This window comes from Desulfitobacterium chlororespirans DSM 11544, from assembly GCF_900143285.1.
Taxonomy (GTDB): domain Bacteria; phylum Bacillota; class Desulfitobacteriia; order Desulfitobacteriales; family Desulfitobacteriaceae; genus Desulfitobacterium; species Desulfitobacterium chlororespirans.
On sequence record NZ_FRDN01000008.1, the window covers coordinates 1 to 57,671 of the forward strand.

The following is a 57,671-nucleotide window of genomic DNA, read 5'->3' on the forward strand; positions in this document are numbered from 1 at the left end:
TTTGCCGTTTTTCAAGGATTTTGGGTTCAAATTCGCCGTTTCGGTCGCGAGGGACGGCAATTTCACTTTCGCCGTAATCGCTGATGATGGTCTTGCGATTATAGCCATTTCGGCTGTTACCGGAGTTGTTTCCTTCAATGCTGTTTTTTTCATACCCCAGATGGTCTTGCATCTCTGCTTCCAGCATCTGCTCAATGGTTCCGGCAAACAGTCTTTTCAGTTTCGACTGAATATCCCCTGTGCTTTGGCAGTCTTGCATCAGTAAGTTGACCAGTTCCATTTCCTTGTCTGTGAGAATGTTTTTTGACTGTTTCATTCCATAACCTCCACTGTTGTTTTATGTGGAGATTATTGCCATTTACACGGGTGTTTAGTCAGTCTCGGGCCGTCCGCTTCTGCAGGCATCTTTTTAATATGAATAAGATTTAAAAGAGACCACTCAATAACATTGAGATGGTCTCTAACTTATACATTGATTGCTTCATTGAGTAAATGAACAGCTTGCTCTTTGCAAACACCTCTGACTTGGATGAATTCACTGGTCAGAATTTGGAGAGCATTCTCCAACATTGCTTTATCTTCCGCGCCTAACTTCTTAACTTTGCTTTTCCGCATCAAATCACGGATTATTTCGGTGCCTTTGTAAATATCCCCTGTTTTTATCTTGGATTTATTCATATCCCGGCGATATCTCTGGTTATCATCACTTAAGGGATCGGTCGTTCCATTATATAGGTCGTTGAGTACATGTTGTAAGACATCAGGCTTTACGACTTCTCGTATTCCTACATCATTGGTTTTTTCAATGGGAATCATTATCTTCAGTCTAATGTGAGGGATATTCAGGAAATAGTAAAGCTGTTTTTTTCCTAAGACTTCCTTCTCTTTGATGGCCTCTATTATGCCTGCTCCATACAAAGGATAAAGAACCTTATCGCCAACTTGAAACAATGACCCCACCTCCTATGTGATGTTGAACTTTTAATGAGCATAACACATATAGTCCAAAAACACAAACTTTTTATTTTATCATATGAAAAATAACTATGTCAATACAATAAGATTAGAATTTTGTGGCCGAAGAATGTAACATTAATTTGCAAGGAGATAAGTTAGAGTATGAAAGAGCCAGAAATCATTTTAGAGAGTTGGTCACCATATTGTGACGTACAGGCTTTTGTTGAGAAGACTGCTTTGATGGAAGATGCAAGGTTGATGAAAGAGCTTTCTTCGCCGGTCTATCCCGAATTTAAAGGAGATAAGATAAATCTGCTTTGGGCAGTTCCTGTAAAACAAGATGTATATGAGGCAATCATGGAGCAGGGGACAGATGAGATGCTGAAACGGATGGATATCCAAAATACACATATTTTTGATTGAGCATTTAAGGGGACATCCCTATGAAACAGCTTGTTTTCATTGATAAACCATATAATCCCAATGTTATCATTTCTGTTTTTTCTTCTCTTCCTTAAGTTGGTAATTAGGATGAAGCAACAGCAGATTTCTTTTTGAATGGCTTCAGCACTGATATGCTTATCATAAAGATCATGATTAAAACTTGTGCCGCCATAAACAGCAAAACCATGCTGCCATCGGTAAATCCCCCCGTAAAACCGTCGGATTTTACCTTTTGCAGAGTTAAAAATATCTGACCGATTGAACCGATTCCGGTACAGGCTACCAATAAGGGAACGGCTATCCATTTCAAAGCCACCCATTTATGCTTGAAAAATCCCCAATTCGTAAAAATACCATATACAAGACCTTGAACAATGGTCAATAAAGAAGCCGGCATAATGACTTTTAAATAGAGCTCCGGTATGAGCGGCGCGACGGTCAAAAATGCCCTTTCATCCAAATGAAAAAAACAAAGCCAGGCAAGCCCGCTTAAACAGACAACCCCGCCCAACCAAATTGCGGCGGTGATGATATGGAAAATTCTGAGATATTTCATAATCATGTTATTTTTAATCTTCATGGTGATCGCCCTCTTGTAAATTATCCTTTAATTCGACAAGCAAAGATTTCAACCATTCAATTTCTAATTGATAATACCCTTTGATCAGTCTATGGTTGGCTTTTTTCCCTATTCTTTTGTCATCCTCGTCGGTAAGCGAGGGAAGAGTGTTCATCAATTCTATCCTTGCTTTTAACCTTTTTGTTAATTGTTCAATCGCTTCCTGGGGTGGCAAAACATAAATAAAGCTGATATAAATGCTTATCTTAAACTCAATGTACTCACTTGATGCTAATCCCTCATAAAGCATTGCTTTCAACGCTTCTTCCCCGGCATCAGTGAGCATATACATTTTTCTCTCCGGGAAGTTGCCATCTTTTTCGACAGTAGTTTTCGCCCAACCCTTTTCTTCGATTCGGGTTAACGCTTGATACATTGAAGCGCGGGTCAACTTCGACCAGATACGCATGTGGCGTTCCGTAACCACCTTGTCTATTTCGTGGCCATATTTGCACCCTTGATACAACAACCCAAGCACCATACATTCAACCGGCGACATAATGAGTCCTCCCACACTACATACTAGTATGTTTCATACTAATACGTAGTGTACTATACTGAATTGAAAAGTCAATAGCCTGGTAAGAAGTTCTGCTGTCTCCAAAATTATCTCTGGCACAACAGTTGAAAAGATATCGTTGCCGGTGCTGAAAAAGATTGGGAGTTTAAAGAGGAATTATCTACCGGCTTGTTTAATAGCTATAGTAAGGAAAGCCTAAATACAGGGAGGGCAGATTTATATGTTGACAAAGCGTCAGAATTTATGGGAAACCTTAAAAGGCGGAAACCCGGACCGGTTTGTCAAGCAGTATGAGTTCATGAATCTCATCATGGAAGCCAGCGTAACGATGGCTGCTTTTCCGGCCCCGGGGCAGACCTCCAAAGCAGCCTGGGGAATAACCTGGATGTGGCCGGAGGGACAAATCGGACCTTTTCCAGTACATGATGAAGAGCACAAGGTTTTAAAAGATATCACGGAGTGGAGAAAATACGTCCAAGCGCCTGTGATTCCCACCGATGATGAAACCTGGGCCCCGGCGATCGCCCATGCCCAGGCTGTCGACCGCAATGAGGAATTTGTGACGATGATGGCTGCGCCGGGAGTGTTTGAAATGACTCATCACCTGATGAGTATGGAAGACGCATTAATGGCCTTATATGAAGAACCGGAAGCCATGCACGAACTGATCGACTACCTGACCGAATTCGAATTGGCTTATGCCAAAATCGTCATCGAAAAAATTCATCCGGATGCTCTTTTCCATCATGACGATTGGGGCAGCCAGATCAATTCTTTCCTTTCTCCGGAAATGTTCAAAAAGTTTTTTCTCCCCGCCTATAAAAAAATCTATGGCTATTATAAAGCCAATGGCGTGGAGTTGATCGTCCATCACAGCGATTCCTATGCCGCTAATCTGGTTCCCTTTATGATCGAAATGGGAGTTGATATCTGGCAAGGCGTCATGACCACCAACAACACCCCTGAACTGATCGAGAAATATGGGGGGAAGATTACCTTCATGGGAGATATAGACAGCGGGTATCTTGATCTTCCGGACTGGAAGCCTGAACGATGTGCAGAGGCAGTGGAGAGAGCTTGCCGGAGATGCGGCAAGAACTATTTTATTCCCTGTCTGACCATGGGTGGGCCGGAAAGCATTTATCCCGGCGTCTATGCCCAGGTCAATCAGGAAATTGACAGAATGAGCCGGGAAATGTTCTCGTCCCGCTGAACAAGAAATGCTATAAAAAATCGCCTCATGCCGTGAGCAGGAGGCGATTTTTACTATTTCAGGGTAAGGTTTGTACTGTCTTGAAAATAGCTGAATAGAGCGTTGAAAATCAGAAACAACAGGTGAAACAACCTGTTGACGCATAGAGCATCAAGTGTTATTATTAAATAAGTACAGTAAATACGATATAATCGGTCGCGGTAAGGTAGTGATTTACAATTGAGAGTTATAATTAAGAACGCATCAGGCGTTCCGATTTACGAGCAAATTAAGGAGCAGATTAAAGAGGCGATTCTAAGCGGAGAGCTTCACGCTGATGATACGCTGCCTTCGATACGCCAGCTTGCCGCCGATTTAAAAGTGAGCGTCGTCACCACGACAAGGGCATACTCCGAGCTCGAGCAGGAGGGTTATATATACAACCTCCAAGGTAAAGGCTGCTTTGTATCGTCGGTAGAGAGCGAACTGGTAAGAGAGCAAATGCTCCGTAAAATTGAGAGTGGGTTCAGTATGGCGATTGGAGCGGCGAAAATCGCCAAAATCTCCCGTGAAGAACTGCATAAACTGCTTGAATTTACGATGGAGGGGAATCACTATGCATAACGCTTTGGAGGTCAGAAACCTTTGTAAAATTTATAATGACTTCTCGCTGGATTCCATTTCGTTTACCTTGCCCCCTGGATACATTATGGGGTTTGTCGGACAGAACGGCGCGGGGAAAACAACGACAATACGGCTTATCCTGAATATGGCGAACCGAACAGGCGGCGAGGTCAAAATCTTCGGTTCTGACAACATAGAGGACGAGCTGGCAGTTAAACAGAAACTGGCGGCTGTTTTTGACGAAATCTTTTTTGTGGACGTGTGGCGTGTCTGCGAGGTTGAAAAAGTTGTAAAGGGGTTTTTTGGCGAATGGGACAGCGGGCAGTTTGCCGCTTATCTGAAAAAGTTCAAACTGCCTTCCTCTAAAAAAGTCAAGGATTTGTCACGCGGTATGAAATTGAAACTGATGCTCGCTGTGGCTATGTCGCATAATGCCAAACTGCTCATATTAGACGAACCGACAAGCGGACTTGACCCGGTGGCCCGCAACGAGCTGCTCGATATCTTGCGCGAATACATCTCCGATGGGGAAAAAAGCGTGTTTTTCTCGACGCACATCACGGCGGATTTAGAGAAAATTGCGGATTACATCACGCTGATTGACAATGGCAAGATGTTTTTTACGGGTGCCAAGGACGATCTGGAGGCGTATTTCCTTATTGTAAGAGGCGGTGCCGACGATCTGACGGACTCCCTGAAATCACAGCTCATCGGACTGTTGTCAAACACTACCGGTTTCAGCGGACTGCTTTTGTCTTCAAAGTCGGAGCTGTTGTCAGAGCGGCTCGTGACGGAAGTGCCGACGATTGATGAAATCCTTGTGCGTATCGGCAAAGGGGGAATGCGCAATGAATAGAGTATACAATGCCGTGAAGCTTGACTTGTACACCGTGAAAGCTTCCCTGCCTGTCTTTGCCATTGAGATCATCGCCGTTATTTTCATTGGTGCGGCGACAAAGCAGCCGTCAGTTATTACAGCAATCGCAATGATGTTTGCTACAGCGTTAGGAAGCACGATATTTCAGATCAATGAGAAAAACAACCTTGATAAGCTCTATGGCATATTGCCCCTCAAAAAGTTGGAGCGAGTGCTGGCGCGTTATCTATATGCTTTGATTTTGGGAATATGCTGTGCAGCCATTATGGCGGTTGTGGCCCTGATTCTATATCGCGCTTTGAATATTACCCTGGAAACATTGCCGTTCCTTGCTGTTTTGGGATTTTCTTTTGCGTACTATTGCTTTGCGGTGGGCATATCCTACCCAATCTTCACCCGATTCTCTTTTTCCAAAACCTATATATTTACGATCGCTCCGATTTTCCTGCTGTTCTTTCTGCTGATGTTTCTCTTCAAACAGCCGGGTTTTCTGACTGGTATGAGCAAAGCACTCCAATTCTTCTCTGCTCATCAATATCTGATAATATTATGCTGCGTTAGCGTGGGGCTTGTTTTCTTGGCTGTTTCGCTCCCGATAGCCTACTTGCTGAGCAGGAAAAAGGAATTATAGTAACTTGTAGCAAGTACACCACCTCAGCAGAACACTCATATTCGTTGGATTTAATTATTTGCCGGTTTACGCCAGACAAATAATTAAACAGAGCAAAAAGACAGGGAATGATGAATAATTTGGAGGTAATTTTATGAGGAGTGCTCTAGAAAATAGAATTTCCCGGAGAAAATTTGCCAAAGAGCTGATTACAGATCAGGAAAAAGCAAAAATCATTGCGCTTGTTAACGAATTAAATGAAGCATCCGGCTTAGCAATGACATTCTTGGCGGATGGAAGCCATGCCTTTCAGAAATTAAGCAAGAGCTATGGTTTATTTACGAATGTACGTTCACTTATAGTGATGAAAGGGAAAAAAGAACTCCAAGATTTTAGGCTATTATGGAGAAGAGTTAGTTCTTGCTATCACTGATTTAGGTTTGGGAACCTGCTGGGTCGGAGGCACCTTCGATAAGGGCGGACTTATGGTTAATGACAGTGAGGAATTGGTTTGTGTTGTTTTAGTAGGGAGAGTGGCCGCTCCCTCTCTAACGGAAAAAATGATGCGGTCAGCTACACATCGAAAAGTAAAGGCCATGGCAGAAAGAATCATCAGCGATCAACCTCTGCCTCAATGGGTAGAAAACGGAATGCAAGCCGTATTGCTTGCCCCAAGTGCTAAAAACAGCCAAAAGGCAATGTTTAAGTATGAGAACAACAGCTTAAGCGCTGGAATTGCCGATGACTATGCAATGGATCTCGTTGATTTAGGGATTGCCAAGAAGCATTTCGAGATAGGAGCAGGCGGAAAATTTGAATTTGGCAACGGTGGTGTTTTCCATTTAAGTTAGTATAATGAAGATAGATTCAAAGAAGAAAGATTCAATTAATTTACAGGATAAAATCAAAAATAATGGGGTGGAGGAACGCTATGAAGCTGTTAATCCATGATCTTGATCAGGAAGAGCTGGGGAAAATCAGGCCCGGGCTGGGCGGAGATACCAAAATCGTCACCAATAACGGCAAAATCCGGCACTGTATCGGCTGCTTTGGCTGCTGGGTCAAAACGCCGGGGGCCTGCGTGATCCGGGACGAGTATGGTGACATGGGAGCGGATTTGGGGCACAGCAGTGAACTGATCATTGTCAGCCAATGCTTCTACGGCGGATACAGCCCTTTTGTCAAAAATGTGCTGGATCGGAGCATCTCCTATATTCATCCCTATTTTGTGATTAGAAACGGGGAAATGCACCACAGGCCCCGCTATGAACAGTCCCTGGATTTCAGCGTTTGGTTTTATGGTGAGATCACGGAAAAAGAGCGACAGACTGCGGAGAAATTAGTCCGGGCCAATGCAATCAATCTGAACTGTCAAAGAGTCAAGGTTTCTTTTATCCGGGAATTGGCCGAACTGGAGGGACAGCTGAAATGAAAATAGCCTTGATCAACGGGAGTCCCAAGGCCAAAAACAGTGCTTCAGAAGCTGCACTACAGGCACTGCGGACTTTTGTGAGGGACAGTGAGATTACAGAATATGATTTCCGCAAGCCGCAGCTGAGCCTTGAACACATGGAGCAGCTGGAAGAGCAGGATGTTTGGGTTTTGGCTTTTCCTCTATACGTGGACGGAATCCCTTCTCATCTGCTCAGTTGTTTGGCTCAGCTGGAGAATCACTTTAAAGCCCGACCGACGCCAAAGGTCACGGTCTATTGTCTGGTAAACTGCGGTTTTTATGAGGGAGAGCAATGCGGTCTGGCTCTGGAAATGGTGGAAAACTGGTGTGAAAAATCAGGCCGGCAATGGGGGCAGGGCCTGGGGATCGGAGCAGGAGGAATGCTTCCGGCGATAAAGAATGTCCTGGCAGGGAGCGGACCGAAGAAGAATCTGGGCAAGGCTTTGCAAACCCTGGCCGCGAACATTGCCCACCGTACCGGTGGGGATAATATCTTTATTACAGCCAACTTTCCCAGGTTTGCCTATAAATTCGCGGCGGAAGCGGGCTGGCGGAAGATGGTTAAGGCCAATGGGCTGAAGACGGAGGATTTGTTTCGGCAGAAGTAGGGTATGTTCAGGTTTTAGAAGTGAAGATGGATAAGTGCTTTGGCAGAGTTGAAATTCGACACTGGTGACGAATTTGAATTTGAGCTAAAGAGCTTGGGCACGATGCAAAACTTGATTTAAGGGTATAAAGCTGATAAACTATCTTTTAACAATAAATAGCGATGAAAAGCAATGACAGAGAAGAGTAACTATTTAGGAAGCGTCAGAGAGCTGATGGTTGGTGAGAATCAGTGTGGAATAAATAGTGAATGGCCTCTTGAGCAGCAACCCGAACTATCAGTAGGAGTTGACGTGATAATCCACACGTTACAAAGGTGCCGTATGATTCAGTACGGAAAGAGTGTTTAATATGTGGTAATATATTAAACAAATATGGGTGGTACCACGGTCCAATCGTCCCTTGAGGATGATTGGATTTTTTATTTTAGTTAATTAATTATTTAAGGAGTGACAGTTATGGCAGTAATTTTCTCAGGTGTGCAGCCTAGTGGAACAATCACTTTAGGGAATTTTCTTGGCGCAATGAAAAACTTTACCAACTATCAAAATGAGCATGAGTGCTACTTCTGTATTGTCAATCAACATGCAATCACTGTCCCCCAAGACCCTAAGCAGCTCTGGGCCAACATCAGGAATTTAGCCGCATTGTATCTGGCAATCGGCTTGGACCCTGATAAGGTAACTCTATTTATTCAATCCGAAGTAGCTGAACATGCCAAACTAGGATGGATCATGACTACCTTGGCCACTATTGGCGAACTTGAACGGATGACTCAATATAAAGATAAAGCGCAGCGGCACGGCAGTGGTGACTCCATCCCCGCCGGCCTGCTTACCTATCCGCCCTTAATGGCTGCGGATATCCTGCTCTACCAAACGGATTATGTGCCGGTTGGGGACGATCAGAGGCAACACATTGAAATAACCAGAGATTTAGCCCAGCGTTTTAACAGCCGTTATGGGGAAACCTTTAAGCTCCCCGCTATTCATACCCGGGAAGTGGGCGCAAGAATTATGTCTCTCCAGGAACCAAAGAAAAAGATGAGTAAATCTGACACCAATTCTCTGGCGACGCCTTATTTGCTTGACGAACCGGAAACAATCCTCAAAAAGATTAAACGAGCTCAAACTGATTCGGAAAACAAAATCTATTACGATAGAGAGAATAAGGCCGGCATATCCAATCTGATGGCCATCTATTCTTTAATTAAAGATAAGTCCACAGATGAAATCGAACAATTATATGAGGGCAAGGGCTACGGTCAATTCAAAAATGATCTTGCCGAAGCCATCATCGAAACCACGCGTCCCATTCAGGAAAGGTATCATGAATTTGTTCATAGTGACTACCTTGATCAAATATTAACTGCCGGTGCAGCTAAAGCTGCCCAAAAAGCAGCAGCAACGCTGAAGAAAGTCGAATATCTGATGGGTTTATCGAGAAATTGCTGAGTTGGTATAAAGGGCTATGTTTTCCAAGGTTGAAAACATAGCCCTTACTAGTCTCACTATCCATTGGCCGTCGGCATATTCTGCATTAGACGAATTAAGGAAAGGCGGGCAGATGGAGTGAATGATTTAGTGACCGAACGGACGCCGCCGGTGATCGCGGCTGAAATCAATATGATTACCCACCAGACCAAAAAAATCCTGCTGGCCAGTGCCGTGGAAATCGGCTGCCGGCTGAAAGAAGCGAAGAGCCTGGTCAAGCACGGAGAATGGGGTAAGTGGCTGGAAGAGTCGGTGAGCTATTCCCGTCGAACTGCTGACAGGCTGATCCAGCTTTACGAAGAATACGGACCAAGCGCCTCTGAAGGAGAGAGCAGTTCAAATTGGTCACTGGTGACCAATTTGACATACACCCAGGCCGTCCTCCTGCTGGGTTTGCCCGCAGAGGAGCGGGAGGAATTTCTGGCCCAAAACGATGTAGCCGATATGACGAAACAGGAGCTGCAGCAGGCTCTGAAAGACAGGGACCAGGCCAAGCAGGAGAAGGAGCAGGCCCTTCAGGAAAATGAAGTCCTCAAACAAGGACTGGAGCTGATCGACAGCACCCTCTCTGAATTTAAAAAGGAACAGGCCAAAGCCTTGGTCCAGCCTGATCCTTCGGAAAATGTCACGGGGGAAGCTGCCGCTGCCGGTGCCGGCTCCTCAGGCAGCAATGCTTCTCCGGCAAACAATACTTCCTTACCGACTCACAACCTGCAAACGGAAGTTGACCCCAACGCTGCCGCTAAATATGTGGAGCGCTGTAACACCTGCTGTAAGACCATCAGCACCACCTTCTTCGAGCTGACGACAGCTCTGACCAATCTGACCCATCTTGATGTGAAGCTGAAGGAAGAAAAAAGAAAAGAGGCCCAGAAGCTGCTTGAGACCATAGCTGAGACGATTAAGGAGTGGCCGCCCGCTAAAAAGCCTCTTAAAATTATTCATTGATGGCGGAACCTTTCGCTCCTCACGGCGCACGGCACTCAGCCAAAACCTGCTCCGCAATATCCAGAAAGCCCGGTGCTACTTTTTGAGCAAATACAAAAAAGAGGATATGCCTGAGGAAGACTGGAAGCAAATGGTGTCGCTGGCCGGTGACGCAGAAGGCACAGCCGAACTGATCAAGGCCGAAGGCGGCGAGGCAAGTCCGTTTTACGGCGATCTCTCAAACTGGGCAACCGCTGAAAAGGCAGTTAAATTCGCAGTTGACACCTACGGCAGTGGGGGTAAGAACAGATAGAGTGCACAGCCAAAGAACGGTGCGGAGGAAATCCGTACCGTTCTTTGGCTGTGCTCGCTGAGTCAGCGAGCTTCTATATTTGTTTTGGCAGGTGTGTGGTAAGCATAGAAACCCAGCAGAAATATGAGGCAATCCTACAAATGCAACAACTTAATCAACTCGTCGCGTTTGGACACTCCGCATTTCATATAAATGCGTTTAATATGAGTTTTTACAGTGCCAATAGATATAAAAAATTTATCAGCAATAAACGGCGCGCTGTAACCTTGAGCGAGCAATAATAAAACTTCGGCTTCGCGAGGCGATAGTTTATATTTTATAGTAATGTTTTCTATTGATATAGGTTTTTCTTTAGCTGATTCTATGTCTGCGTCGGAAGGTTCAATTCTTTGCATGCGCAAAAACATATTGAAAGAAACACTAAACAAAAAAAATACCAATAATGCCTGACCTATTTGGTTTGCCAGAGTGTCACCAACAAAAGGCCAAGAAATAAATATAATAATGAAATAACATATATAGATTGATATTATTATAGCAATTGTGACAATCTGTGGTATGCCGGCATAGGTTTCGTTTTTGATACCTAAAAACGCCAGAACAAGTATTATTAAGGTGGAAAATCCAAGTATTACATTTGCTGCAAATAATGAAATATCATCTTGCCAGCTAAAGAAAAACCTTGATACAACCAGTAGTGTTGCACAAAATGACGGCAAGATTAATTCACATTTAATCAACAGTTCTTTTTTGTGTGCTAGCGATAAATATCCAAAAATAATCGCCGCGGCAACAATGCCAACCCAAACGCCTATATAACCCCATTTGCCCGGGGCAACCATTATGTATTGGTTGGTAAAAAATGCAGAAAAAATGCAAGCCCATATATACACCACGCAAAAAAGGCCTACCAATGTAGACCAATTGCGTGTGTAAATTGCATAAATGTTAGATGTTCGTTTGCTTTTTATCATAGTCTGATTTTAAGACGTTTATACCAAAAAGGCAAGTCTCATCACACTTATTTTACTCAAACACTATGTAATCCCCCTATTGGTGGACACTTTCTATGGCAAATCTTACGATTAGTGGATAGTGTTTTGCCAAAGCATGTCGGATAATTTGCTTGGTTAAAAAAATCACAAAGCAAAGGGAGGAGATTAAGTTATGAAAGAAAAAACCAAGCAAAGTACAGAAGTATCAAGGCGCCGATTTTTACAGGGAATGGGAGCTATTGGTGCAACCGTTGTAGCGACCGGTTTAGCAGCTTGTGCCCCAAGCTCCGGCGACAGTGGCGGCAATGCCGGTGTTCCGGCAACAGATTCCGGTTCTGACACAACAGGCTACGATTGGAAAGCGCAATCCAAAAATGAACTCGCGTGGCTGCCGCCCGAGCCGGCGGATCCCACGGACATCTCCGAAGAAAAAAGAGCCGATGTTGTCGTTATTGGCTCCGGTGTTGCCGGAACTTGTGCAGCGCGCAAAGCCGCCGAAGCAGGCGCCAGCGTAATCTTAATTGAAAAGGCTAAGACCGCCGGTGTTTGCCGCTCGGGCGAATATGCCGTGCCCGGCAAGTCAAAGGTGTTTGCAACCTGGAAGCGCGGCGAGGGTTTTGATGATTATGTTGACCCGGACATCATCGTTGACCGCGAGATGGAAGAAATGTGCTACTATCCCAAACGGGCAATATATTCAAAATGGGCTCACAACGTTGGTCCGGTGTTTGACTGGTTTTGCGATGCGATGGGAGATCGCTTATACATTGCACCAAACTCTACCGATCCAATTCCTACTGACAAAGAGCAAGTGCTCTGGCCATTTTATGTGCCGCTGCCGGAACACTTTGATTGGAAAAAAGAAGCGGCTCCAACTTATCCCGTTTCGGTCAAATTTTCCAACCCCGATCAACACGCTATTGTTAAGGCCAATGTTGACAAAGCGATTGAACATGGTGCTGAAGTTTTAACCGGACATTTTACCGAGAAATTGATTAAAGAGGGCGACAGAATTACAGGTGTATTTGTGCGTGATGCTGCAAGCGGCGCTTACAAAAAAATAACTGCCAACAAGGGTGTGATTTTGGCAACCGGCGATTATTCAAGCAACAAAGATATCCTTGCTTATTACAACCCTGATTTTGTTGTAAATAATGGACCTTTGATGTGGCCTGATGTGGACGTCGAAGGTAATCGTACCAACCAGGGCGATGGTCTGATTTTGGGCTCGTACGTGAATGCTGCCATTCAGCAAAAGCACGCTCCAATGACTCACTATATGGGCCATTTTGGTACATCCAAGGGCGGCATCGGCACAGCTCCGTTTTTGCGTCTTAATGTGAATGGCGAGCGTTTTATGAACGAAGATCAAGGCGGTCAAGCAGTACAAAATCAACTTGAGGCTCAGCCGGAACGTAAATGCTGGACAATTTTTGATTCTACCTGGGCAGAATCTGTGCCGTATTTTCAAGCCATGCACGGATGCTCGTCTTATGTGGTTGATAAGCCAACACCTGAGAATCTGACGATTGACGGTATTAGTCCCTACATTATGCGTGACGCCGTGGAAGACGCGGTAGCACAAAAAAATGCCACCATGTTTAAGGCGGAAACGATTGATGAGCTTTTGGCTTTAACGGATATTCGCGATAAAGAAAAAGCTAAGGCCTCAATTGAACGTTATAATGAGTTAGCCAGAAATGGCAAGGATGTGGACTTTGGCAAAGTTGCAACCCGTCTGCACACCATTGAAAAAGGACCGTTTTATACATTTGAGAGCGGTATGTCAATGACATTGATTGTAGCCGGCGGTCTGGTTTCAGATGAAGATTGTCATGTTTATGACAAAGAGGGCAAAATTATCCCCGGGCTTTACGTTGCCGGCAATATTCAGGGCAATCGCTACCATGTGGCTTATCCAATTGCTTGCAAGGGTATTTCGCACTCACTGTGTATGTTTTATGGATACATTGCCGGCGAAAATGCTGTCAAACAAATCTAATAATCTAAGGAGATACAGATGAAAAAGACTAAATTATTTACTGTAATATGCGTGTTGCTGGCAGTTGTGCTTTTAGCGGCTGGCTGCGGCGGAAGCACCTCTCCAGCCAGCACAAGCGTGTATAAGGACGGAACTTACGAAGGAACCAGCGACAAAGGAATTCAGCCCGGGCTGAAAGTATCTGTCACCATCAAGGGTGATAAAATTACCGACGTCACGGTTGTGGAAAATCATGAAACCGAGGGTATCGGCTCCCGCGCTGTGGCAGAACTTCCCGGTAAAATCGTCGAAGCACAATCCACGGAAGTGGAAACCATCAGTGGTGCCACACTGTCGTCAGCAGCGATTAAAGAAGCCGTCAATCTTGCTTTGGAGCAGGCGAAAAAATAACAGCTCCCCAGGAAAATTTATATATATTCATGAATCATCTGAGTTAAAAGCCCGCGTAAGCGGGCTTTTAACTCTATGCAACTTTCAATACAATATTGAAGTCTAAAGCTTGTGCACTTATCTGGCCTTCTTTTTAGCCGAACTTGCAATAATAAGACAGGCGATACCCAACACAACGCACACGATGATAAAATCGGCATATACTCCAATTTGTAGATATCTATACAGTTTTTCAATAAGCAGGAGATTCTAAGTATGGCGAGAGAAAAGAGTGTACAACCAGTCATTGATGTCATTACAACAGTGCTTTCCTGATAGACATATTTGATTTTAGATATTAACCATTCTAATTCGCTTCGTGTATTTATGATTTCATCAAAGAATTAAAAGGGAGGATATAGTTATGGATATCCTACAATTACGTTATTTCATTACAGTGGCTGCATGCGGTTCAATTCAAGATGCTGCCGACAGCTTATATGTCAGTAGACAAGCAGTAAGCCGGGCAATCCTCTCATTGGAGCGTGAACTTAATATAAATCTTTTTGTGAGAACCCATAACGGTATTAAACTTACAAGCACTGGAGATAAATATGTTGGTCATGCAAGGAAATTAATAGAGCAGTATGATGAATTGCATAAAATGATGTGTATGAATGAGAAAATTGTTGATATTGCTATTTGTATTCCAATAAATTTATATACATTCTTTCTTGAAGGAATTAATGAGTTTAAGGAAAAGTATCCTGTTGTTAATCCCAAAATTATACATTGTACTGGTGCGGAAGCACATGTATATCTATTAAATCAAAAAGTAGACGTGATAATTGCCTGGACACCGGATAAAAGCGCTTTAAATCAGAGCGATATCCTAATTGAAAGTCCAGCCTTTTTTATGGTTAACGAAAATAACAAAGTGGCGAATAAAGAGATGTTAGTAGAAGCCGATATTCTCAATTCTCCAATTATATTTTATACGGATGGATTTGATACAGACTATTATAAAGAGCTTTTTCCCTATTGGAAAAAAGGAGATTATTTCGTGTCCGATATTATGACAATTTATGACTTGGTGGACCAAGACAAAGGGCTATACCGAGTCCCCGTGGTTGCTGTTTAATTAGCAAAAAAAGGCTACAAGTTCATAAGATATGCGGATCCCCATTTAAGGATTTATTTTTAGAATAAAAATGCTGATAATTTAAAAGTGAATCTATTAAAATCAAAGTATTGTAATTTAATTAAAAGAATTTTTAAAGAAAAATACAAGTATTACATCCCGTGTAAATCAAAAATTGGCACGAACGAGTCCGGTTCAATATTGCATCCATACCGGCAAGAAAGCAGTATAAAATAAGCTCCTACTATAGGGCCGCCTCTGAGCAACACTAGATTGCGCCAAGGGACCACTCTAATTGCTTTTGTTATAATTTGTCAAAGCATATAATGAGACTGAATTATGATAAAACTTCAAAAGGAGTGGCTTAACATTGAATGAGGAGATAAAGGGAGTTAGTCGACGCACATTTTTGAAAGGAGCAGTAGGTGTTGCAGGTGTTACGGCATTAGGATTGAGTGGATGTACATCAAATGTTCAAACAGAATCCACCGGAACCACTAAAAAGGCTTTTAAAGCAGATGAGGTAATAAGTTGCGATATCGTTATTATCGGGGTTGGAGCTTCTGGTTTGGCTGCTGCTGTTGAAGCGGGTGAGGCAGGAGCTAAGGTTGTATGCATTGAAGGACAAAGCACCGCAGGTGGTGGTGCAAGGGGCGTTGAAGGATGTTTTGCTGTAGGGTCAAGAATGCAGAAAGAACAAGGTATTAAGATACCATCTTTGGGAAAGCTGGTTCGCGAAGAGCTTGAGACCGGTCAGTTCCGAAGTTCTGGCGAAGGTTATATTGACCTTATTAAAAACTCAGGGGAAAATCTGGACTGGCTGCTTGATCATGGTGTTAAATTCGGCGAGATTGGCTCCGGCGACAAATCAAACCCGCACCCAAACCAAGTGTTCCACTATTATGAGAGTGGTGCAGGTGCACAAGACTATGTTGTTCCAATGCTGGCTGCCGCCGAAAAGGCAGGAGTGCGGTTCATGTATAAAACAAAAGGTGAATCGTTGATTATGGATGAGGCTGGCGCTGCAAAAGGTGTCTATGCTTCAACCGGTGATGGCAAGACCCTTCAGATTAACGCTTCTTCAGTAATTGTGGCTACTGGTGGTTTTGCTGAGAATTTGGAGTATGTTGCAGAGAACGGTATCAATACAGAATATTATCATTATGAAGGGTTCCCAGGAAGTGATGGCAGCGGAAATCGCATGGTTGTGGAGGCCGGCGGAGCGAACAATCGACAGAATGCCGCCTATTTAAATATCCTGAGTATTAAGGGACTTCCAGGCTATTTCCAAAACGGAAAATTCTCTTTCTGGATTGGTGTTGCGGCCCCTTATGCCATCTGGGTCAACGAGAAAGGCCGGCGATTCGTAAATGAAGACTTTGCAGGAGAAAACCCAATGAGCATGGCCATCCCGGTAAGGTCTACCAAGAAAACATTCATTGTAATGGATCAGGCGCTGATGGATAAGTTCACTGACGGGGACGCTGAGGCAATAAAACAACTGCAGGATGGTTTGAATTCAGGTGAAATCGTTTCTGGTAATTCTGTTGATGAACTGGCTAAAGCTATGAACGTTGATCCGGCTAATTTAAATGAAACCTTTGAACGTTATAACGCATCTTGCAAGCAGCAAGATGACGCTGGTTTTGGTAAGGATCCTTCTGCACTTATCTCTTTCAACCCGGGTTCGCTCTATGGGCTACATGTAGGGTATAGTATTACCGCAGCGATCGGCTCAATCAAGACGGACAATAATTTCAATGCAATAGACACAAAGGGAAACCCTATAAAAGGTTTGTATGTAGTCGGGATAGAGGGTACTATGCTTTGGGCAAATATGTACACCTTCAAAGTTGGTGGTACTTGCAATGGTAATAATATAAACTCTGGACGTACCGCTGCTAAGAACGCATTAGCTCTGATGACTCACTAATGGCTGACTAAAGAAAAACCGTTTTCAAACAAGACTTGGAAACGGTTTTTCTTTAGTTAGCGTCAAAGCGGTTTATTGAGGAATTGCTGAAGGGGTTGTTTTTGCCTCTGAGAAGGATATTTATTCATTGCGGAGAAGTCACATAAGAAGGTAGTAAGGCTCAGTGAACAGGTTCGTATTTCGATGCGGGGGTTACGAATGAAATGTGTATCTATAGCTATCATTGCAATGGTGTTGCTGCTCGGCGGCTGCGGCCAGCATGTGATTATTGACTGGGTAGACTTTGTTCAACTCAATGACATCCATGATCTGCATGATGACGGCAATGAGCTTTTCGAGCTGAAAGTGTACTCAGATAAACCCATTTATAAAAGCACAGATAAGATTCGTATTTGGGCAACCCTGAAATACGTTGGAAGTGCTCGAGAGATCACCCTTTGGCATGGTGATTCAGGCATTTTGTTCTATATCTCTGATGGCAATGAACTTGAGATCGGAGGAATTAAGCTTCCCATACAGACCGCCACAACTTTAAAGAGAGATAAACTCTATACTTACGATTGTCAACTCTATGTTGACGGTGATGAGCCAATTGTAGACTATTGGCGAGAACTTAGTCCGGCGAAAGGCTTATTTTTGCCTAAAGGAGAATATGAGGTCAAAGCCGTTGGAGATTTCTCATTAAATGAAGGAGATATAAACCCCATAAGTATCTCCGATAAAATAACGATTAAGGTTGTCGAATAGGAATTAATACTTATATTAGTCAGGAGGGGAGACCATGAGAAATTTTAATAAGCTCACAGTAGCAGTAATCCTAGCTATGGTCCTTGTTTTTGGGTATTATTTTGCAGGGGATTATAGGGCTACCCCACTTGCAGCGGCCAAAGCTCATTCAGATGTAGGCAAGAATGCGAAGCCTCTTGGCGATGTGGATTTCGGCTGGAGTAAGGTTTACATCCTTGATACAGATAAGGGACCCAGGACAGTTATTTCAATCAAATCTTCGCTCTTGTGGAAGGCTCCAGTTGCTGTCCACATCGAAAAATCAACTGATCCGATAGAAACTGTGGGCTGGATGAGTTATACAGACAAGAGAGGGCAGGCGGCAGTTTTGGCAGTTGAGACAACTGATCCTCAAATTGCCTTTATCGAAGCCGGGCCAAAGGACGATAGAGTAAGAAAAGAAATTACGGAAGGAAGCCCAGCAATCTTTTCCTGGCATAAGGCTATTCAAGCGAATAATGAATTAAATGCGATAGCTTTATCAGCAGAGGGGAATACGCTTTACGAATATAGGTATCCCAAGAATACGAATGTTTTTCGGAGTGAGGAGTTTAAGTGGTACTCAGTAGATGGGGATCAGTGAACAATGGAGAGCTATTTTAGATGCTGCAACCAATGAAGTCATTGGATTGACATTGAGCTAAAAAGCAGTGTTTCTTTGTGGGTGGAACATAAGGGCTATGTTTTTCAAGGTTGAAAACATAGCCCTTGACTGAGGCTGATACAGCTTTACGAAGAGTACGGACAAACTTTTCTGACGGAGAGAGCATGTCAAATTGGTCACTGGTGACCAATTTGACATGCTCCCAGACCGCCCTCGGGTTGAAATCCATCGGTAAAATCATTGGCTTTTACCGTTAGAAAAGCGCCTGTAATTCCGTCTAACTATCTAGGTCAGAATTAACCTTAGGTTCCGAAATCCAATCAAAGGAGAATCTTTTATGTTTAAATTAACGAAAAAAGCATTGCTTGTCTTTACAGTAATAACATTCACCTTAATCGTTACTGTCGGGTGTTCTGCTCAGAGCAACCCTCCGCAGCCGAATAGCGGGTTACAAGAACAATCACCCTCATCTGAACCCCAGTCACAGAATAATCCTGAGCAAACAGCACCAGATTCTCAGATAACAAACCCGCCGTCTTCCCCGAATCAAACAGATCCCAGTCAGGCTTTATTAGTGAGTATAAGGCAGCTGGCTGAAAAAGGGAAAGTTATCAATAGTGATTTCGCGGCGAAACTAACGGTCATTGAAGATGTAGAGAAAAAATGGGGTAAGCCTGATAGCGTCGATTGGGTTGCCGCTGCCAAAGGAAACTATGCGACTTACGCTGACCATGCCATGGTTTTCGGCTTTAACAAAGGGTCCCAGATTTTCGAGGTTCGATCTTTTGATAAACAATTACCAGAAATTACTCTTTCCAAAGTAAAGAATAGTTTTGGGACACCTGCCTACACAGCTACAGTAGGAGGAGAGGACATCATTGGCTATACTGCAGGAGAAGAGTTTAAGATCTTGCTTGTTTTCCCAAAGGCAACCAGTGCAAATCCAGACCCGGCCTTAGATCATTATTCGGTACTCTATCCTCAAGGAACCGTCAACTCCATGGCAGATGATCCAGGGAGGCAATGGTAGAAAGCGGAGGATATTATGAATGAATTGTTTTCCATAGGAGAAATTTCTAAGCTTTTTAATATAGATGTTCGTCTCCTTCGTCATTACGATAAGATTGCTTTATTAAAGCCCGAATTCGTCAACGAAGAAAACGGATACCGTTATTATTCCACACGTCAATTTGAGTGTTTGAATACCATTCATTATCTTCGCTCTTTAAATATGCCTCTGCCAAAAATCCGTGAGTTTTTGGAAAATCGTGATGATAAGAAAATACTTAAAATTCTCAGGGAGCAAAAACGGCAAGTGGAAGAAGAACGCAAAGAACTGGATCGAATCGAAAAGAAAATTGAAAACAGGTTACTGCAGATTGAAGATGCCTTTCAGAGCGAATTCGATAAAATAGAAGAGCGTACCCTAAAGGAGAGGAAAATAGCTGTACTAAAAAAAGAGCTTGCTATTTCGGACGATCTGGAACAACCGATCCGTGAATTGGCAAAACGCAACTCTCTCCACGCTGTGATGTTTCTTGGCAAAGTAGGCGTTTCCATTTCAAGCGTCAATCTGCAAAGAGGCAATTTCGATAAATTTTCGGCCGTTTTTGTCGTCATTGAACCGGAGGATAACTGCCAGAAAAACTTATCGTGCCTGCCGGGGGGCAATTACCTGACACTGCGCTTCCAAGGCACCCATCCAGACGCGGAGGCTTCCTATATCAAAATGCTTCAATATATGAAAGAAAAGGGGTATGAGCTGGCAGGAGATTCCCTTGAATTTGCCTTAATCGATTATGGCCTGACCAATGATCCCTCGAAATTCATCACCGAGCTTCAGATTCCATATAAAAAACCTTGACCCTCCAACTATTGGAGGGTTTATTATTTTACCATGAAGGAGGTTTTGTTGTGATAGGTACTATTGTCAATACCCTTGCTATTCTGGTTGGGAGTATGATGGGCGGCAGCATCAAAAAAGGCATCGGGGAAAAATATCAAAACGCATTGTATAACGCTATGGGGCTTGCTGCATGTGGCTTAGGAATCAACGCGATTGTCCAAAGCATGCCTAAAAGCACTTTTCCCGTCTTGTTCATCATCAGTTTAGCAATTGGCAGTCTTGTCGGCTCGCTTATAAATTTGAATGACCGGTTTGAAAGGTTCACAAAACGTTTCTCCAAAGGGAATTTGAGCCAAGGACTCTCCACCGCCATATTGTTGTTCTGCGTCGGAACGTTATCTATCTTAGGGCCTATGGAAAGTGCACTTCATGACAACCATACTTATTTATATACCAATGCGACCTTGGATTTCGTTACATCACTGGTTTTAGCTTCTGCTTATGGCATTGGAATTGCTTTATCCGCGGCAGTATTGTTTTTATGGCAAGGCAGTATCTATTTTCTTTCAGGATATTTATCCTCTTTTCTGACTGCTGAGTTACTCAATGAAGTCTCTCTAATCGGCGGATTCCTGATTTTGAGCTCCGGGCTATCCATTTTGAAAATCAAGGATTGCAATGCGCTGAATATGCTGCCCGCATTATTTGTACCGATTGTGTGGTTTATTATAAAAGCAATACTATAAATTTCAAAGGAGCTTATTATTAATTTTTGTCATGTACCAGCGGTTTTTCAAACATTGACCTCTTCCATTAAATTGATCCAACAGCTAAATCAGTCTGGATGGTATAATTAAATCATCGGGAGGAAAAAAGAAAAATAAGATTTCTCTGAGAACAGTTGGAAGAAGCATACATTATGGGTAAGGCAAAAGAAAGCGACTGGCAAACCCTTGAAAATGAAAAAATTATCTTGTATAATACCCCCTCTGCAAAACCATTTTTTTAAACAACATGACACAAGATGAATGAAACAGGTTTTGCAGAGAATAAGGTAAAAGCCAGCATTTTAGTGGAGCAAATTTCCGCTGAATGCTGGTTTTATACCAACTCTGATCCATTAATTTCGCCCAGGAGGTGAGCACAATCAATAAGATTCTGATCGTGGAAGATGATCTAGCCTTGAGCGAAGGAATCGTTCTGGCCTTCAAAGACAATAATTTTGCCTTTGTGCAGACCCGGAACTTGACTGAAGCCAGGCAAGCGGTCCGGAGCACTTCCTTTCAGCTGTTGATCCTGGATCTGAACCTGCCTGATGGCAACGGGCTGGATTTTCTTAAAGAACTGCGCAGAACTTCGGCTGTTCCCGTCATCATCCTCACCGCCAATGACCTGGAAACCGATGTGGTCAGGGGTCTGGAACTGGGAGCGGACGACTACATCACCAAACCCTTCAGCCTGATGATCCTGCGGGCCAGGGTCAACGCCAGACTGAGAAACGCTCATCCCTCAACCGGCGACACGGTGGAGATTGAAGGGTTTTGCTTTTCCTTTGCCAAAATGGAGTTTGCCAAGGACGGTGTTCCCATTGAGCTGAGCAAAACAGAGCAAAAGCTGCTGATCCTGTTGCTGGAAAACCGCGGGCAGACCTTGACCCGGGCCCAGCTGGTGGATGCCATCTGGACGGAGGGTGCCGAATATGTGGATGAAAACGCCCTCTCGGTAACAGTAAACCGTCTGCGCAATAAACTGGAGGACCTGCCGTCCTCACCTCGTTTCATCAAGACCGTTTATGGTATCGGTTACACCTGGGCGGTGCCCTGATATGGATATGTGGATTTGGGCAGCGGGGGCAGCCGCTGTTGCTGTAACTGTGACTGCCCTGGCAGCTAGTGTAATCTTCTGGCAGCGGAGAAAAACGCGGCGGATTATGGACTCCCTGAATACCATGCTGGATAGGGCCATCGAGGGCAGCTTTACCGAGACCGCTTTCGATGAATCCCTCTTGTCGGCCACGGAAGCCAAAATGGCTCGTTTCTTAGGGGTGTGCCAGGTGTCTTCCCAAAGCCTGGCTGCGGAAAAGGATAAAATAAAGGGCCTGATCGCGGACATTTCCCATCAGACCAAGACACCCATCGCCAACCTTCTCTTGTATTCCCAGCTGCTTGAGGAGCATGAGCTGCCGGAGGAAGGTGCCCTCTGCGTCAAGGCGCTGTCTGCTCAGGCCCAAAAGCTGGATTTTCTGATCGGTGCTCTGGTGAAAGCATCCCGTCTGGAAACCGGAATCATTGCGGTAACCCCCCGGCAGGGTGAGGTGCAAGACTTGATTGCGGCGGCCATAGCCCAAATCAGATTAAAAGCGGAGGAGAAAGGGATAGGAATTGAAGCAGAGAAGGCAGCGGGTACGGCCTATTACGATCCCAAATGGACCGCCGAGGCGCTATACAACATTCTGGATAATGGGGTGAAATACTCTCCCCCCCAAAGCCTGATCCGCATCCGGGCTATCCCCTATGAGCTCTTTTACCGGATTGATATCTCTGATCAAGGGATGGGCATAGCTGAGGCAGAACAAAGCCAAATCTTTGCCCGCTTTTACCGTTCACCGGCAGTAAGCGGACAAGAGGGCGTGGGGCTGGGTTTGTTTCTGGCCAGGGAAATTCTTGCCGCCGGCGGCGGGTATATCAAGGTATCCTCAAAGCCGGGGCAGGGAGCGGTTTTTTCGGTGTTTCTGCCTACTGAAGAACGCTGAAATCTTACAAAACTGTTAGATTTGAGAAAGAATAAGGAAAGATTGTTGTGTTATCCTGTCTGTATCAAGGAAAAAACTGATACAGACTTTTCTTTTGGAGGAAATGAGCATGGTTATTTTAAAAACAACGGACCTGCGCAAATATTACGGCGAGGGTGATACGGCTGTCCGCGCTCTGGACGGGGTGAACCTGGCGGTGGCCAAGGGAGAATTCGTCGCTGTGGTGGGCACTTCCGGCAGCGGCAAATCCACTCTGCTCCATTTGCTGGGAGGGCTTGACCGGCCCAGCGGCGGGACGGTTTCCGTGGATGGCAAGGAAATTTTCTCCCTGAAGGATGAAGAACTGACGATTTTCAGGCGGCGCAAGATCGGCTTTGTCTTCCAGAGCTATAACCTGGTGCCGGTGCTCAATATCTATGAGAACATTATTTTACCCATCCAATTGGACGGCAACGAGCCGGACGAGGAGTATGTGACCCGAATTGTTCAAACCTTGGGCTTGGAAAGCAAGCTGCAGAATCTTCCCAGCCAGCTTTCCGGAGGCCAGCAGCAGCGGGTGGCCATCGCCAGAGCAATAGCAACCAAACCGGCTATTATCCTGGCCGATGAACCCACCGGGAATCTGGACAGCAGAACCAGTCAGGACGTGATGGGGCTTCTCAAAGTGACCGGGGAAAAATTCAGGCAGACCATCGTCATGATTACCCATAATGAAGAATTGGCTCAGCTGGCTGATCGGATCATCCGCATTGAGGATGGCAAAATAGCAGGTGGTAGGCGAACATGATCAAGGTGAAAAACAACAAAGCCATCCGTACTCTGGCCGACCGCAACTTCCGCACAGCGGGAACCCGCAACGTGATTGCCGTGATAGCCATCGCTCTGACGGCCATTCTCTTCACCAGTGTTTTTACCATGGGCTTTGGCCTGGTGGAAAGCATCCAGCGGGCTTCCATGATCATGTCCGGGGGAGACGGGCATGCCGCTGTCAAATATGTCAAGGATGAAACCTATGAGCGGATCAAAGAGCATCCCCTGGTCAAGGAAATGGCTTACTGCCGAATACTGAGCGACAGCGTGGATAACCAGGCTCTGATCAGGCGGCATACGGAATTCTGGTACTATGACGATGTGGGACTGAAGTACGGCTTCGCGGAGCCCGCCGGTGGGCATAAACCTCAGGCCGGGAATGAAGTGATCGCCGATACCAAAACCCTGGAGCTGTTAGGGGTTCCGCTGGAAGTGGGAGCTCCGCTTACCTTGGAGATCACGGTTCATGGCCGGCAGGTCCTGCGGGATTTCATCCTGGCCGGCTGGTGGGAAAGCGATCCGGGGTTCAATATTGGTCAGATCTTTGCTTCCCGCGCCTACCTGGATGCCTATTCGGAGGAGCTGCACTATACCTATCCCGAGGATAAATCTCTGACAGGTACCATCACAGGATATATCAAGTTTGCCAACAGCCTGGGCATTGCGGAAAATCTGGAGAAGGTTGTGACGGAAAGCGGCTTCTCAATGGAAGAGGGCGACCCTAACTACCTGGCCACCGGCGTCAACTGGGCGTATCTGTCCACTGGGGTGGGGATGGACGCCGGAACCCTGACTGCCCTGGCCAGTGCCCTGCTCTTGTTTGTCCTGACAGGTTATCTGATTATTTACAACATCTTTCAGATCTCGGTCCTGCGGGATATCCGCTTTTACGGCCTGCTCAAAACCATCGGCACCACCGGCCATCAGCTGCGGGCTATCATCCGCCGTCAGGCCCTGAGGCTCTCCTTGATCGGTATCCCTCTGGGGCTGCTGGCAGGATTTTTGGTGGGGAAGGCCTTGGTCCCCTACTTGATGGAGCGCTCCAGCTACGCCGGCAGCGGGGTTTCCGTATCCCCTGATCCTCTCATCTTCGCCGGGGCTGCCTTGTTTGCCTTATTTACAGTCTGGATCAGCGCTCATAAGCCTGGAAAAATGGCGGCCAGAATATCCCCCGTGGAAGCGGTGCGCTATACGGATCAGGAGCGCGGCAGCGGTAAAAAGCTCAAAAAGTCCCGACATGGCGCTAAATCCTGGCGGATGGCCCTGGCCAATCTGGGGCGCAACAAGCGCCGCACCGTGCTGGTTGTCCTCAGTCTCAGTCTGAGCATTGTGCTGACCAATACGGTATTTACGATTTCCCAAAGCGTTGACCTGAACAAAGGGCTGGAGAAGTTCAGCGATTCAGACTTCCTGCTGGGTCACGCCAATCTGTTCAATAATCAATATGACGGTGAAAGCAGTGCCCTCAGCGAGAGTTTTATCTCTGCTGCCGGAGCTCAGGAAGGGTTTGAAACCGGGGGCCGCCTCTTTGGCTCCTGGGCCAGCTATCAGAGCGGGACTTCGGCTCAAACCATGAACCGGCAGCCGGACGGTTCCTTGGCCACGGCTCTTTATGGGCTGGAGGAATTCCCCTTTTCCCGCTTGAAGCTTGTGGATGGTGAGCTGGATCAAGAAAAGCTGGCCAGTGGGAATTATATTCTGGAAGGTGTACAAGCGGATGACCAGGGAAAGGTGGAGACCGGCCGCTTCAATCATCAGGTAGGGGATAAGATCACCTTGAATTGCAGCGGCACAGAACGGAAAATGACGGTTCTGGGGCATGTGGTGGCTAATCCCCAGACCAATACCAATGGTTCCTGGATAGGCTCGGCCTTCTTTTTACCGGCGGATATCTACCGGGAGCTGAACGGCAATTCCTTTCCCATGAGCTATGCCTTTAACGTGGCGGAAGCTCAGGAGCGGGACCTGGAGAACTTCCTGAAAAGATATACTGCGGAAATTGAGCCTACCATGAATTACAGCTCGAAATTTACCGCCCTGTCCTCCCTAGAGGGCCTGCGGAACACCGCCGTTCTGATCGGCGGCAGTTTGGCGGCGATTATCGGCATGATTGGTGTACTCAACTTTGTCAATGCCGTCTTAACCGGTATCCTGACCCGTCACCGGGAATTGGCCATGCTGCAAAGCATCGGGATGACCCGCCGGCAGCTGGTGGGTATGCTCTGCAGCGAGGGGGGCTGTTATGCGGCTTTGACCGGGGGAAGCTCCATCCTGCTGAGCGTAGGTTTCTCGCTGCTTATCCTGCGTCCTTTGAGCGAACAAATCTGGTTTTTAAGCTATCGTTTCGTTTTCTGGCCTTTGCTGATTATTCTCCCACTGCTCTTTGTTCTGGGAGCTCTCGTTCCCTATATCGTTTATTATGCAACCGCTAAGCAAAGCATTGTAGAACGGCTGAGAATCGCCGAGTGAACAGGGGAATGGGATGATGTTAAAACCGGCCTTTTGCGGGAATGATTCCCCCAAAGGGACGGTTTTTTCTACAAGGGAAAAATGAAATGACAAGGCTGCCTTGTGTGGTAAAATAGGCATAACATTAAGCAGGAATTTGTGGAGCAATGCATGATGAAGAAAAAGGTAAGGACTGAATTAACCAAATTATATACGGGAGAGTTGGCAAGTATAGTAGTTTTTTTGGTTCTATACTATTGGCAATTCGAGGGTTTTGTTTTGCCGGTACTCTACCCATTGTCAATCTTATGTTTTATTCTTTGGCAGGGAGCTTTGTATTGGTTTCTTTGTTTACAAAGGCTGAAAGGTAAAACTATAAAAAACGTTGGCAGGGTATTTTACATTTTTAAATATATTAACTTAGTTCTTATCGCTCTAACTATCCCGGTTATATTAATGAGTAGTCATGATAATCTACTATATACTATTTTAGGCTTTTTCCTTTCATTGTTTGCCGTTGTGGAATGGATAAATTATTTTCTTGTTCGGCTTTCATATAAGAATCCGAAAATACTAATTAGTTTACTCAGACATAATCAGTTGAAAAGAAGTAAATTGGCTCAAGAAATTGCAGAGCGCTGAATTCCAACTCAAATGGCCTATTTTTTAAAAACAATCTTTTGTCCTTTAAAGGAAATCAAAAGGAAACAAGGTAGTATGCGAAGAACTTATTTAAGCTATTATGATGGAGGAAATCAGCAGATGAAAATAGGGGACAAAATATGAGAATGATTAAAGCTGCATATGAGCATTTTGAGATTGTCCAAAAGATCGTCAACAAGACCATTGGAACTGTATATCCAAACTATTACCCTCAGGGAGCTGTGGAGTTTTTTCTGCACCACCATTCCCATGAAGCTATCCAAAAGGCTATTGCCGGCAATGAAGTATTCTTGTTGGAAGCAGAAGGGGAGTTTGTCGGCACAGGAAGCATCAAGGGGAATGAAATAAACCGGCTTTTTGTGTTGCCGGCCTATCAGGGCAAAGGTTTTGGAACCTTCATGATGGACGAATTGGAGGGGGTTATTTTCGCTGCATATCCGGAAGCTGTATTGGATGCTTCACTTCCGGCCTATGAGATGTACAGCCACAGAGGGTATGTACCGGTTGAATATCATCGCATAAAAACAGATAATGGCCATTATCTGTGCTATCACGTTATGAAGAAAGGCTGTTGCGGAAAAAAATTATAAAACTGATGTCGCAAATACCGAACAACTTTTGCGTATTATACAGTCCATTCCTTCACCGAAAGCCGAACCGTTCAAAATGTGGCTCGCTCGGTTGGCTGCGAGAGGATAGAGGAAACCATCGACCCGGAGCTCACCATTGATCGTGCCCTTGCTATACCTGAAAAAGGGATATACCCGAGAGTGGATTAATCAACGATTGCAGGCAATTCAAGTGCGTAAGGAACTTACGGATGAGTGGGATGATCGCGGAATAAAGCGAGGGCAAGAATACGCTATATTAACCGACGAAATTACCAGGGCATGGTCCGGCATGACCACTCGCCAGTACAAAAATTTAAAGAGCTGAAAAAGGAAAATCTCCGTGACAACATGTCTACATTGGAACTTGTTTTGAATATGCTTGCTGAAGCTACCACATCCGAGATCTCCAAGGCGACGGCCAAAAACATTTGAAGAAAGCAGAGTCAAACGGATGAGAAAATGGGCCTGCGAAAGTGGCTGTTTCAGATCCTGCCGCCAAGAGTGATATCAGGTAGATAGGCATCTTTATTGTATCCTCAACGGGATGGGCCGGCCCTTCATCCGTTTGCAGGGCGGAAAACGGGCAGGCAGCCGCCATCGGTGCGCTGAAGGGTAATGCTGGATTAAAGAAATAAGGCCACCAATAAAGGTTGGATAATCATAAGTAATTAATGGCTAGCTTATCTGTTTTCAGATCCCGCGCCTTAAGCTCCTGCTCCGGATGGCCGATGGCAATACCTAACAGGGGCTCAAAGTCATCGGGGAGGTTCAGAACCGCTGTATTATCGAGTTCAGGGATTTCGCGCATTGCTTCAAGAGAACCCCATATAAAGACGCTGCCTAAGCCGAGGCATGTAGCGGCCAGGTGCATAGAGTAGGCAATGCATGTGACATTTGCGAACTCAATGCCGGGTTGTAAATCCTGTTTCCTGTGGGACACAAAAATCACTGTCGGAGCGCCATAAAAGGGGTCGAAAACTCGCTGACGCAGTTCGATATCAGGAGTATTGCCGATGATCTTTTTCATCTTGGCTTTATCCTCCCAGCGTTTAACAGCGGCGGCGGAGAGTTTATCCAGGGCATCCCTGCACTGCACGACAGTCAAATGGATATCCTTGTACAGATTGCTGCCTACCGGAGCGCTGTTCGCAGCGGCCAGTACAGCGGTTAAATTGTCCTGTGCTATTTGGTCCTGCCTGAATTTCCTGGTGGATTTCCGATAACGCAGCAATTCAAAGTAATCCATAAACACACCCCTTTATGAGCCGAACTTTGTTTGTAACCCTTTACACTTCAAGGGTAACATGAGGGAATTGTAGTGTAAATGACTACAGTAGAGCAGTGTGAAAATATTTTAGAGAACGAGAGGAGTCACATAGGATAAGCTCATGTAAATTCTCATCGGCTCTTTTATATCCTCGAGGCATATAAAGTGCGTGGTAAGCTGGAGGAAATCGGATCTATCTGTTGAAGTATATTATCTAAGATTTAAACGATTGATTCCATGTGCAGACTATTTGACAATTACGACGATATGACGCAGGAGGAAAGAACCATGAGAAAGCTGAAGCTTACTGTCATCCTTTGCTTAATTTTATTCATGAGCATAGCGCCTCTGAATACCTATGCCCTGAGTTCTCCATCAGCCCTCACCAATAGCCCCGGACTGAATGATGGCTCCACGGAAGCGGGAGAGCGAATCTCAGGAGAGGATCGCTACGAGACTGCTGCGGCAATAGCCAGAGCGGGTTGGGATACTGCGTACTATGCCGTCATAGCCAGTGGCGAGAGTTTTCCGGATGCCTTATGTGCGGCATCCCTTGCCAAGCAGCATAATGCCCCAATCCTGCTCACCTCGAAAAACGCCTTGGCAAAAGCGACAGAAGAAATCCTCTTGGCCAAGGGCGTTAAGAAGGTCATGGTTATCGGCGGCCCAGGGGTAATCAGTGAAAATGTCATCAAGAGCATTGAGGATCTGGGTATTGATGCAGCAAGAATAGCTGGAATAAGTCGCTATGAAACCTCACTGCAGGTAGCTCAGGCTATGGGTGACTTTAAAGAAGCGGTTATCGCTTCAGGCGAACATTTTCAAGATGTTTTATCCATTGCCTCTATAGCAGCTAAAAAAGGCATGCCGATTCTCTTTACACCCCAAGACAGCATTTCCTCAGACTTGAAAAACTTGCTGGAGCAAAAAGTTGAGAATACTTATGTCCTGGGGAGCAATGATGCCATAAGTGACGCGGTCTACAAGCAGCTCCCTTCTCCCCGGCGTTTGACAGGTTCCGATTGGTATGAGCTGAATGTAGCGGTTATTGAAGCCTTTGCCCCCGAGCTGGACATGAGCCTATGCTTTGTCGCCGCCGGCTCGTCTTATCCGGATACTTTAGCAGGCTCAGCCCTGGCAGCCACATATGGTTCACCTGTGCTTTTGGTCGGCAGCCCTCTGAGAGATGTCACCAGCAGTTTCCTCCAGAAGAACAGCACGCACATCCAGAAGATTGTCGCCTTTGGCGGAACAGGTGCCTTGGCGGATAATCTGCTGTATACAATTGCCGCGAAAGCAGGAGTGGCAGATAATGAAAAAGGTAATGAAATAGGCAATGAAACAGGCAGCGAAAACAGAGAACCTGCCGTGTCCAATCTTAAAGCCACAGCGGTAAGCGCCAAGCAAATCTATCTTGCCTGGGATAATAACAGCGAAGCCTCTTCATACACTGTCTACAGAGCTGCATCCTCTGATGGGAGGTATATGGAGCTTGCCACAGCTTTTTCTCCCTATTATATAGATACCTCTCTTGAGCCAGGAACAACCTATTATTATAAAGTAAAAGCACACACCAAATCCGAGTCCGGTCCCTACTCAAAGATCGTCAGCGGAACAACTCCGCCGGTCAGCGAAAACTTATCCCAGCCTCAAAATGTGGCAGTCTCGGCAGCGAATACCCATCAAGCCAACATCAGCTGGGATGCAGTAAGCCATGCGGATTATTATGATGTCTACAGGGCAGTCTCTGCCAATGGGGCATTTGTGCGCATCGCAACGGTTGAGCATCCCTACTATCTGGATGCTGATTTGACTTCCGGAATGTCTTATTACTATAGGATTCAGGCTGTGGCGGCTTCATCTGTAAGCCCTTATTCGGCAGTTGTTCAGGCCGGCAATGGCACGGAACCGGGGAACCCTGTCAGCACTGGCACTGCTACGGACACAGCCTCAGATACTAATGTGCTAAGTATTCCTGTGAATTTTGAGTTAATTCCTTTACAGAACGGTCAGGTATATCTGAGTTGGAATAAGGTCGACAAGGCCTCCTACTATACGATATACAAATCCACATCGAAAACGGGACCCTATAGTGTTTTAGGCACAGTTGTCAATACACACTATTACGACGACAATCTGCTTTCCAAGACAGCCTATTATTACAAGATTCAAGCCTGTAATGAAACTTCAAAAGGATCACAATCCGAAGCTAAGTACGTAATTACAAAGTAATTGTAAAACAAAATGCCCTTCATCGACTAAAGGTCGTGAAGGGCATTTTCCTTTCCTTAACCATAAGGAAAATTATTTATACTTCCTGTCATACAGAAGCGCTGCGTTCAGCACGACCAGCACCGAGCCGGCATTGTGGACCAAAGCGCCGGTTACCGGGGTGAGTACACCCGCTACGGAAAGCAGTATGGCGACAAAGTTAATGGCCATGGAGAGAAAAATATTGAATTTTATAGTGCGGACTGTGGAATTGGACAGCTTCTTTAAGTAGGGAATCTTGGCAATATCATCGCCCATTAAAGCAATGTCCGCCGCCTCCACAGCGATATCACTGCCCATAGTGCCCATGGCCACACCCACGTCGGCTGTTTTAAGGGCAGGGGCATCATTGACTCCGTCGCCGATCATGCAGACCTTACGGCCTTGGTTTTGAAGGGCTTTAATGCTGTTCACTTTATCGGCTGGCAGCAGCTCCGCTTTCACCGTTTTAATGCCAACCTGTTCGGCAAAGTATTGAGCAGTCTGGGCATGGTCCCCCGTCAACAAAACAATCGTGGCGTTGGCCTCATGGAGCTCTTTAACCATGCTTGGGGCGGTATCCCGCAGAGTGTCGGAAAGGGCGATCGCTCCAATCAAGGAATTGTTTTGGGCAACCAGGATCATGGCCTTGCCTTGGGACTGAAAACGGGTGAGAGCAGTGACGACCTGCTCGCCAATAGGTATCCCATGCTCTTTTAAGTACAGCGGATTGCCGCACAGCAGTGTTTCCCCGTTCAAACTCACCTGGATTCCTTTGCCCGGTATCATCTGAAAATCCTGGGCAGGCAGGAGGGGGATAGCCCGCTCTTTGGCGTAGTCGACAACCGCCTTGGCCAGGGGATGCTCCGAATAGACTTCCGCAGAGGCGGCCAGACTGAGCAGAGTGTCCCTGTCCATATCTTCAGCCAGGGGCTGGATATCGCTGACGACGAGAGTTCCGGTGGTCAGGGTGCCCGTTTTATCAAAGGCGATGCAATCCACCTTGCCCATCTTTTCCAGCGCTTCACCGGACTTGATGATCACGCCGTGCTTGGTGGCCTGGCCGATGGCCGCCATAATGGAGGTGGGGGTAGCCAAAGCCAGGGCGCAGGGGCAGAAGACAACCAGGATGGTAACAGCCCGGATCACTTCTCCTGTGAAAATAAGGGTTAGCACGGCTATGATCAGGGCGATGGGAACAAGCCAGGTGGCCCATTTGTCCGCGATCCGCTGCATGGGAGCTTTGCTGTTCTCCGCTTCCTGAACCAGGCGGATCAGCTTTTGCAGAGAGGAGTCCTCCCCCACCTTGGTGGCCATGATGTCAATCGAGCCGAAACGGTTAAGGGTTCCGCTGAACACACTGTCTCCCGCTCCTTTATCGATGGGCAGGGATTCGCCGGTCATAATGGATTGATCGACGGAGGTATTGCCGGCGATGATTTCACCATCCACCGGGATTGTTTCCCCGGGCAGTACCCGTAGCAGATCATCCTTCCGGATCTGCTCTACGGATACCATTTCCTCCTGGGTTCCGGTTGCGTCTGTTCTGAGCCTTCTGCCTTGCAGGGGAACAAGGTTGAGCAGTTGTTTTAACCCTTTTTTAGCCCGTTCCACCGTTTTATCTTCCAATATGGCACCGATTGCCATAATAAAGGCGACCTCACCGGCGGCGAACAGTTCTCCGATGGCAATAGAGGCGATCATGGCCATGGAGATCAGCAAAGCGGAGGAAATCCACCGTTGCAAAATAAGCCGTGTTATCGCCAGGTACAAAAGGGGAAAGCCGCAGATGATCACGGTGACCCAGGCGGGGTCGACGGGAACCTCCGTGCCGCTTAAAAGCAAGATAAGGCTTGCCGCCAGGAAAACCGCGGCCACAATGGTCATGGGAATACCGCTGAATAAATGATTGATTTTCTTGATCATACCAATCCTCCTGGGAACGCTTATTTTAGGAACTTCTCGATGGCGTTGTTCAAATCTTCCAGAACCTTTTTATCGCCGCTTTCCACGGCGTCCACGACGCAGTGATCGATATGATCCTGCAAAATGATCCGCCCGATGTTGTTGATGGCGGAACGTATGGCGGAGAGCTGGATGAGGATGTCGCTGCAATCCCGGCCTTCCTCCACCATTGTTTTAACAGACTGCATATGTCCTGTTACCCGTGAAATGCGGTTGATTACCGCTTTGGTCTGACTATGGTGATGATGTTCATGCTCATGTTCATGTGTTTTGGATTCCAAAATACATCTTCTCCTTATCCGAAAAAGTATAAAAATAGCATAGTTATATCCCCCTGGGGGGGATATAACTATGCTATGGCATAAATTAAAGTTTGTCAAGAGATCAATAGGGAGCAAATGCCACCCGTGTACACTGGAGTAGTTAAAGCATCGTCCAAACGGAACATAAACGACCAAACAGAGTAGAAATATCCGGAAGCTATGATATAATACCATTTAGTTAGCTTAAGCTAACTTGAACTGACTATTTCTATTGGGGGGGTCTGGATATGTCGATGCCGCAGACAGTGATGAACAGCAAAACAAGGGATAAGCTCAAAGGCAAGGATCTGGTTACAATCGGTATCTTTTCAGCTCTTTATTTTGTCATCAATTTCATTTTCATGCTTATGGGGGGAATCCACCCGGTTATGTGGATCTTGATGCCGGGGCTGATCGCGCTGTTCACAGGCGTTCCCTATATGATGCTGGCGGCTAAGGTTCCGAAGCTGGGGGCCGTACTGATTATGGGATTCATTACGGGGCTTATCTATTTTGTGACAGGTATGTTTACCGTGGTGATCCTTATTACCTTCGCAGCAGCCTGCGTAGTGGCGGAGGCAGTGCGCTTGATCACCAAATATAGAAGTTTTGCGGGGAATGCCGTATCCTTTGTGATTTTCTCGGTAGGTATGATCGGCTCCCCTTTGCCGGTTTGGCTGTTCAGGGACAGTTTCTTTGCCCAGATAGCGGAGCAGGGAATGTCTGCGGACTATCTGGCCGTGTTGTCAAGCCTGGCGTCTAACGAAATGCTGCTGGTCATGGTTCTGGCACCGGTGGTACTGGGAGTGGCCGGGGCCTTGATTGCCAAGGCGCTTTTTAAAAAGCATTTCGCCAAGGCAGGTATAGTGTAGGCATGGGAGGAAAAGTCAAGGCCGGAGAGGCTGTGTGCCTGGATCCCCGGACCGTGTTGCTGCTTCTGGTGTTCGTCACTGCCGTGGTATTTTCCCATAGCTCTCTCCAGGTGGAGCTTATACTGATCGGGGTACTTCTCGGTCTTTTTCTCTGCTGTGGCCTGTTTAGGAGCGGAGTCAAATTTATGCTGGGGTTCGGATTTTTATTGGCCCTTCAGTACTATATATTGCCGGCTGCTCCCAAAATCTTTTCCGATTTCTTTTTTATTCTCACGGTGTACGCCAGGAAGGTTTTCCCCTGCGCTATGATCGGGAGATTTATTGTCGAAACAACGCCTATGCGGTATGTTATTCTTGCCATGCGCAGCTGGTATTTTCCCCAAAGGCTCATCATTCCCCTCTCGGTAACTATCCGGTATTTTCCGGCCATCAGGGAAGAGATCGGGCATATCCGGAACGCCATGAAGCTGCGCCGGGTCACAGGAACGGCCAGGATCGAGGCGTATATCGTTCCCCTGATATTTTCAGCGCTCAATACGGCGGAGGAATTGGGGGCGGCGGCCGTCACCAGAGGCATCGAGAACCCTGCCCCTAAAACCAGTGTCATCGAGCTGCGCTTCCGTCTGCGGGACTACGTCTGTATTTCCGTTGGATTGATCTTTGCTTTAGCAGCTTTTTTCCTGGGGTGAGGTAAATATGATAACAATAAACAATGTGACGTTTGGATACAACCAGAAAAAGGATACGCTGAAAAATATAGATTTAACTATAGGCCCGGGGGAATGCCTATTGCTTTGCGGGAAAAGCGGATGCGGGAAAACAACGGTGACCAAGCTGGTGAACGGACTGATTCCTCATTTTATCGAAAATGGCCGGCTGGAAGGAACGGTCACGGCGGCAGGTCTGAACGTGACCGCCACCGAGCTTTATGAACTGGCCAAAAGCATCGCCTCGGTATTTCAGAACCCCAAATCTCAGTTTTTCAACCTTGATTCCGATGCGGAGCTGGCCTTTGGGCTGGAGAACATCGGTGCGTCTCCCGAATATATGCGCCAACGCCTGGATGCTGTTGTCAGGGAACTGGACATTGAGAGGCTGATGCAGCGGAGTATCTTCGCCATGTCCGGCGGTGAGCGGCAGGCGCTGGCTTTCGGTTCGGCCTTTGCGATAAATCCGGACATTTATGTTCTGGATGAGCCCACAGCCAATCTGGACGGAGATGGGGTGGCGGTTCTGAAGCGGCAGCTGGGGGAAATAAAGCGCCAGGGCAAGACCATTCTGATTGCCGAGCACCGGCTGTATTTCCTGACCGACCTTATCGACCGGGCGGTCTATATGGAAGACGGGGAGATTGTCCGTATTTATCCCCGGGAGGAGTTCTTTGCGCTCTCCGATGAACAGCGGATCAACATGGGGCTGCGCACATTCAGCACGCCTGCGCTCAATGCCGCGGCCGGCAGGAAAGGGGAAGAAACCCTCGCTGTCTCTGCTGCCCCGGCCGGCCAAAACGGGCAGGAACTTAGCGTCAGGGAGCTTTGCTGCGAGATCAAGGGAAAGCGTGTCTTTGACCGGATCAGTTTTTCAGCGGGCAGTGGCGAGATTGTCGGCATCACAGGTAATAACGGTGTTGGCAAAAGCACGCTGATGGGCTGCATATGCGGGCTGACCAAAGAAAAAAGCGGGTCGGTATCCTTGGGAGGCAAGGAGCTGACACTGCGGCAGAGAAACAGGGAGTGCTTCTGCGTTATGCAGGACGTTAACCACCAGCTCTTCAGCGACAGTGTAGGGAATGAATGCGCTCTTTCTGGGGCCGGCAGGCCGGAAATTGAAGATGTGCTGAAAACCTTCGATCTCTACACATACAAGGACAGTCATCCTATGGCCTTGTCAGGCGGTCAGAAACAGCGGCTGGCTATCGCCTGCGGAGTATTGAGCCATAAAAAGATCCTTGTTTTCGACGAGCCCACCAGTGGCCTTGACTACGAGCGTATGACAGCAGTGGCCGGGCTGATCAGGAAATTGGCGGAGAAGGGGCATATTATCCTGATTGTGACCCATGACAGGGAATTTATGAACTTTGTCTGCGACCGCTCAGTGTCGCTGACAGGGAAGGGCAGGGAGGTGGAGGAGCCATGCTGAAAGACAATCTGTCAGCCTATGGCAGCAATGTATATACAGTGATCGAGGATGAGGAGCGGGCAATCTACCAAATCAAGGACAGAACGGGCGATGGCATGATGATCTGTTATGCCGTGTTTCCGGGAGCTTATCTGAGCTACAACAATTTCCACATGCATAGCTGCGATTCCAAATTCAAAACGGCTGTGGATATGTTCTGCATCGATCACTGCCGGGAAGGACGCATTGAACAGGATATGGGGAACGGCCCTATTTCTATAAACTGCAGGTGGAGAAAATCAAAGCCATCCAGGCCTTTATGACTGGGAATATCCAAAAACATTATACACTGGAGGAGCTGTCGGCCAGGTTTGAGATCCCGCTTACTTCGATGAAAACCTGTTTCAAGGGCGTCTACGGAACCTCTGTTTTTGCTTATATGCGAACTTACCGCATGCATCAGGCTGCGGTACTGCTTCGTACCAACCGGCGGGAGAGCGTTGCCGAGATTGCCGGGAGAGTCGGATACGACAACCCCGGCAAATTTGCCATGGCATTTAAGAAGATTATGGGAAAGTCACCCCTTGAGTATCGCAAATCCTTTGTCTGATCTTGAATAGCAAAAATCCTTTGTCCGATTCGGAAGGGCATAACCTGGTGAGGCAGTTCGCCTTAAGCAGGGCCAACTGACCGCAAATTCAGCATGCTTGACAAAGACGTATGGTAACTATACAATAGTTTTATGAAAAGTGATGATGAAAGAATTAACCAAGTAGCAAATTCCCTTTTGAGACTTATGATGAAGTTCATCGAAGTCGATAAGAGGAAGCGGTATTATGGAACCGATGTTCCCATCTATATCGCAGAGATTCATATGTTGGGCGCAATTGCTGAACATGAAGGAATCCATATGGCGAGTTTGGCGGAACATATGGGGGTGACCAAAGGATTTGTTTCGGAAATCATGGCCAAACTCAAGAAAAAAGGTCTGGTGATCAAAGAGAGAGATAGCCATAATCAAACGAAGATCATCCTCAAGCTGACTGAAAAAGGCAAATTGGCCAACGAGAATCATCTTAAATTCCACCGGATGATTGATGAGGCGATTATAGAACTGCTGTCAGACCAAGAGGAGGGTAAAATTAGTTTTTTAGAAGAATTCTCAGATGGTTTTACCAGGAAGATGGCTTCTATCGATGCGGAGATATAATTTTTTTACACTAAACGTATAGTAACCAAACGTATGGTGCCAATTATAGAATTGTAACTGGAAAGCGGTCTTATGAGTGAATAAGTTGTTAAACTGAAGTTTTAGGAATATTCCTAGAACTTTCTTTCTTCCAATAAGTTAGCTGATGCTAACTTAAATCTGTTAACCTACTGAAAATGATCATGGTTAAGGAGGGGGGGTACAGAGAAATTTTACAGAGACCCGGATGATGCCTATGGATTCATTATCGTATAAAATGAATTTTTTGATGAACCAAGTTCATGGGAAGGTGGAATTATCGTGAGCAAGAAAAACAAAGCCGGCCATTCCTACAGCAAACGCGGGAAAGCTCCGGAAATCTTAACAGCAGTCAGTGTCCTGGCGGGTATTGCCTCTACCCTGATTGCGGTGTACCTGATCACCCTGCTCTGGGAGGGGAAACCCTTGGGGGCCCTGCTGATCCCGACGTTGGGTATTGCCCTGTGCCAAATCATCAAAGGGGGTTTTTACGCCCTGGCCCTGTGGCAGGCTCACGAGTTTGCGTATTCGTCCCTGCTGACGATCCGCAACGGGCTCATTGACAAGCTCAAAAGGCTGCCCCTCTCTTTCTTTCAAAAACATAAAACCGGAGAGCTGGCCGGGATTGTTGACCATGATGTGGAGCGGGTCGAGCTCTATCTGGCCCATACTCTGCCTGAAGTAGCGGTGACCGGTCTGGTCTGCGGCCTGAGCGGCGTTGCTGTGTTTATTCTGGACTGGCGGATGGGGCTTGCACTCATTGCCACAGTTCCGCTGGTCGTGATTATCCTGGCGGTATCAAGTCCCTTCTGGAAAGGGGCGATCAATGATTATCAGGACAGTACGCGTACAGTATCGGAAAACATTATGGAGTACATTGCCACCATCCCGGTGATCAAGGTGTTTGCTGCGGGAGAACGCAAGACGGAAAAGGTGCTCGCCAGCATGGATGACTATATCGGGAAAGCGCGAAAGGCAATCTATGTCCAGGCGGCACCGATGGGGCTGATTACGGTGCTGGTGGAAGGCGGGGTGGTGCTGGTTGCCATTGTCGGTGCGTATATCCTGAAGGCCGGACCTCTCACCTCCTCTGATATTACCCGCTTTATTCTGGCTTTTATTTTGGCACAGCAATTCACAGGGAGCCTGATCAAAGCGACGACGCTGATGTACAATAAAGCAGTCTATGACAATACCATGAAATCAGTGGAGCGGATCATGGGGGAACCGGTCCGGGAGCAGCCCCGATCCGGTGCTCCTGCCGTAGCCGGGGACATCGTCTTTGATCAGGCGGGATTCTCTTATGATGGGACAGCCGAGGCGCTGACTGATATAAGTCTGATCTTCCGGCAAAATACCACATCAGCCATCGTCGGTCCCTCCGGTGCAGGCAAGAGCACTATCGCGGGTTTGCTGCTTGGCTTATGGCGGCACGAGACCGGAAGCATCACCATCGCAGGCCGGAGGATCGAGGATATTCCCGAAGCAGAATTAACAGCACTCATATCTGTCGTCCAGCAGGACAACTTCCTGCTCAATATCAGCATTGAGGAAAATCTCCGGATCGGCAAGCCTGACGCGACGGAAGCGGAGATCCGGGATGCCGCGCAAAAGGCGCAGATCCATGAGACGATTATGCGCTTGCCGGGGGGCTATCAAACCATACCGGGGGAAGGGGGAGTGCGGCTTTCCGGAGGTGAGAAGCAGCGGATTTCCTTGGCAAGGATGATGCTCAAGAATGCACCCATTGTGATCCTGGACGAAGCCACGGCTGCTGTGGACCCGTATAATGAATCCTTGATTCACAAGGCGATTTCCGAACTGTGTGAAAATAAGACGCTGATCGTGATTGCCCATCATCTGAATACCATTGCCGGAGCGGATCAGATTGTGGTGATGAACCGGGGGCGGGTCGAAGCAGTGGGGAAACACGGGGAATTAGTGGAGAGCTGCTCCCTTTACCGTTCCATGGTGGAGGCTCAACAGCAGGCGCAAAACTGGAATATAAAGGAGGCTGCGGTATGATCGGGGAATTATTCGGCTATATTGGGAAAAAGGGCAAAATGACCATGATTGCCGCCATTATTTTTGAGACCGGCAATGCCTTGCTTACAGCCGCTATCATGCTGACGATTTTAAATATGCTCTATGGGGTGCTCGCTGAACCAAGCCAGGGATTGACTGCTTATTTTGTTCGTTTCGGCATCTTGTTAGGGGCTAAGTTTTTCTGCACCATCGTGACCATGATGACTATGCACGATGCAGGCTTTGCTATGGAAACCCAGCTTAAGGAGCGTGTCGTACGCCGCCTGAAAGAATTTTCACTGGGATTTTACACCCATGAGCAACTTGGGAATATCAGTACGGTGGTTCATGACGATGTGGAGAATCTGCAAAAATCAATATCCCATGTAGGGGTCAAAATGCTGGCCGATATATTTACCGCTGCGGTTATCGGGATCGCCCTCCTGATGTTGGATTGGCGGATGGGGCTTGTGATGATGTCCCTGCTGCCCCTGTCTTTCCTGTTCCAGGCCCTGGGATATAAAAAGGCCCTCAGGCTCAAAAATGAGAATGCCGCTAACCTGGGCACAATGGTGTCCCGCTTTGTAGAATTTACCAGGAACATTCCGCTGCTCAAAACCTTCCGTGGCGGTCTGCTGTTTCAGGATTATGTAAAGGAAAGCGCCGCCAATTTTGAAAAGAGCAGTAAAGCAGAGGCGAGACAGGGGGCCAAAGATTCGGCCAAGTATTTTCTCCCCTTTGAGTTGTGCTTTGCTTTGCTCGCCTTAGCGGGCAGTTTGTTAACGGTCAACGGCAATCTGGCTGTTCAAGATTTTATTGCCTTCATTGTGTTCAGCCGGGTTTTTTATACCCCCTTTGCCAATATGGAGAGCTATCGGGTGACCTGGGCCCAGATCCAAAGCTCATTTGGCCGTATCTCAAAATTATTGCAGGCCCCGGTAGTTGAAAAGCCCCAGGCACCCCAAAGGCCGAATACATTTGATATTGCCTTTAAGCAGGTCGGTTTTCACTATGAGGAAAACGGGTTTGCATTGCATGATGTGGATTTCCATTTGCCACAGGGCAGTTTGACGGCCTTGGTGGGCCCGTCCGGCTCAGGCAAAACCACGGTCACCAATCTGCTTTTGCGCTTCTGGGAAGTGGATTCGGGCGCAATTGAGGTAGGGGGCGTGGATATCCGCCGGATGGATTATGACGAATGGCTTGCCAATGTCAGCATTGTAATGCAAAATGTCATTTTGTTTGCCGATACTATCTATGAAAATATCCGCACCGGCCACCTCGACGCTACCCGGGAGCAAGTGGAGGAGGCCGCCAGGAAGGCCATGATTCATGACTTCATCATGGGATTGCCCGATGGGTATGACACTATGCTGGGTGAGAACGGCGCACGCCTCTCGGGGGGTGAGAAACAACGGATTTCTATTGCCAGGGCATTTTTGAAGGACGCCCCCGTTTTGCTGTTGGATGAAGTGACCAGCAATGTGGATTCCTTGAACGAAGTGCTGATCCAAAAGGCAATCAGCAAGCTTTCCCAAGGGCGTACCGTACTGATGATTGCCCATCATCTCCAAACCATTAAGACAGCTGAGCAGATTCTGGTGTTCAAGGAGGGGGTTGTTGTTGAACGCGGTAACCATGACCGGCTGCTGCAACAGGATGGGGTGTATGCCAAGCTTTGGCAGGCCCAGGCAGCGGCACAGGAATGGAGTATCGCCTGATGAAGCAAATGCGGTTTGGATAGATAAATAAATCTGTCACGAGGCGGCAAAACGGTAGAGCGCCGTTAATATTGAGATAGGGGAGATTAGTTTTAGCTAATTTTGAGACCTTTGTTGACAAATTAGCTAAAACTATCTATAATGATCTACAAATAGCTAATAGGGAGGGATGACGATGAGAGTTCCTTCAACGGAGGTCCAGAACAATTTTGGCAAGTATTTAAAGTTTGTGGAGGTCAATGAAGAGATCATTGTGACTAAGAATGGCAGGGATATTGCCAGAATCCTGCCCTGTGATGATCCTCATAAAAACCTGGTGGCGGAGGAGGCCGCCGAGTATCAAACCCGTGGGGGAAGGGTGACTTATGAAGAGTTTCTGGAACTGGTGGAGTCTTCCGACCAGCGGTTTGAGCTGATCGACGGCGTTATCTATAATCTGGCGTCTCCTTCTTACGGACATCAATATGCCGTTCGCGAAATAATAGGTACCTTCTATATCTGGTTTAAGAACAAAAAGTGCATTCCTCTCACTTCTCCTTTTGACGTGACCTTTTTTAAGGCGGAAGATAACATCTGTGTGGTTCAGCCGGATATCGTCATTATCTGTGACCCGGATAACATGGACAAAAAAGGGAAGTACAAAGGAGTTCCCGCCCTGGTGGTTGAAGTTCTTTCCATGTCCACCAGAAGCAAGGATATTATTAAAAAGCTGGAGCTTTACCGGCAATGCGGTGTCAAGGAGTACTGGATGGTTGATCCGAAAAATAAGCTGATCAACGTCTATGTTCTGGAGCAGCAGGAAATCACCGACATCAGGGCCTTCCAGAAGGGGGCTCATGAATATGCTGAATCGGCCTGTTTCAGTGGGTTAAAGATAGAGCTGGCCGGGGTGTTTTTATGAGGAAGAGAGGCATTTCTGCCGGTTAGCAGGTGGTTTAGTCATGGAATCAAAAAACCTAAATCCCTACATCAGGTATATTGAATTGGAGCGGAGCCGGGTTCCGTCGTTTTCACAGTATCCTTTTCATTTGCCGGCGGTAAGGAATCTGGACACCTTAGCGCTGCATCCTAAAGTGACTTTTATTGTCGGTGAGAATGGTTCCGGAAAGTCAACCATTTTGGAAGCCATCGCTGTGGCCTATGGTTTCAATGCTGAGGGAGGAACCAAGAACTTTAATTTTTCCTCCCGAAGAACTCATTCGGATTTGAGCGATTATGTGAAGGTCGTTAAAGGGACGAGAACCCCTCGGAACGGTTTTTTCCTGCGGGCGGAGAGTTTCTACAATTTCGCCTCGAATATTGATGATCTGGATTCGGAAATGGCTTTCGGGCCGCCTTTAATCAATTCTTACGGGGGACGTTCTTTGCATGAGCAATCCCATGGCGAATCATTTTTCGCTGTCTTTCTTAACCGGTTCAGCGGCGACGGCGTTTATATTCTGGATGAACCTGAGGCGGCCCTATCCCCATCCCGGCAGATGTCCATGCTCAGCAGGATGCATGAATTAGTGGGGGAGGGGGCCCAGTTTATTATTGCCACCCACTCCCCGATCATCATGGCCTATCCGGATGCGCTGATTTATCAAATAGGCGACGACATTGAGCAGGTCGCTTATCAGGAAACCGAGCATTACCAGATAACCCGCGCTTTTTTAAATCATCCGCAAAAAATGCTTAAGCTCTTATTAGAATGATGATATTTTGGAATGATGAACATTGCCTGCTTTCCCAGCTTTCGGCTGGGCCTTTTTATTTTGCTAAGGTAAAGAAGAACTTAACCCCATAAGCTGTGTTGTGGGCCCCATAGGCGCTGCCATGGCGGTCAAGGATCTCCTTGACAATGGAAAGCCCCAAGCCTGTACCGCCAAGCTCCTTATTCCGGGATTTCTCAATCCGGTAAAATTTACTCCAGATATGGGGCAGTTCGGCTTCCGGGATGGGCTCCCCGGGATTCTCCACTTCGATAGTTATGCTATCTCCTTCATCGTGGGCGGAAATGCTGATGGTCCCGCCGGGGGGCGTGTATTTGAGAGCGTTATTCACAAGATTGGTCAGGACTTGCTCAATGCGGAACATATCGGCTCTGACTTCCAGATCGTGGGGAGGGAGCTGTAGAGCCAGTGTTTTCTCATTAGTCCGGGTATTGACGCTATATCTCTCTGCAATACTGTTTAATAAGCCGGTCAGGGAAAAGTCCTCAACCTTAAGTTTAAAGCTGCCGGACTCCAGCTGAGAGAGATCCAGCATGTCCTCCACCAGGGAGGCCATTTTTTTGCTTTCATCCATGATGATATGGGCATAATATTCCCGTTTGGTCCCATTGGTGATATTGTCTTTAATCCCTTCGGCATAGCTGTTGATCAGGGAAATCGGGGTTTTCAATTCGTGAGATACTCCGGCGATAAATTCATTTTTCATCAGGTCCAGCTTTTTCTCGTTCTCAATGTCTTCTCTTAATTTCTCATTGGCTGCCTTTAATTCCGATATGGAAGAATCCAGTTTTGCTGAGAGAAAATTCAAAGTGGCGGACAGGCTGCCGATTTCATCCTGGGAGTTGACCGGGCACTTGGCGGAAAAATCCAGTTCGGATAATTTTAAAGCTGTTTTATTCAGGGTGACCAGGGGTTTGGCGATAATTTTAGAGTAGATGAGGGAGAGGGCGAAAATCAAGACTAAGGCAATCATATAGAAGTAAACATAAAATTGCCGGATAACTGCCGCCGCCTCCCCGATGGGCTGCAATGAAGCGGCAGCGGTCAGAATACCGGTCACTTCGCCGCCGACGACAATGGGGGCAATCCCCACCAGGCTGTTTTGACCGTCAATCTTTACACCGGAATGATAGACGATATGTCTGCCTTCATCCAGAACCATAGCCACTGCCAAGGGGTCTGAGGACCACCGCTGCATCCCGTTGATCAGCATTTTCATTTTGCTGTCCATATTGTAGGTAATGATATTATCGACGATTTCCGACGTGGGGTTGGCAGCGGAGGAAGGCTTTTTGGCAATCTTGAGCAGCATTTGCCGTTTATCCTCAAAAATACGCAGGGTGGAACTCGCGAGGCTGATGACCGCGGTGCTGGCGTTGTTTTTATCCTGGAATTCGCTTAATAATTCCGAGGAATCGGTGCTGTTTTCGGCCAGCCGGCTGTAGGTGCTGCTGAATTGCTGGAAATTGGCTTCAAAATCTTTGGTTTTTTTGCTCAGGTAAAAGTTCTCGATAAAAACGGTCTGCAGCAGCATGGTCAGGCTGGTGAAGAAAATAAAAAACAGGGAGGTGATGATAAACAGTTTAAAGGTAATGCTTTTCTTTTTCTGTTTCATTGACCGGCCTCCAGTTTATAGCCGCTGCCCCTGACGGTGGTGATGAGCCGCCCCTCGCTTTTTAATTTTTGCCGGAGCCTTTTGATATGGGAGTCCACGTTGCGCAAATCGCCGTAATATTCATATCCCCAAACCAGGTTCATCATCATTTCCCGGGTAAGCACCCTTTGCTTATTCCTGACCAGACAAACCAGCAGTTCAAATTCTTTGGGAGTCAGTTCGATGGGTTCTCCGGCCAGGGTAACGGTATGGGACAGTTGGTTGATGGCCAGGCGGCCAATTTCATAGATCTCCGGTGCTTCCTGAGCGCCGGCATCCGCCCTTTTTAAAAGGGCGTTTATTTTTGCCACCAGGACTTTAAGGCTGAAAGGCTTGGTAATGTAGTCGTCGGCTCCGTATTCATAACCCAAAAGCTTGTCGTTTTCCGCCGATTTGGCCGTAAGCATGATAATGAGCACCCGGGAATCCTGCTTGCGGATCGTCCGGCAGACGGACAGCCCGTCCAGCTTGGGCATCATGATATCGAGAAGAATCAGATCGACCTGCCTGCTCTTAAAAAGCTCCAGGGCCTCAACTCCATTGGCGGCAGCCAGGGTCTTATAGCCTTCGTCCTCGAGGTAATCGGCAATAATAGTCTGCATCCGGGGCTCGTCTTCCACAATCAATATTGTCTTTTTCATCGCTAGCCACCTTAAGAGTTTATTTTCCCCTCCGTAGATAGTTTACCATATGCCTGGCTGCCGGAAATACAAAAGAAGGCTTTGTCATCAAACTACCCTCAAAATGCCATCAAACCGCCATATTTGCTCCACGGTGCCGCCTAAATCGTTCCTTAAGATAAAGTGGACGGTGCAGAGGCAGGTGAAACAAAAATGAAATGGTCAAAGATCTCCGGCAAGAAAATAAACCTTTTGCCCTGGCTCTTTCTGGGGCCCAGCCTGATCGGGTTTGCTCTTTTTTATCTGCTGCCCTTCATGGACGGTTTTTTCTATTCTCTGGTCGACAGCCCCCTGCACGGAAACTTCGTTGGGCTGCGCAATTACTCAGACTTGTTAAAGAACCCGAGTTTTCTGACGGCCTTGGCCAATACGGGCAAATTTACGCTGGTCTGCGTTCCGCTGAATATGCTTTTCTCTCTGGGAGTGGCCTTGCTCTTAAACAAGAAGATTCAGGGCAGCAATTTTTTTCGCACACTCTTCATCACCCCGCTGGTCATTCCCGTAGCCTCGGTGGTTTTGGTCTGGCAGGCTTTCTTTGATATCAATGGTGTCCTGAACGCCTTCCTTCATGCCCTGAATCTCCAGCCTGTGGATTGGCTGAAGAGTGAATGGGCCAGAGCCGCCATCCTGGTAGTCTATCTTTGGAAAAATACCGGTTACAGCATGGTTTTGTTCCTGGCCGGTTTGCAGAGCATACCGGTTGAATATTACGAGGCGGCCAGGATCGACGGAGCCGGACGCCTGCAGGAATTTTTCCGGATAACCCTGATTTATCTGACTCCCACGGCTTTTTTTGTGTTTGTCATCTCCACCATCAATTCCTTCAAAGTTTTCCGGGAGACTTATCTCATGGCCGGGGAATATCCCCATAGCAGCATTTATATGCTGCAGCATTACATGAACAATATGTTTACGGCCCTGGACTACCAGAAGCTGACCAGTGCGGCTTTTATCATGGCGGCCTTTATTGTAGCCGCGGTGCTGCTCTTGTTCATTGTGGAGCGGAAGATCAGCCGGCTGATCAATTAGAAGCTGAAACCGCCGCCCGCAGGGTCCGGGTTCCGAAAAACATAAGAAAGGAGGGAGAGGGATGTTATCACAGGCAAAACTGGCCAATTCAGGAAAGCATTCTCTCCATAAATTAGTTTACTTCATGATTCTGCTGATCCTGGCCGCTTTTTTCCTGTTTCCCTTAGGGGTGACCCTTACCAATTCTTTTATGAGTGAACAGGAAATCACTACGAATTATGGCCCGGTCACGGATAAGAGTCTGAACAGTTACCAGGACAGTGGGGCAAGTCCTTTTGCCCGGTTTGAGCTTATCCCGGAGCTGGTGACCCTCAAGCAGTATTACAGCGTGCTGCTGGAAAAGACCCAGTTCCTCTTTATGTTCTGGAATTCGGTGCTGCTTACCTTCCCCATCGTCATCGGGCAGACCCTTGTGGCCACTCTGGCCGCTTATGCCTTCGCCAAAATGAAGTTCAGGGGGAGGAATGTGCTGTTCTTTTTGTATATCGTCGTGATGCTCATGCCTTTTCAGGTAACCCTGGTGCCCAATTATATCATCGCCGGCCGGCTGGGCCTGCTCAATAACCCTTTATCCATTATCTTTCCCGGTATTTTCAGCACCTTTGGCGTATTTCTCCTCAAGCAGTATATGGAGCAGATACCGGATTCCTATCTGGAAGCGGCCAAAGTGGACGGAGCCAGCCCGTTTCAGATCTTTCTGAAAATCATTGTGCCCATGTCCAGGGCGGGGATAGCCGCCATGGCCATTCTGGTCTTCATCGATAACTGGAATATGGTGGAACAGCCCCTGATCTTCCTGCAGGATGCGACCCGGCAGCCACTTTCTCTCTATCTCGCCAAGATCGTCGACGGAGAAAAGGGGCTGGCCTTTGCCGCCTCAGCTCTTTATATGATGCCCATGCTTTTGAATTTCCTTTATGCCGAGCGATACCTGCTGGAAGGAATCCGGCTTTCGGGGATTAAGGGCTGACCCGGCCAGGCAGCTTACCGCAGTTTACCAGGAAAGAAGGAAAGAAAGACAGAAGGGAGACGGAAAATGCCCAAGGAAGAACCGGCGGATTTTATCCCGCCTCATGAGGGAGGAAAAAAACAGACCATCGGCCGCCTGAGTCTGATGTTTTTCATGATGATGATAGTTTTGACCTTTTTCTCCAATACCCTGCTTCACTTTACCTTGCCCAAAGTGGAAGCGGAACGGCCGGCCAATGGAGTCCTGATCAAGGAAATATTTGGGGAAGGGACGGTGGAGGTCAAGCAGGTATGGGAGGAATATGCAAAGGCCAATCTGCCTGTTAAGGAGGTCCTGGTGGAACGGGGAGACAGAGTGAGCAAAGGCCAGACCATCCTCAGTCTCGACATCCGCAGCCTTCAGGATAGTTATCTGGACGAACAAACCCGCTGCCAGCTTTTGGAACTCTCTCTGGCAGGGGCCGAAGATGCCCTGGAACAAAAACAACGGGATTATGAAAACATCAAAGCTCTCGTTGAAAATGGGGCGGAAGCGGAGATCAATCTGCTCAATGCCGAAAAAGCTCTGGCTGAGGCCGCAAGAAACTGTGACACTACCCGGCTTAATCTGACCATGCAGGAGCGGAAAGTGCAGAGCCTGGCTGAACAGATGGCCAACGGTGGGGTATATACGGCTTCCGCCGACGGCATCATTACCGAGTTGAATTTCGCCGCGGGTTCGACGGTCAATAGCACCCAGCCTCTTTTTCGTTTAGCGGATACCGGTCAGGGATTCCGGCTGGTTGTCCCCGTTGCCGGGGAGCTGGCCGAGTATGCCCAGCCTGGGGATACGGTCAGTGTCAATATCTACTCCCTGGATAAAAAGACCGAGGGTAAAATTGAAAGAATCACGGACAACAGTCAGCGTCCGGGAGAACAAAAGGATGTATGGATTGACCTGACCGGGGAGGGCCTAGCCGGGGGTGAAAAGGGAGAAATATATCTCAGCAAAAAAACCAAGCCCTACCCGGCCCTGGTGCCCAACAGCGCCATCTATACGGACAGCGAAGGCTCTTTTGTCTATGTCTTGAAATCCCGCAAGGGTCCCCTGGGTATGGAAAACTATGTGCAAAGACTGGATGTCAATGTGGAAGACAGGGACAATGAAAAATCAGCTCTTACCAATATGATTGGGGACGAAGTCATCATCCAGAGCAATAAGCCCCTGGCGGATGGCGATAAAGTGTTGAAGGAGGCAGCCAATTGAAACCGGGCAATACACAGCCGAGCCGGCCCCAATCCCCTAAAGCTGCCTGTCTGATGCTGGCTCTGGGAATTTTACTGCTGACCGTAAGTTCTGTTCTGGGAGAGTCACTTTCCGCTCAGATGACGGGAATTTACGGCCTGCACCAAACCCATAAAATCACCGCTGTCCGGCAGGAAGATGCCGGCCCGGTGGGGAGCGGACCCTTTTCTTTAGAAAAGATAGGCCAGCTTGCCCAATACTATCTGAACGGCCATGATCTGGCTTACGGCACGGAGGCATCTGCCACGGCCGTATACGGGGATAACCGGAGTCCGGCTCAGGTGCTGGGTGTCAATGACCGTTACCGGCAATTTCACACTATCAATCTTATAGCGGGCAGTTTCCTGACTCCCGGCCATGAAAACCAACAAGTGGCCGTCATCGATGAGCAGCTGGCCCGCAGTCTTTTCGGAAATTACCAGGTAACCGGGCTGGAGATCGAGCTGTATGAACGAAAGTTTACCATCATCGGGGTAACCGGCACTGATAATTCCCTGACCGGCAGTTTAGCGGCCCGGGAAACAGGTACGGTCTATATTCCCATAACCAAGCTCCTGGAATTGCAGGAAGGTTCCGCCATAACCTTTCTGGAAGCGGAAACCAGGGACAGCGGCACCACCGGCTCTAATACCGCCTTGCTGGAAGAGGCTTTGACAGCAGTCGGTCAGGACCCCGGAGCTTTCCGGATTACCGATTACACGATGGAGTTCCTGCTCCTGAATCAAAAAAACCACCTGCGCAATTTCCTGGCGGGAGTGGTGGTGCTGGGCTTGCTTTTCAGCCTGCTCAGGAAAAATGTCCGACAGGTTTATGATTTCCTGGGTTCCCGGCTCAGGGAGAAATACTGGGGAGAGATCTTCAGGAAGGACGGGGGCAGGCTTTTTTACGGCCTGGTCAAAGTAGTGCTTCCTTTGGGAGGCATGCTGGCCCTTTGGTTTTTGATCCGCTTCCCCCTCTATATAGCGCCGGAAAACATACCCCAGGAACTGATCGATCTTTCTTTCTGGGCCGACCTGCTGGAAAACCGGCTCAAAGCGTCTTTCCAAGGCGGCGGGTATGGGGTCCTTCCTGGAGAAGTCCACCTGTATTTCCTCCAGGGGATCCAGAACTGGAATCTGCTGCTAAACCTGGTGCTGGGCTGGCCCCTCCTGGGTTGGGGGTTTTACCGGTTAAGTATCCCGTTAAATATCCCGGAGAAAGGTGCCTGGAAGACGGAACTGTTTTTCTGTACCTGCCTGATCAGCGCCTTGCTCCTGGGCACGGGAATTCTTCTGGCGGCAGGAATGCCATTGGCCATCGACGGCAAGGGCATCTTTCTGGTATTTGCCGCCGTATTTCTGGTCGCAGGGCTTAAGGATGCCGGGTCTGCCTTTAAACTGTAAAAAAGACCTGTGAGCGTAGCTTTACGTACAAGTGCGAACGGATTTAGCGGAGGGGCGGTCGGGTTAATGAAGCTTTCTTAACGTTGCGCAGTCACGGTTGACTTGCAGAAAGCAGCGGGGTTTGGCGGAGCTGTTAAGAAAGCGAGTTCACCAGCCCTGGAGCTATGGAGAGAGCGTTGTGCGTAAAGCTACACGACCCGCGCAAAAGCTTTTTCATCATCTGCCGGCGCCCTCTGCGACATGAACGCCCATAAAAACTAAGGAGCTGAGCAAAGAATGGCAGGACTGCTGCTCAAAAACATATCGAAAACCTATCCCGGCCAGGTCACCGCCGTCAGGAATCTTTCCCTGGAGATTCAGGACAAAGAATTCCTGGTTTTGGTAGGCCCTTCCGGTTGCGGCAAAACAACAACTCTGAGAATGATCGCCGGCCTTGAGGATATTTCTGCCGGGGAACTCTATATCGGAGACAAACTGGTCAATGATGTCCCTCCCAAAGACCGGGATATCGCCATGGTTTTTCAGAATTATGCTCTTTATCCCCATCTGTCGGTCTACGACAATATGGCTTTCGGGCTTAAATTAAGGAAAATGCCCAAAGGAGAGATCAGGCAAAACGTGTTGGAAGCCGCCCGCATTCTTGACCTGGAGGAGCTGCTGAGGCGCAAACCCAAAGAGCTTTCCGGCGGGCAGCGGCAGAGGGTTGCCCTGGGGCGGGCTATGGTGAGAAAGCCTCAGGTGTTTTTAATGGATGAACCCCTGTCCAATCTGGATGCCCAGTTAAGAACCCAAATGCGCATAGAGATCGCCAGGCTCCATAAAAAGCTGGCCACAACCTTTATCTATGTGACCCATGATCAAACGGAGGCCATGACCATGGGCACCCGGATCGTGGTGATGAAAGAGGGCTTGGTTCAGCAGGTGGACAGCCCCCAGCGCATCTATAACCACCCGGCTAATCTGTTTGCCGCCGGTTTCATCGGCAATCCCAGGATGAATGTCCTCGAAGTTTTGCTTAAGGAACAGAAGAACGGCCTCTGTGCCGGTCTGGGGGATTTTCTCCTGCCGGTTCCCTCTGCCCGGGGAGCGGGCCTCCGGGAAAAAGGCTGCCGATCGGGCAGGCAAGCAATTCTGGGCATCAGAGCCGAACACCTTGCCTTGCGCCCCCTGGAGGGGAAGTTTCCGGCCTGCCCGCCGGAGCTGCCTTTGGTGCGGGGAAGGCTGGAATTTACCGAACTGCGGGGAGCGGAGAACTATCATTATGTCACGGTTCAGGGGAAGGAGGTTGTGGTCAGAGCCCAGCCGGAATACCGGGGAGAGGCAGGGCAGGAAGTGGAGATCGTTTTTAATATGGCCCAAGCCCATTTCTTTGCTCCGGAAAGCGGGGTGAATATGGAAGCAGAGGGACAGGAACACTGCGTATCCAGAGATCAAATGGATAGCCGGCTTATGTAAATTATCGTTCAAGCAAATGACAGTTCAGGCAACTGATAGTTTAGGTAAATGACAGTTTAGATAAATGATAGTTTAGGCAAATGATAGTTTAAGTAAATAGTAGTTCAGACAAATGATAGTTCAGGAAAATTATCGTCGGATTTTATATAAAGGAGTGGGGAAGATGAACAATACTATTTCGTGCAAACTGAGTAAACAAAGAGTTTATCTCCTTTTGAGCCTGGGGCTGGTCCTCTTGCTGGGAATATTTGCGGTTGGCTGCGGCAATTCACAAGTCAGCGGAGCTGCCGGGGACAGCAATACCCTGACCATTTCAGTGGTGACCAAGGGCATGTACCTGGATGCCGCTGTGCAGAAATTTGAGGAACTCCATCCGGGGGTGACGGTTAAAGTCGAGGAATACACTTCCAATCCGCTGTCGGCTCCTTCCGGGGGCAAGAATCAAGGAATGGCCCTCCGGAATGAGGACCCCGCCGATATCGAAAAATACCTGACGGCTATGAATGCCCAGCTCATGACCGGGCAGGGCAGCGATATTATGCTTTTAAACTATCTGCCCTATGAGACTTATGCCGATAAGAACCTGCTCACCGATATCGGTCAGTTGATGGAGTCGGACCCGGATTTCGACCTGAGCAAATACTATAGAAACATACTGGAGGCTCTGAAATATAAGGGCAGCCTCTATGGATTGCCCGTCGGCTTCAGTGTTGATATGATGGCCACCGACAAATCTTTACTGGCGGATGCCCAGGTGGAGATTGAGGACGGCACCTGGAACTGGCAGGATTTTGTACAGGCAGCGGAAAAAGTCATTCAAGAGAGGAACGGGGGAGACGACGGGGAGATTTATGCCTTGGCCGGTATGAATGAAACCATGCTGATCACCGCTTTAGTCCGGGAAAATTTCAGTAAACTGGTGGATAGGGAGAAAAGGGAGGCTTATTTTGACGGTCAGGATTTTCTGGATCTCCTGAATCTATGCCAATACCTGATTGATCATAACCTGCTTAACACGGAGCCCAATCAGAATAAGGCCATGGAGCTGGCAGCCAGGGGCAACCTTGTGTTCAATATAACTTCTCTTAAAGGGCTGATTAATCTGCAAACACTTAAGGCATCGATGGGCGGGGAAGTGCAGCTGTTGAAACCACCCGGCAACGGCGGCAACCTCACCTTTTCCACCGATGCGCTATACGGGATCAACAGTAACTCCGTCAACCAGGAGCTGGCTTGGGAATTCCTCAAGCTTTTGGTATCCGATGAGATGATGAGTCAGTCCATGTTTTTGGGAATGCCTATCAATAAAAGCGTTGTTCCCGAAATGATTCGCCAGGCTAACGATATCGCCCAGAAGGGCGGAGCGAAGATCATGATGAAATCGGCAGGTGAGAGCCAGGCTCAGAATATAACCCTGCAGCCCCTGGCTCAGGAAGATATAGATTTTGTAGAAAGCCTGCTGACCAAGGCTAATGTTTATAACGGTGCCAATCAAAAGATCCTGGCCATTGTTCAGGAAGAGACGGCGGCTTTCTTCACCGGACAGAAAAGTGCGGAGATGACCGCCAAGCTGATTCAGGATCGGGTGAATACTTATTTGCATGAGTGATAATCAGGAATAGGCCTCTTTATGAAGCGCCGGCTGCCCAGCCGGCGTTTTTGGTTGTCCCTTTTTAGGAGGCCATGGAGGAATTGAATCCATGGCTAAAGAATCTTAACTAGGTAGATGATAAACGATGAAGGGTTTGAGCAGATGTGAAAATACATGAGGACTCCGTATCCCTGAATTCTTATGAGGAAATGGCGGAATATTACTTCAGCTATGTGGACCGGAAGCCTTTTAACGCCTATTATGAAAGGCCGGCCACTCTGTCCCTGCTGCCGGAGGTAGCTGGCAAAAGGGTTTTGGATGCGGGCTGCGCTGCCGGGTGGTATACCCAGTGGCTGTTGGAAAAAGGCGCAGAAGTAACAGCTGTGGATTTTAGTGCCGGGATGATCGAAATGACCCGCAAGCGGGTGGGGGAGCGGGCGGAAATTATCAGAGCCGATCTGAATGAGCCCCTTGATTTTATGGCGAATGAGTCCTATGATATCGTCCTTTCTTCCCTGGCTCTCCATTATTTGAAAGACTGGACCCTGGTGATGAGTGAATTCCACCGGATACTAGCTGAAGGTGGCCGGCTCATCTTCTCCGTCCATCATCCCTTTATGGACTTTACGCTCTTCCAAAGAGATAATTATTTTCTGACGGAATTGCTGGATGATGAATGGGAGACCCAAAATGGGAAAGTAAAGGTACAGTTTTACCGAAGGCCCTTGAGCCAAATTCTTTCGGCGGTACTTGAGGCCGGGTTCCTGATTGAAAAAGTATTGGAACCCATGCCCACCGAGGAATTTAAGTCAGCACAACCGGATGCCTACCGGAGATTGACCCATAAACCTCAGTTCTTATTTTTAAGGGCAAGAAAACCGTGAGTTTTGGCGCGGGGTTGCAGCATAGCACAGCGGAAAGGAAGAGTTATCACCATGGCTGAAAAAAGAACGGCTTATCTGGCGGCGATAGTCTATGCCTTCATTATCGGACTATCCTTTATGTTTGTTAAATTGACTTTGGCAGTAGCGACACCTTTAGATACTTTAGCCCATCGCTTTACCGTTGCCTTTTTGGCAGCAACATTTTTTATCCTTTTTACTAAACACAAGGTGAACATAGGTTGGCATGATGTTGCCCAAATTGCGCCTTTGGCGACCTTGTATCCTATTTTGTTTTTCGGCTTCCAAATTTTTGGCTTGGCCCGAACCACCTCTTCAGAAGCCGGAATCATCCAATCCACCGTTCCTATTTTTACTTTGCTGTTAGCTGTCTTCATTTTGAAAGAAAAGGCTGGCCGGGGACAGCTGATTTCGGTATTTTTATCAGTATCCGGTGTTATTTATTTGCTTACCATGAGTGGAGCAGAATCGGAAACAGCAAATATAGTAGGAAGTGTCCTTATTATTCTTTCCGCTTTTACGAATGCTTTGTATAATGTTTTGGCACGCAAGCTTACCCAACGCTATTCCTTATTGACCCTGACTTATATCATGACCTTGTTTGGTTTTATCGCCTTTAATAGTTTGGCGATTGGCAGTCGTGTGCTCGCAGGAACAGTGGGTGAGTTTTTTCAACCCTTTCTCCACTGGCAATTTGTAGCAGCTATTTTGTATTTGGGAATATTGTCCTCCCTGATAACCTCCTTTCTAGCCAACTTTGTTTTATCCAAGATAGAAGCTGATAAAATGAGTGTATTCAGCAATGTTGCCACCCTTATCACCATCCTCGCAGGCATTTTATTTTTACAGGAAGCCTTTCATTTCTATCATGTCATTGGCGGCATAATGATTATCACCGGTGTTGTGGGGACAAATTTGATGGGGGCAAGGAGCAAAGCAAAGGAAAAAGCTAAGGATGTTGAAGAATGACGCTTTACTATAAATATTTAGGAAAATATAAAATCCCCTTTTTGATTGCGGTCTTCTGTGTGACTCTGGAAGCAGTCTGTGATTTGCTGGGGCCTACCCTGATGGCCCGCATTATCAACCGTGGAATCGAAAAGGGCTCCCTGGCCGAGGTCTATTACTGGGGGGCCTTGATGCTGGCTGTAACACTGCTGGGGGCCTGTTTTGCTGTAACCAGAAGCAATCTGTCCAGCTATGTTTCGCAAAGGATGGGCGGGGATTTGCGGGCAGATTTATTTGGGAAAATCATCTCCTTTGCCGAGCAGAGCGGAGATAAGATCGACGGCGGGTCCCTGATCACCAGAATGACCAATGATACTTCCCAAATCATTCAGTTCATCAATGGGATGATGCGTATTTTCCTGAAGGCCCCCCTTACCGGTATCGGCAGTGTGATCCTGGCCAGCTGGCTGAATTTCCGGCTCAGCCTTATTATCTATGGGGTAGTAGCTGTGGTTTCCTTATTGATTTATTCCAGCATGAAGTTCAGCTATCCCCGCTTTTATCAATTGCAAAAGGCTGTGGACCGGGTCAATCTGAAGGTCCAGGAATATTTGATCGGGATCCGGCTGGTGAAAGCCTTCGGGACCTATGATCAAGAGAGGGAAAAATTTGCTGAAGCCAACCGGGAGCTCATGCAGAAGGGGATCTCCTCCCAGATGGTGATTACCGTGATCTCTCCCTTTTTGACGCTGGTGGTCGGGACCGGAACTGCCGCGGTGATCTATTTGGGCAGCCGCTTGTTTATGCTGGATTTGGCTGATCTTGGTGATATGATGGCCTTTACCATTTATATGGCCCAGATTCTGACCTCTCTGATTATGATCACCACTGTTTTTACCACGTTCGTGCGGACCAAGGCTTCAATGGAGCGGATCGGGGAGGTGCTGGACTGTACCGAAGATTTTGCCCCCAGCGGGGCAGGGAGAAAGCTGCAGGGGAAGATCACCTTTGACAAGGTTACCTTTGCTTATCCTAACGGCAGCGGAGTCCCGGCCATCCGGGAACTTTCCTTCACCGTCAATCCCGGCGGGAGCCTGGCCGTTATCGGCCCCACCGGCAGCGGCAAATCAACCATTGCCTGGCTGCTGCTGCGCTTTTATGATGCGGACAGGGGTAGGATCATGCTGGACGATTACCCGATCCAAGAGCTGGGCGCTGACGAAATCCGCCATAATATAGCTATAGTTCCCCAGAAGCCTATGCTGTTTTCCGGAACGGTAGCGGAAAACCTCCGCTGGGGGGATAAGCAGGCCTCCCCGGAAGAGCTCAGGCAGGCGGCGGAAAAGGCCCAGGCCGACTTTATCGGGCAGATGGCGGACGGATACGACAGCCTCCTGGGTAGTGAAGGGGTCAATCTGTCCGGAGGCCAGAAACAGCGTCTTTCCCTGGCCCGGGCGATCTTGAAAAAAGCCCCGGTCCTGATCCTGGACGATGCCACCAGTGCCCTGGATGCGGTGACCGAAGCTAAGGTAAGGGAAAACCTTAAGCATAATGACTACCGGCAAACTGTCCTGATCATTACCCAGCGCTGCGGAACAGCCATGTCTGCGGATCAGATTCTGGTCATGGAGAATGGCCGGCAAGCGGGCTTGGGGTCTCATGAGGAATTGATGAGGAACTGTACTATTTACCGGGATATTTACCATACTCAGCTGGAAAGCAGCAGGGAGGCTTAAGGTATGGCAGGAGGATTTCGCACTCAGCAACCCAAAGCCCCCGCACTTGTCAATCGGCCGGGAGCCGGCAACCGTTTTGTTCCGGCTGCCAAACCCAAGAATACCAAAGGGACCCTGAGGCGGATTGTCAAAATCTATCTGCGCTGGGCCAAGAGCATTTTCGCCGCGATTTTTCTCACAGCGGTTTCCTCTCTGGTAGCGGTGGCGATTCCCTATTATGTGGGTCAAACCTTCAATACTTTTCATATTGACCACCGGAGTGTGGATACGGCCAGGCTGGTTTCCCTGCTGCTGATTATTTTGAGCCTGTATCTGGGCAATCTGCTGCTCAATCTGCTCAATGGGACCATAACGCTGCGGATCTCCCAGAAGCTGGTCTATACTCTGCGGCAGGAGTTTTTTGCCAAAATGCAAAAACTTCCTCTGGGTTTTTATGATACCCGCTCCCATGGGGATACCATGAGCCGGATCACCAATGATATGGATAATATCAGCTCCACCATCGCCCAGACCACCACCCAGCTCATCGCCAGCATCCTGACCCTTGCCGGTTCCCTGGCGGTCATGCTCAGTCTGAGTGTGCCCCTGACCTTGGTGGTGCTGCTCTGTGTGCCTTTGGTTTTCTTATTGACCAAAACCATTGCCACCCGCAGCCGGGCTTATTTTTTGGCTCAGCAAAGAAGCCTCGGGGCCCTGAATGGAGTTATCGAAGAAAATATCCTGGGCCTGAAAATGGTGAAAGCCTTCAACAGGCAGGAGGAGGTGCTCCGGCAATTCCAGGAAATCAACCAGGGCTTGCGTGAAAGCAGCTACAAAGCTCAGGTTTGGTCCGGCTCTTTAATGCCTTTGATGAATGTGATCAATAATCTGGTCTTTGCAGCTGTGGCCATCTGCGGGGGAATCCTGACCTTAAGTCAGGGGCTGGCGGTAGGAACGGTGGTCAGCTTTTTAACCTATTCCAAACAATTTGCCCACCCGCTTAATT

56 protein-coding genes, 2 pseudogenes and 1 other annotated feature (1 of these 59 running past the window's edge) are annotated in these 57,671 nt (G+C 47.6%); of the genes and pseudogenes, 48 read left to right on the forward strand and 10 right to left on the reverse strand.

Annotation, left to right across the window (positions count from 1 at the left end):
- Together BUA14_RS12670 and BUA14_RS12675 are read right to left on the reverse strand one after the other, a co-directional pair.
- Positions 1-280 (reverse strand): transposase (locus tag BUA14_RS12670; RefSeq protein ID WP_242954660.1); only part of this gene is annotated, 280 nt, incomplete at its 3' end.
- 185 nt (positions 281-465) lie between these two features.
- On the reverse strand, positions 466-951 hold the full coding sequence (locus BUA14_RS12675; RefSeq protein ID WP_072772924.1) for a CarD family transcriptional regulator: 486 nt from the start codon (positions 949-951) through the stop codon (positions 466-468).
- A 168-nt stretch (positions 952-1,119) separates the two neighbouring features.
- Here BUA14_RS12675 and BUA14_RS12680 point away from each other — a divergent pair, with 168 nt between their 5' ends.
- The gene (locus BUA14_RS12680; RefSeq protein ID WP_072772925.1) at positions 1,120-1,380 is read left to right on the forward strand and encodes a suppressor of fused domain protein; all 261 of its coding nucleotides are present in this window, start codon (positions 1,120-1,122) and stop codon (positions 1,378-1,380) included.
- Positions 1,381-1,483: 103 nt separating this feature from the next.
- On the opposite strand, the gene BUA14_RS12685 is transcribed toward BUA14_RS12680, so the two are convergent.
- Together BUA14_RS12685 and BUA14_RS12690 are read right to left on the reverse strand one after the other, a co-directional pair.
- Positions 1,484-1,981, reverse strand: a complete 498-nt coding sequence (locus BUA14_RS12685; protein ID WP_072772926.1) for a hypothetical protein — start codon at positions 1,979-1,981, stop codon at positions 1,484-1,486.
- Positions 1,971-2,519 carry a PadR family transcriptional regulator gene (locus tag BUA14_RS12690; protein WP_072772927.1) on the reverse strand — a complete coding sequence of 183 codons (549 nt, stop codon included), beginning with the start codon at positions 2,517-2,519 and terminating at the stop codon, positions 1,971-1,973. The genes BUA14_RS12685 and BUA14_RS12690 overlap by 11 nt, the downstream gene beginning before the upstream one ends.
- Positions 2,520-2,760: 241 nt before the next feature.
- Here BUA14_RS12690 and BUA14_RS12695 point away from each other — a divergent pair, with 241 nt between their 5' ends.
- From BUA14_RS12695 to BUA14_RS12740, 10 genes and pseudogenes are all read left to right on the forward strand, one after another.
- Positions 2,761-3,753 (forward strand): uroporphyrinogen decarboxylase family protein, encoded by a 993-nt coding sequence (locus tag BUA14_RS12695; protein ID WP_072772928.1) that lies wholly within the window; start codon positions 2,761-2,763, stop codon positions 3,751-3,753.
- A gap of 219 nt (positions 3,754-3,972) precedes the next feature.
- Entirely contained in the window at positions 3,973-4,356 is a 384-nt protein-coding gene (locus BUA14_RS12700) for a GntR family transcriptional regulator (protein ID WP_072772929.1), read from the forward strand.
- Positions 4,349-5,212, forward strand: coding sequence for an ABC transporter ATP-binding protein (locus BUA14_RS12705; protein WP_072772930.1), 864 nt, complete (start codon positions 4,349-4,351; stop codon positions 5,210-5,212). Before BUA14_RS12700 ends, BUA14_RS12705 begins: the two co-directional genes overlap by 8 nt.
- Positions 5,205-5,864, forward strand: a complete 660-nt coding sequence (locus tag BUA14_RS12710) for an ABC-2 transporter permease (protein WP_072772931.1) — start codon at positions 5,205-5,207, stop codon at positions 5,862-5,864. The genes BUA14_RS12705 and BUA14_RS12710 overlap by 8 nt, the downstream gene beginning before the upstream one ends.
- Positions 5,865-5,997: 133 nt before the next feature.
- Positions 5,998-6,694 (forward strand): annotated as a pseudogene (locus BUA14_RS28880) (nitroreductase family protein).
- Between the two features lie 80 nt (positions 6,695-6,774).
- Positions 6,775-7,275, forward strand: coding sequence for a flavodoxin family protein (locus tag BUA14_RS12720; protein WP_072772932.1), 501 nt, complete (start codon positions 6,775-6,777; stop codon positions 7,273-7,275).
- Positions 7,272-7,904 carry an NADPH-dependent FMN reductase family protein gene (locus tag BUA14_RS12725; protein WP_072772933.1) on the forward strand — a complete coding sequence of 211 codons (633 nt, stop codon included), beginning with the start codon at positions 7,272-7,274 and terminating at the stop codon, positions 7,902-7,904. The genes BUA14_RS12720 and BUA14_RS12725 overlap by 4 nt, the downstream gene beginning before the upstream one ends.
- Before the next feature lie 162 nt (positions 7,905-8,066).
- Positions 8,067-8,308 (forward strand) — a binding site (T-box leader).
- A gap of 52 nt (positions 8,309-8,360) precedes the next feature.
- Entirely contained in the window at positions 8,361-9,356 is a 996-nt protein-coding gene (trpS, locus tag BUA14_RS12730; RefSeq protein ID WP_072772934.1) for a tryptophan--tRNA ligase, read from the forward strand.
- A 117-nt stretch (positions 9,357-9,473) separates the two neighbouring features.
- Entirely contained in the window at positions 9,474-10,343 is an 870-nt protein-coding gene (locus BUA14_RS12735; RefSeq protein ID WP_072772935.1) for a DUF3102 domain-containing protein, read from the forward strand.
- A gap of 82 nt (positions 10,344-10,425) precedes the next feature.
- Positions 10,426-10,635: a hypothetical protein gene (locus BUA14_RS12740; RefSeq protein WP_143153459.1), complete on the forward strand. Its 210-nt coding sequence runs from the start codon at positions 10,426-10,428 to the stop codon at positions 10,633-10,635.
- A gap of 134 nt (positions 10,636-10,769) precedes the next feature.
- Here the strand turns inward: BUA14_RS12740 and BUA14_RS12745 are convergent, their stop codons facing one another.
- Complete coding sequence (locus tag BUA14_RS12745; RefSeq protein WP_242954647.1) at positions 10,770-11,531, reverse strand: response regulator transcription factor; 762 nt, start codon at positions 11,529-11,531, stop codon at positions 10,770-10,772.
- A gap of 271 nt (positions 11,532-11,802) precedes the next feature.
- On the opposite strand from BUA14_RS12745, the gene BUA14_RS12750 reads away from it, so the two are divergent.
- The 16 genes and pseudogenes from BUA14_RS12750 to BUA14_RS27935 form a co-directional block, all read left to right on the forward strand.
- The gene (locus BUA14_RS12750) at positions 11,803-13,632 is read left to right on the forward strand and encodes an FAD-dependent oxidoreductase (RefSeq protein ID WP_072772938.1); all 1,830 of its coding nucleotides are present in this window, start codon (positions 11,803-11,805) and stop codon (positions 13,630-13,632) included.
- Positions 13,633-13,650: 18 nt separating this feature from the next.
- Positions 13,651-14,022, forward strand: coding sequence for an FMN-binding protein (locus BUA14_RS12755; RefSeq protein ID WP_072772939.1), 372 nt, complete (start codon positions 13,651-13,653; stop codon positions 14,020-14,022).
- A gap of 403 nt (positions 14,023-14,425) precedes the next feature.
- A complete protein-coding gene (locus tag BUA14_RS12760) occupies positions 14,426-15,142 on the forward strand; it encodes a LysR family transcriptional regulator (protein WP_072772940.1) in 717 nt (238 codons plus the stop codon).
- Between the two features lie 370 nt (positions 15,143-15,512).
- Positions 15,513-17,075, forward strand: coding sequence for an FAD-dependent oxidoreductase (locus tag BUA14_RS12765; protein ID WP_072772941.1), 1,563 nt, complete (start codon positions 15,513-15,515; stop codon positions 17,073-17,075).
- 198 nt (positions 17,076-17,273) lie between these two features.
- Entirely contained in the window at positions 17,274-17,822 is a 549-nt protein-coding gene (locus BUA14_RS28525) for a hypothetical protein (protein WP_242954648.1), read from the forward strand.
- Between the two features lie 34 nt (positions 17,823-17,856).
- Entirely contained in the window at positions 17,857-18,444 is a 588-nt protein-coding gene (locus BUA14_RS12775; RefSeq protein ID WP_072772942.1) for a hypothetical protein, read from the forward strand.
- A 358-nt stretch (positions 18,445-18,802) separates the two neighbouring features.
- On the forward strand, positions 18,803-19,495 hold the full coding sequence (locus BUA14_RS12780) for a YjgB family protein (RefSeq protein WP_072772943.1): 693 nt from the start codon (positions 18,803-18,805) through the stop codon (positions 19,493-19,495).
- Between the two features lie 15 nt (positions 19,496-19,510).
- The gene (locus tag BUA14_RS12785; RefSeq protein WP_072772944.1) at positions 19,511-20,329 is read left to right on the forward strand and encodes a MerR family transcriptional regulator; all 819 of its coding nucleotides are present in this window, start codon (positions 19,511-19,513) and stop codon (positions 20,327-20,329) included.
- 50 nt (positions 20,330-20,379) lie between these two features.
- On the forward strand, positions 20,380-21,057 hold the full coding sequence (locus tag BUA14_RS12790) for a DUF554 domain-containing protein (protein WP_072772945.1): 678 nt from the start codon (positions 20,380-20,382) through the stop codon (positions 21,055-21,057).
- Positions 21,058-21,448: 391 nt separating this feature from the next.
- Positions 21,449-22,135, forward strand: coding sequence for a response regulator transcription factor (locus BUA14_RS12795; protein WP_072772946.1), 687 nt, complete (start codon positions 21,449-21,451; stop codon positions 22,133-22,135).
- Between the two features lies 1 nt (position 22,136).
- A complete protein-coding gene (locus BUA14_RS12800) occupies positions 22,137-23,063 on the forward strand; it encodes a sensor histidine kinase (protein WP_143153460.1) in 927 nt (308 codons plus the stop codon).
- 109 nt (positions 23,064-23,172) lie between these two features.
- Entirely contained in the window at positions 23,173-23,850 is a 678-nt protein-coding gene (locus BUA14_RS12805; protein ID WP_072772947.1) for an ABC transporter ATP-binding protein, read from the forward strand.
- Positions 23,847-26,342, forward strand: a complete 2,496-nt coding sequence (locus tag BUA14_RS12810) for an FtsX-like permease family protein (protein WP_072772948.1) — start codon at positions 23,847-23,849, stop codon at positions 26,340-26,342. The genes BUA14_RS12805 and BUA14_RS12810 overlap by 4 nt, the downstream gene beginning before the upstream one ends.
- Before the next feature lie 150 nt (positions 26,343-26,492).
- Positions 26,493-26,963, forward strand: a complete 471-nt coding sequence (locus BUA14_RS12815; RefSeq protein ID WP_242954649.1) for a hypothetical protein — start codon at positions 26,493-26,495, stop codon at positions 26,961-26,963.
- A gap of 140 nt (positions 26,964-27,103) precedes the next feature.
- The gene (locus BUA14_RS12820) at positions 27,104-27,574 is read left to right on the forward strand and encodes a GNAT family N-acetyltransferase (protein WP_072772950.1); all 471 of its coding nucleotides are present in this window, start codon (positions 27,104-27,106) and stop codon (positions 27,572-27,574) included.
- Positions 27,564-28,037 (forward strand): annotated as a pseudogene (locus tag BUA14_RS27935) (BRO-N domain-containing protein); the annotation flags it as partial. The gene BUA14_RS12820 and the pseudogene BUA14_RS27935, both read left to right, overlap by 11 nt.
- 216 nt (positions 28,038-28,253) lie before the next feature.
- On the opposite strand, the gene BUA14_RS12830 reads toward BUA14_RS27935, so the two are convergent.
- Positions 28,254-28,841: a nitroreductase family protein gene (locus tag BUA14_RS12830; protein WP_072772951.1), complete on the reverse strand. Its 588-nt coding sequence runs from the start codon at positions 28,839-28,841 to the stop codon at positions 28,254-28,256.
- A 309-nt stretch (positions 28,842-29,150) separates the two neighbouring features.
- Between BUA14_RS12830 and BUA14_RS12835 the strand changes: the two genes are divergently transcribed.
- Positions 29,151-31,094, forward strand: coding sequence for a cell wall-binding repeat-containing protein (locus BUA14_RS12835; RefSeq protein ID WP_072772952.1), 1,944 nt, complete (start codon positions 29,151-29,153; stop codon positions 31,092-31,094).
- A gap of 72 nt (positions 31,095-31,166) precedes the next feature.
- On the opposite strand, the gene BUA14_RS12840 is transcribed toward BUA14_RS12835, so the two are convergent.
- Both BUA14_RS12840 and BUA14_RS12845 read right to left on the reverse strand, forming a co-directional pair.
- On the reverse strand, positions 31,167-33,038 hold the full coding sequence (locus BUA14_RS12840; RefSeq protein WP_072772953.1) for a heavy metal translocating P-type ATPase: 1,872 nt from the start codon (positions 33,036-33,038) through the stop codon (positions 31,167-31,169).
- 20 nt (positions 33,039-33,058) lie between these two features.
- Positions 33,059-33,358, reverse strand: coding sequence for a metal-sensing transcriptional repressor (locus BUA14_RS12845; protein ID WP_242954650.1), 300 nt, complete (start codon positions 33,356-33,358; stop codon positions 33,059-33,061).
- A gap of 269 nt (positions 33,359-33,627) precedes the next feature.
- On the opposite strand from BUA14_RS12845, the gene BUA14_RS12850 reads away from it, so the two are divergent.
- The 10 genes from BUA14_RS12850 (at position 33,628) to BUA14_RS12895 (ending at position 43,037) form a co-directional block, all read left to right on the forward strand.
- Positions 33,628-34,251, forward strand: coding sequence for an MptD family putative ECF transporter S component (locus tag BUA14_RS12850; protein WP_242954651.1), 624 nt, complete (start codon positions 33,628-33,630; stop codon positions 34,249-34,251).
- Between the two features lie 2 nt (positions 34,252-34,253).
- On the forward strand, positions 34,254-34,940 hold the full coding sequence (locus BUA14_RS12855; RefSeq protein WP_072772954.1) for an energy-coupling factor transporter transmembrane component T: 687 nt from the start codon (positions 34,254-34,256) through the stop codon (positions 34,938-34,940).
- A gap of 7 nt (positions 34,941-34,947) precedes the next feature.
- On the forward strand, positions 34,948-36,390 hold the full coding sequence (locus BUA14_RS12860; RefSeq protein WP_072772955.1) for an ABC transporter ATP-binding protein: 1,443 nt from the start codon (positions 34,948-34,950) through the stop codon (positions 36,388-36,390).
- Positions 36,384-36,692 carry a hypothetical protein gene (locus tag BUA14_RS28985; protein WP_072772956.1) on the forward strand — a complete coding sequence of 103 codons (309 nt, stop codon included), beginning with the start codon at positions 36,384-36,386 and terminating at the stop codon, positions 36,690-36,692. The genes BUA14_RS12860 and BUA14_RS28985 overlap by 7 nt, the downstream gene beginning before the upstream one ends.
- Entirely contained in the window at positions 36,659-36,979 is a 321-nt protein-coding gene (locus BUA14_RS28990; RefSeq protein WP_427846689.1) for a helix-turn-helix domain-containing protein, read from the forward strand. The genes BUA14_RS28985 and BUA14_RS28990 overlap by 34 nt, the downstream gene beginning before the upstream one ends.
- Before the next feature lie 189 nt (positions 36,980-37,168).
- Positions 37,169-37,579, forward strand: coding sequence for a MarR family winged helix-turn-helix transcriptional regulator (locus BUA14_RS12875; protein WP_207649548.1), 411 nt, complete (start codon positions 37,169-37,171; stop codon positions 37,577-37,579).
- Positions 37,580-37,879: 300 nt separating this feature from the next.
- The gene (locus BUA14_RS12880; protein WP_084078606.1) at positions 37,880-39,622 is read left to right on the forward strand and encodes an ABC transporter ATP-binding protein; all 1,743 of its coding nucleotides are present in this window, start codon (positions 37,880-37,882) and stop codon (positions 39,620-39,622) included.
- Positions 39,619-41,343 (forward strand): ABC transporter ATP-binding protein, encoded by a 1,725-nt coding sequence (locus BUA14_RS12885; protein WP_072772959.1) that lies wholly within the window; start codon positions 39,619-39,621, stop codon positions 41,341-41,343. Before BUA14_RS12880 ends, BUA14_RS12885 begins: the two co-directional genes overlap by 4 nt.
- Positions 41,344-41,518: 175 nt before the next feature.
- Positions 41,519-42,244, forward strand: coding sequence for a type II toxin-antitoxin system Phd/YefM family antitoxin (locus tag BUA14_RS12890; RefSeq protein ID WP_072772960.1), 726 nt, complete (start codon positions 41,519-41,521; stop codon positions 42,242-42,244).
- Between the two features lie 40 nt (positions 42,245-42,284).
- The gene (locus tag BUA14_RS12895) at positions 42,285-43,037 is read left to right on the forward strand and encodes an AAA family ATPase (protein WP_072772961.1); all 753 of its coding nucleotides are present in this window, start codon (positions 42,285-42,287) and stop codon (positions 43,035-43,037) included.
- Between the two features lie 55 nt (positions 43,038-43,092).
- On the opposite strand, the gene BUA14_RS12900 is transcribed toward BUA14_RS12895, so the two are convergent.
- The gene (locus BUA14_RS12900; RefSeq protein ID WP_072772962.1) at positions 43,093-44,670 is read right to left on the reverse strand and encodes a sensor histidine kinase; all 1,578 of its coding nucleotides are present in this window, start codon (positions 44,668-44,670) and stop codon (positions 43,093-43,095) included.
- Positions 44,667-45,350 (reverse strand): response regulator transcription factor, encoded by a 684-nt coding sequence (locus BUA14_RS12905; RefSeq protein WP_072772963.1) that lies wholly within the window; start codon positions 45,348-45,350, stop codon positions 44,667-44,669. The genes BUA14_RS12900 and BUA14_RS12905 overlap by 4 nt, the downstream gene beginning before the upstream one ends.
- 192 nt (positions 45,351-45,542) lie before the next feature.
- Here BUA14_RS12905 and BUA14_RS12910 point away from each other — a divergent pair, with 192 nt between their 5' ends.
- From BUA14_RS12910 to BUA14_RS12955, 10 genes are all read left to right on the forward strand, one after another.
- Positions 45,543-46,418: a carbohydrate ABC transporter permease gene (locus tag BUA14_RS12910; RefSeq protein WP_072772964.1), complete on the forward strand. Its 876-nt coding sequence runs from the start codon at positions 45,543-45,545 to the stop codon at positions 46,416-46,418.
- Positions 46,419-46,479: 61 nt separating this feature from the next.
- Positions 46,480-47,388, forward strand: coding sequence for a carbohydrate ABC transporter permease (locus BUA14_RS12915; protein WP_072772965.1), 909 nt, complete (start codon positions 46,480-46,482; stop codon positions 47,386-47,388).
- 66 nt (positions 47,389-47,454) lie between these two features.
- Positions 47,455-48,633, forward strand: coding sequence for an efflux RND transporter periplasmic adaptor subunit (locus BUA14_RS12920; RefSeq protein ID WP_072772966.1), 1,179 nt, complete (start codon positions 47,455-47,457; stop codon positions 48,631-48,633).
- A complete protein-coding gene (locus tag BUA14_RS12925) occupies positions 48,630-50,054 on the forward strand; it encodes an ABC transporter permease (RefSeq protein WP_072772967.1) in 1,425 nt (474 codons plus the stop codon). Before BUA14_RS12920 ends, BUA14_RS12925 begins: the two co-directional genes overlap by 4 nt.
- Before the next feature lie 276 nt (positions 50,055-50,330).
- Positions 50,331-51,509, forward strand: coding sequence for an ABC transporter ATP-binding protein (locus tag BUA14_RS12930; protein WP_072772968.1), 1,179 nt, complete (start codon positions 50,331-50,333; stop codon positions 51,507-51,509).
- A gap of 163 nt (positions 51,510-51,672) precedes the next feature.
- Positions 51,673-53,118, forward strand: coding sequence for an ABC transporter substrate-binding protein (locus BUA14_RS12935; RefSeq protein ID WP_084078608.1), 1,446 nt, complete (start codon positions 51,673-51,675; stop codon positions 53,116-53,118).
- Between the two features lie 146 nt (positions 53,119-53,264).
- On the forward strand, positions 53,265-53,984 hold the full coding sequence (locus BUA14_RS12940) for a class I SAM-dependent methyltransferase (protein ID WP_242954652.1): 720 nt from the start codon (positions 53,265-53,267) through the stop codon (positions 53,982-53,984).
- A gap of 51 nt (positions 53,985-54,035) precedes the next feature.
- Positions 54,036-54,971: a DMT family transporter gene (locus BUA14_RS12945; protein WP_072772969.1), complete on the forward strand. Its 936-nt coding sequence runs from the start codon at positions 54,036-54,038 to the stop codon at positions 54,969-54,971.
- Entirely contained in the window at positions 54,968-56,686 is a 1,719-nt protein-coding gene (locus BUA14_RS12950; protein ID WP_072772970.1) for an ABC transporter ATP-binding protein, read from the forward strand. Before BUA14_RS12945 ends, BUA14_RS12950 begins: the two co-directional genes overlap by 4 nt.
- A gap of 3 nt (positions 56,687-56,689) precedes the next feature.
- Positions 56,690-57,671, forward strand: partial view of an ABC transporter ATP-binding protein gene (locus tag BUA14_RS12955; protein WP_072772971.1) — the 5' portion only. The gene runs 881 nt beyond the window's last position; 982 of the gene's 1,863 nt are visible here — the first part of the coding sequence; it begins with the start codon at positions 56,690-56,692; the stop codon falls past the right edge of the window.

What these genes read in the sequence shown, in the direction of transcription:
- BUA14_RS12910 (WP_072772964.1), top strand. Translation starts at nt 45,543, where the DNA reads ATGAAATGGTCAAAGATCTCCGGCAAGAAAATAAACCTTTTGCCCTGG.
- BUA14_RS12905 (WP_072772963.1), bottom strand. Translation starts at nt 45,350, where the DNA reads ATGAAAAAGACAATATTGATTGTGGAAGACGAGCCCCGGATGCAGACT.
- BUA14_RS12890 (WP_072772960.1), top strand. Translation starts at nt 41,519, where the DNA reads ATGAGAGTTCCTTCAACGGAGGTCCAGAACAATTTTGGCAAGTATTTA.
- BUA14_RS12915 (WP_072772965.1), top strand. Translation starts at nt 46,480, where the DNA reads ATGTTATCACAGGCAAAACTGGCCAATTCAGGAAAGCATTCTCTCCAT.
- BUA14_RS12895 (WP_072772961.1), top strand. Translation starts at nt 42,285, where the DNA reads ATGGAATCAAAAAACCTAAATCCCTACATCAGGTATATTGAATTGGAG.
- BUA14_RS12710 (WP_072772931.1), top strand. Translation starts at nt 5,205, where the DNA reads ATGAATAGAGTATACAATGCCGTGAAGCTTGACTTGTACACCGTGAAA.
- BUA14_RS12920 (WP_072772966.1), top strand. Translation starts at nt 47,455, where the DNA reads ATGCCCAAGGAAGAACCGGCGGATTTTATCCCGCCTCATGAGGGAGGA.
- BUA14_RS12720 (WP_072772932.1), top strand. Translation starts at nt 6,775, where the DNA reads ATGAAGCTGTTAATCCATGATCTTGATCAGGAAGAGCTGGGGAAAATC.
- BUA14_RS12695 (WP_072772928.1), top strand. Translation starts at nt 2,761, where the DNA reads ATGTTGACAAAGCGTCAGAATTTATGGGAAACCTTAAAAGGCGGAAAC.
- BUA14_RS12785 (WP_072772944.1), top strand. Translation starts at nt 19,511, where the DNA reads ATGAATGAATTGTTTTCCATAGGAGAAATTTCTAAGCTTTTTAATATA.
- BUA14_RS12690 (WP_072772927.1), bottom strand. Translation starts at nt 2,519, where the DNA reads ATGTCGCCGGTTGAATGTATGGTGCTTGGGTTGTTGTATCAAGGGTGC.
- BUA14_RS12685 (WP_072772926.1), bottom strand. Translation starts at nt 1,981, where the DNA reads ATGAAGATTAAAAATAACATGATTATGAAATATCTCAGAATTTTCCAT.
- BUA14_RS12755 (WP_072772939.1), top strand. Translation starts at nt 13,651, where the DNA reads ATGAAAAAGACTAAATTATTTACTGTAATATGCGTGTTGCTGGCAGTT.
- BUA14_RS12950 (WP_072772970.1), top strand. Translation starts at nt 54,968, where the DNA reads ATGACGCTTTACTATAAATATTTAGGAAAATATAAAATCCCCTTTTTG.
- BUA14_RS12930 (WP_072772968.1), top strand. Translation starts at nt 50,331, where the DNA reads ATGGCAGGACTGCTGCTCAAAAACATATCGAAAACCTATCCCGGCCAG.
- BUA14_RS12885 (WP_072772959.1), top strand. Translation starts at nt 39,619, where the DNA reads ATGATCGGGGAATTATTCGGCTATATTGGGAAAAAGGGCAAAATGACC.
- BUA14_RS12850 (WP_242954651.1), top strand. Translation starts at nt 33,628, where the DNA reads ATGTCGATGCCGCAGACAGTGATGAACAGCAAAACAAGGGATAAGCTC.
- BUA14_RS12725 (WP_072772933.1), top strand. Translation starts at nt 7,272, where the DNA reads ATGAAAATAGCCTTGATCAACGGGAGTCCCAAGGCCAAAAACAGTGCT.
- BUA14_RS12840 (WP_072772953.1), bottom strand. Translation starts at nt 33,038, where the DNA reads ATGATCAAGAAAATCAATCATTTATTCAGCGGTATTCCCATGACCATT.
- BUA14_RS12780 (WP_072772943.1), top strand. Translation starts at nt 18,803, where the DNA reads ATGTTTAAATTAACGAAAAAAGCATTGCTTGTCTTTACAGTAATAACA.
- BUA14_RS12935 (WP_084078608.1), top strand. Translation starts at nt 51,673, where the DNA reads ATGAACAATACTATTTCGTGCAAACTGAGTAAACAAAGAGTTTATCTC.
- trpS (WP_072772934.1), top strand. Translation starts at nt 8,361, where the DNA reads ATGGCAGTAATTTTCTCAGGTGTGCAGCCTAGTGGAACAATCACTTTA.
- BUA14_RS28525 (WP_242954648.1), top strand. Translation starts at nt 17,274, where the DNA reads ATGAAATGTGTATCTATAGCTATCATTGCAATGGTGTTGCTGCTCGGC.
- BUA14_RS28985 (WP_072772956.1), top strand. Translation starts at nt 36,384, where the DNA reads ATGCTGAAAGACAATCTGTCAGCCTATGGCAGCAATGTATATACAGTG.
- BUA14_RS12875 (WP_207649548.1), top strand. Translation starts at nt 37,169, where the DNA reads ATGAAGTTCATCGAAGTCGATAAGAGGAAGCGGTATTATGGAACCGAT.
- BUA14_RS12815 (WP_242954649.1), top strand. Translation starts at nt 26,493, where the DNA reads ATGATGAAGAAAAAGGTAAGGACTGAATTAACCAAATTATATACGGGA.
- BUA14_RS12820 (WP_072772950.1), top strand. Translation starts at nt 27,104, where the DNA reads ATGAGAATGATTAAAGCTGCATATGAGCATTTTGAGATTGTCCAAAAG.
- BUA14_RS12810 (WP_072772948.1), top strand. Translation starts at nt 23,847, where the DNA reads ATGATCAAGGTGAAAAACAACAAAGCCATCCGTACTCTGGCCGACCGC.
- BUA14_RS12800 (WP_143153460.1), top strand. Translation starts at nt 22,137, where the DNA reads ATGGATATGTGGATTTGGGCAGCGGGGGCAGCCGCTGTTGCTGTAACT.
- BUA14_RS12945 (WP_072772969.1), top strand. Translation starts at nt 54,036, where the DNA reads ATGGCTGAAAAAAGAACGGCTTATCTGGCGGCGATAGTCTATGCCTTC.
- BUA14_RS12860 (WP_072772955.1), top strand. Translation starts at nt 34,948, where the DNA reads ATGATAACAATAAACAATGTGACGTTTGGATACAACCAGAAAAAGGAT.
- BUA14_RS12750 (WP_072772938.1), top strand. Translation starts at nt 11,803, where the DNA reads ATGAAAGAAAAAACCAAGCAAAGTACAGAAGTATCAAGGCGCCGATTT.
- BUA14_RS12830 (WP_072772951.1), bottom strand. Translation starts at nt 28,841, where the DNA reads ATGGATTACTTTGAATTGCTGCGTTATCGGAAATCCACCAGGAAATTC.
- BUA14_RS12680 (WP_072772925.1), top strand. Translation starts at nt 1,120, where the DNA reads ATGAAAGAGCCAGAAATCATTTTAGAGAGTTGGTCACCATATTGTGAC.
- BUA14_RS12835 (WP_072772952.1), top strand. Translation starts at nt 29,151, where the DNA reads ATGAGAAAGCTGAAGCTTACTGTCATCCTTTGCTTAATTTTATTCATG.
- BUA14_RS12855 (WP_072772954.1), top strand. Translation starts at nt 34,254, where the DNA reads ATGGGAGGAAAAGTCAAGGCCGGAGAGGCTGTGTGCCTGGATCCCCGG.
- BUA14_RS12775 (WP_072772942.1), top strand. Translation starts at nt 17,857, where the DNA reads ATGAGAAATTTTAATAAGCTCACAGTAGCAGTAATCCTAGCTATGGTC.
- BUA14_RS12805 (WP_072772947.1), top strand. Translation starts at nt 23,173, where the DNA reads ATGGTTATTTTAAAAACAACGGACCTGCGCAAATATTACGGCGAGGGT.
- BUA14_RS12760 (WP_072772940.1), top strand. Translation starts at nt 14,426, where the DNA reads ATGGATATCCTACAATTACGTTATTTCATTACAGTGGCTGCATGCGGT.
- BUA14_RS12900 (WP_072772962.1), bottom strand. Translation starts at nt 44,670, where the DNA reads ATGAAACAGAAAAAGAAAAGCATTACCTTTAAACTGTTTATCATCACC.
- BUA14_RS12705 (WP_072772930.1), top strand. Translation starts at nt 4,349, where the DNA reads ATGCATAACGCTTTGGAGGTCAGAAACCTTTGTAAAATTTATAATGAC.